Annotated in this window: 45 protein-coding genes (2 of these 45 running past the window's edge); 33 read left to right on the forward strand and 12 right to left on the reverse strand. The window is 68.9% G+C overall.

Annotated features, from left to right (window positions below; translation table 11 throughout):
* Positions 1 to 614: the 3' portion of an acyltransferase gene (locus CS1GBM4_RS09420; protein ID WP_186418443.1), read on the forward strand. It extends 592 nt beyond the left edge of the window; the window shows 614 of its 1,206 coding nt (coding positions 593-1,206); its start codon lies beyond the left edge, outside the window; the stop codon is at positions 612 to 614.
* Here CS1GBM4_RS09420 and CS1GBM4_RS09425 read toward each other — a convergent pair.
* Complete coding sequence (locus CS1GBM4_RS09425) at positions 590 to 1,846, reverse strand: UDP-phosphate alpha N-acetylglucosaminyltransferase (protein WP_186418444.1); 1,257 nt, start codon at positions 1,844 to 1,846, stop codon at positions 590 to 592. The two genes, CS1GBM4_RS09420 and CS1GBM4_RS09425, sit on opposite strands and share 25 nt — an antisense overlap.
* A complete protein-coding gene (locus tag CS1GBM4_RS09430) occupies positions 1,843 to 3,825 on the reverse strand; it encodes a GumC family protein (RefSeq protein WP_186418445.1) in 1,983 nt (660 codons plus the stop codon). Before CS1GBM4_RS09430 ends, CS1GBM4_RS09425 begins: the two co-directional genes overlap by 4 nt.
* Before the next feature lie 433 nt (positions 3,826 to 4,258).
* Here CS1GBM4_RS09430 and CS1GBM4_RS09435 point away from each other — a divergent pair, with 433 nt between their 5' ends.
* The 10 genes from CS1GBM4_RS09435 (at position 4,259) to CS1GBM4_RS09480 (ending at position 18,143) form a co-directional block, all read left to right on the forward strand.
* Positions 4,259 to 5,473, forward strand: coding sequence for a glycosyltransferase family 4 protein (locus CS1GBM4_RS09435; RefSeq protein ID WP_244607147.1), 1,215 nt, complete (start codon positions 4,259 to 4,261; stop codon positions 5,471 to 5,473).
* A complete protein-coding gene (locus CS1GBM4_RS09440) occupies positions 5,470 to 6,852 on the forward strand; it encodes a lipopolysaccharide biosynthesis protein (protein ID WP_186418447.1) in 1,383 nt (460 codons plus the stop codon). Before CS1GBM4_RS09435 ends, CS1GBM4_RS09440 begins: the two co-directional genes overlap by 4 nt.
* A complete protein-coding gene (locus CS1GBM4_RS09445) occupies positions 6,849 to 8,636 on the forward strand; it encodes an alpha/beta fold hydrolase (protein WP_186418448.1) in 1,788 nt (595 codons plus the stop codon). The genes CS1GBM4_RS09440 and CS1GBM4_RS09445 overlap by 4 nt, the downstream gene beginning before the upstream one ends.
* Complete coding sequence (locus tag CS1GBM4_RS09450) at positions 8,633 to 9,661, forward strand: glycoside hydrolase family 5 protein (protein WP_186418449.1); 1,029 nt, start codon at positions 8,633 to 8,635, stop codon at positions 9,659 to 9,661. The genes CS1GBM4_RS09445 and CS1GBM4_RS09450 overlap by 4 nt, the downstream gene beginning before the upstream one ends.
* The gene (locus CS1GBM4_RS09455; RefSeq protein ID WP_244607148.1) at positions 9,658 to 10,809 is read left to right on the forward strand and encodes a glycosyltransferase family 4 protein; all 1,152 of its coding nucleotides are present in this window, start codon (positions 9,658 to 9,660) and stop codon (positions 10,807 to 10,809) included. The genes CS1GBM4_RS09450 and CS1GBM4_RS09455 overlap by 4 nt, the downstream gene beginning before the upstream one ends.
* 125 nt (positions 10,810 to 10,934) lie before the next feature.
* Positions 10,935 to 11,642 carry a GntR family transcriptional regulator gene (locus CS1GBM4_RS09460; protein WP_186418450.1) on the forward strand — a complete coding sequence of 236 codons (708 nt, stop codon included), beginning with the start codon at positions 10,935 to 10,937 and terminating at the stop codon, positions 11,640 to 11,642.
* Between the two features lie 79 nt (positions 11,643 to 11,721).
* On the forward strand, positions 11,722 to 13,308 hold the full coding sequence (locus tag CS1GBM4_RS09465) for an ABC transporter substrate-binding protein (RefSeq protein WP_186418451.1): 1,587 nt from the start codon (positions 11,722 to 11,724) through the stop codon (positions 13,306 to 13,308).
* Between the two features lie 69 nt (positions 13,309 to 13,377).
* Entirely contained in the window at positions 13,378 to 14,973 is a 1,596-nt protein-coding gene (gene ggt / locus CS1GBM4_RS09470; RefSeq protein ID WP_186418452.1) for a gamma-glutamyltransferase, read from the forward strand.
* A gap of 93 nt (positions 14,974 to 15,066) precedes the next feature.
* Positions 15,067 to 16,770, forward strand: a complete 1,704-nt coding sequence (locus CS1GBM4_RS09475; RefSeq protein WP_186418453.1) for an IlvD/Edd family dehydratase — start codon at positions 15,067 to 15,069, stop codon at positions 16,768 to 16,770.
* 128 nt (positions 16,771 to 16,898) lie between these two features.
* Positions 16,899 to 18,143 (forward strand): aminopeptidase, encoded by a 1,245-nt coding sequence (locus CS1GBM4_RS09480; RefSeq protein WP_186418454.1) that lies wholly within the window; start codon positions 16,899 to 16,901, stop codon positions 18,141 to 18,143.
* Between the two features lie 111 nt (positions 18,144 to 18,254).
* On the opposite strand, the gene CS1GBM4_RS09485 is transcribed toward CS1GBM4_RS09480, so the two are convergent.
* Both CS1GBM4_RS09485 and CS1GBM4_RS09490 read right to left on the reverse strand, forming a co-directional pair.
* Positions 18,255 to 19,604 (reverse strand): aminotransferase class III-fold pyridoxal phosphate-dependent enzyme, encoded by a 1,350-nt coding sequence (locus tag CS1GBM4_RS09485; protein ID WP_186418455.1) that lies wholly within the window; start codon positions 19,602 to 19,604, stop codon positions 18,255 to 18,257.
* A 235-nt stretch (positions 19,605 to 19,839) separates the two neighbouring features.
* Positions 19,840 to 20,721, reverse strand: a complete 882-nt coding sequence (locus tag CS1GBM4_RS09490) for an FCD domain-containing protein (protein ID WP_186418456.1) — start codon at positions 20,719 to 20,721, stop codon at positions 19,840 to 19,842.
* Positions 20,722 to 20,802: 81 nt separating this feature from the next.
* On the opposite strand from CS1GBM4_RS09490, the gene CS1GBM4_RS09495 reads away from it, so the two are divergent.
* Together CS1GBM4_RS09495 and CS1GBM4_RS09500 are read left to right on the forward strand one after the other, a co-directional pair.
* Positions 20,803 to 21,945, forward strand: coding sequence for a C45 family peptidase (locus tag CS1GBM4_RS09495; RefSeq protein ID WP_186418457.1), 1,143 nt, complete (start codon positions 20,803 to 20,805; stop codon positions 21,943 to 21,945).
* Between the two features lie 50 nt (positions 21,946 to 21,995).
* On the forward strand, positions 21,996 to 23,555 hold the full coding sequence (locus CS1GBM4_RS09500) for an ABC transporter substrate-binding protein (protein WP_186418458.1): 1,560 nt from the start codon (positions 21,996 to 21,998) through the stop codon (positions 23,553 to 23,555).
* On the opposite strand, the gene CS1GBM4_RS09505 is transcribed toward CS1GBM4_RS09500, so the two are convergent.
* On the reverse strand, positions 23,552 to 24,202 hold the full coding sequence (locus CS1GBM4_RS09505) for a GntR family transcriptional regulator (protein ID WP_186418459.1): 651 nt from the start codon (positions 24,200 to 24,202) through the stop codon (positions 23,552 to 23,554). The two genes, CS1GBM4_RS09500 and CS1GBM4_RS09505, sit on opposite strands and share 4 nt — an antisense overlap.
* 148 nt (positions 24,203 to 24,350) lie before the next feature.
* On the opposite strand from CS1GBM4_RS09505, the gene CS1GBM4_RS09510 reads away from it, so the two are divergent.
* The 7 genes from CS1GBM4_RS09510 to ggt (CS1GBM4_RS09540) all read left to right on the forward strand — a co-directional run bounded on the left by CS1GBM4_RS09510 (position 24,351) and on the right by ggt (CS1GBM4_RS09540) (position 33,579).
* On the forward strand, positions 24,351 to 25,235 hold the full coding sequence (locus tag CS1GBM4_RS09510; RefSeq protein ID WP_186418460.1) for an alpha/beta hydrolase: 885 nt from the start codon (positions 24,351 to 24,353) through the stop codon (positions 25,233 to 25,235).
* Positions 25,236 to 25,270: 35 nt separating this feature from the next.
* Positions 25,271 to 26,815 (forward strand): ABC transporter substrate-binding protein, encoded by a 1,545-nt coding sequence (locus CS1GBM4_RS09515; RefSeq protein WP_186418461.1) that lies wholly within the window; start codon positions 25,271 to 25,273, stop codon positions 26,813 to 26,815.
* Positions 26,816 to 26,873: 58 nt separating this feature from the next.
* Entirely contained in the window at positions 26,874 to 28,427 is a 1,554-nt protein-coding gene (locus tag CS1GBM4_RS09520) for an ABC transporter substrate-binding protein (RefSeq protein ID WP_186418462.1), read from the forward strand.
* A 35-nt stretch (positions 28,428 to 28,462) separates the two neighbouring features.
* Positions 28,463 to 29,407 (forward strand): ABC transporter permease, encoded by a 945-nt coding sequence (locus CS1GBM4_RS09525; RefSeq protein WP_186418463.1) that lies wholly within the window; start codon positions 28,463 to 28,465, stop codon positions 29,405 to 29,407.
* Complete coding sequence (locus CS1GBM4_RS09530; protein WP_186418464.1) at positions 29,404 to 30,222, forward strand: ABC transporter permease; 819 nt, start codon at positions 29,404 to 29,406, stop codon at positions 30,220 to 30,222. Before CS1GBM4_RS09525 ends, CS1GBM4_RS09530 begins: the two co-directional genes overlap by 4 nt.
* The gene (locus CS1GBM4_RS09535) at positions 30,219 to 31,865 is read left to right on the forward strand and encodes an ABC transporter ATP-binding protein (RefSeq protein ID WP_186418465.1); all 1,647 of its coding nucleotides are present in this window, start codon (positions 30,219 to 30,221) and stop codon (positions 31,863 to 31,865) included. Before CS1GBM4_RS09530 ends, CS1GBM4_RS09535 begins: the two co-directional genes overlap by 4 nt.
* 100 nt (positions 31,866 to 31,965) lie before the next feature.
* Complete coding sequence (gene ggt, locus CS1GBM4_RS09540; protein WP_186418466.1) at positions 31,966 to 33,579, forward strand: gamma-glutamyltransferase; 1,614 nt, start codon at positions 31,966 to 31,968, stop codon at positions 33,577 to 33,579.
* Between the two features lie 216 nt (positions 33,580 to 33,795).
* Here the strand turns inward: ggt (CS1GBM4_RS09540) and CS1GBM4_RS09545 are convergent, their stop codons facing one another.
* Complete coding sequence (locus CS1GBM4_RS09545) at positions 33,796 to 34,296, reverse strand: Lrp/AsnC family transcriptional regulator (protein ID WP_186418467.1); 501 nt, start codon at positions 34,294 to 34,296, stop codon at positions 33,796 to 33,798.
* A 313-nt stretch (positions 34,297 to 34,609) separates the two neighbouring features.
* Here CS1GBM4_RS09545 and CS1GBM4_RS09550 point away from each other — a divergent pair, with 313 nt between their 5' ends.
* The 6 genes from CS1GBM4_RS09550 (at position 34,610) to CS1GBM4_RS09575 (ending at position 43,020) form a co-directional block, all read left to right on the forward strand.
* A complete protein-coding gene (locus CS1GBM4_RS09550) occupies positions 34,610 to 35,842 on the forward strand; it encodes a 3-methyl-2-oxobutanoate dehydrogenase (2-methylpropanoyl-transferring) subunit alpha (RefSeq protein ID WP_186418468.1) in 1,233 nt (410 codons plus the stop codon).
* 4 nt (positions 35,843 to 35,846) lie between these two features.
* Positions 35,847 to 36,863 carry an alpha-ketoacid dehydrogenase subunit beta gene (locus CS1GBM4_RS09555; RefSeq protein ID WP_186418469.1) on the forward strand — a complete coding sequence of 339 codons (1,017 nt, stop codon included), beginning with the start codon at positions 35,847 to 35,849 and terminating at the stop codon, positions 36,861 to 36,863.
* Entirely contained in the window at positions 36,863 to 38,167 is a 1,305-nt protein-coding gene (locus tag CS1GBM4_RS09560; protein WP_186418470.1) for a dihydrolipoamide acetyltransferase family protein, read from the forward strand. Before CS1GBM4_RS09555 ends, CS1GBM4_RS09560 begins: the two co-directional genes overlap by 1 nt.
* 166 nt (positions 38,168 to 38,333) lie before the next feature.
* The gene (gene lpdA, locus CS1GBM4_RS09565; protein WP_186418471.1) at positions 38,334 to 39,731 is read left to right on the forward strand and encodes a dihydrolipoyl dehydrogenase; all 1,398 of its coding nucleotides are present in this window, start codon (positions 38,334 to 38,336) and stop codon (positions 39,729 to 39,731) included.
* A 125-nt stretch (positions 39,732 to 39,856) separates the two neighbouring features.
* The gene (locus tag CS1GBM4_RS09570; protein ID WP_186418472.1) at positions 39,857 to 41,350 is read left to right on the forward strand and encodes an amidase family protein; all 1,494 of its coding nucleotides are present in this window, start codon (positions 39,857 to 39,859) and stop codon (positions 41,348 to 41,350) included.
* Between the two features lie 83 nt (positions 41,351 to 41,433).
* Positions 41,434 to 43,020, forward strand: a complete 1,587-nt coding sequence (locus CS1GBM4_RS09575; protein WP_186418473.1) for an ABC transporter substrate-binding protein — start codon at positions 41,434 to 41,436, stop codon at positions 43,018 to 43,020.
* Between the two features lie 54 nt (positions 43,021 to 43,074).
* Here CS1GBM4_RS09575 and CS1GBM4_RS09580 read toward each other — a convergent pair whose 3' ends face one another.
* The 3 genes from CS1GBM4_RS09580 to CS1GBM4_RS09590 all read right to left on the reverse strand — a co-directional run bounded on the left by CS1GBM4_RS09580 (position 43,075) and on the right by CS1GBM4_RS09590 (position 47,249).
* Complete coding sequence (locus CS1GBM4_RS09580; protein ID WP_210201560.1) at positions 43,075 to 44,712, reverse strand: gamma-glutamyltransferase; 1,638 nt, start codon at positions 44,710 to 44,712, stop codon at positions 43,075 to 43,077.
* A gap of 208 nt (positions 44,713 to 44,920) precedes the next feature.
* Positions 44,921 to 45,757: an endonuclease/exonuclease/phosphatase family protein gene (locus CS1GBM4_RS09585; RefSeq protein WP_186418474.1), complete on the reverse strand. Its 837-nt coding sequence runs from the start codon at positions 45,755 to 45,757 to the stop codon at positions 44,921 to 44,923.
* Positions 45,758 to 45,992: 235 nt separating this feature from the next.
* A complete protein-coding gene (locus CS1GBM4_RS09590; RefSeq protein ID WP_186418475.1) occupies positions 45,993 to 47,249 on the reverse strand; it encodes an ROK family transcriptional regulator in 1,257 nt (418 codons plus the stop codon).
* Positions 47,250 to 47,455: 206 nt separating this feature from the next.
* On the opposite strand from CS1GBM4_RS09590, the gene CS1GBM4_RS09595 reads away from it, so the two are divergent.
* The 7 genes from CS1GBM4_RS09595 to CS1GBM4_RS09625 all read left to right on the forward strand — a co-directional run bounded on the left by CS1GBM4_RS09595 (position 47,456) and on the right by CS1GBM4_RS09625 (position 55,173).
* Positions 47,456 to 48,679, forward strand: a complete 1,224-nt coding sequence (locus CS1GBM4_RS09595) for an extracellular solute-binding protein (protein WP_244607159.1) — start codon at positions 47,456 to 47,458, stop codon at positions 48,677 to 48,679.
* Between the two features lie 152 nt (positions 48,680 to 48,831).
* Complete coding sequence (locus CS1GBM4_RS09600) at positions 48,832 to 49,767, forward strand: sugar ABC transporter permease (RefSeq protein WP_186418477.1); 936 nt, start codon at positions 48,832 to 48,834, stop codon at positions 49,765 to 49,767.
* Positions 49,767 to 50,609, forward strand: coding sequence for a carbohydrate ABC transporter permease (locus CS1GBM4_RS09605; RefSeq protein WP_186418478.1), 843 nt, complete (start codon positions 49,767 to 49,769; stop codon positions 50,607 to 50,609). Before CS1GBM4_RS09600 ends, CS1GBM4_RS09605 begins: the two co-directional genes overlap by 1 nt.
* Positions 50,610 to 50,614: 5 nt before the next feature.
* Complete coding sequence (gene argH, locus CS1GBM4_RS09610) at positions 50,615 to 52,132, forward strand: argininosuccinate lyase (protein ID WP_186418479.1); 1,518 nt, start codon at positions 50,615 to 50,617, stop codon at positions 52,130 to 52,132.
* Entirely contained in the window at positions 52,132 to 53,199 is a 1,068-nt protein-coding gene (ugpC, locus tag CS1GBM4_RS09615) for a sn-glycerol-3-phosphate ABC transporter ATP-binding protein UgpC (RefSeq protein WP_186418480.1), read from the forward strand. The genes argH and ugpC overlap by 1 nt, the downstream gene beginning before the upstream one ends.
* A gap of 83 nt (positions 53,200 to 53,282) precedes the next feature.
* A complete protein-coding gene (locus tag CS1GBM4_RS09620) occupies positions 53,283 to 54,155 on the forward strand; it encodes a carbohydrate kinase family protein (RefSeq protein WP_186418652.1) in 873 nt (290 codons plus the stop codon).
* Entirely contained in the window at positions 54,148 to 55,173 is a 1,026-nt protein-coding gene (locus CS1GBM4_RS09625) for an SIS domain-containing protein (RefSeq protein WP_186418481.1), read from the forward strand. Before CS1GBM4_RS09620 ends, CS1GBM4_RS09625 begins: the two co-directional genes overlap by 8 nt.
* Positions 55,174 to 55,178: 5 nt before the next feature.
* On the opposite strand, the gene CS1GBM4_RS09630 is transcribed toward CS1GBM4_RS09625, so the two are convergent.
* The 3 genes from CS1GBM4_RS09630 to CS1GBM4_RS09640 form a co-directional block, all read right to left on the reverse strand.
* Complete coding sequence (locus CS1GBM4_RS09630) at positions 55,179 to 56,465, reverse strand: TRAP transporter large permease (RefSeq protein ID WP_186418482.1); 1,287 nt, start codon at positions 56,463 to 56,465, stop codon at positions 55,179 to 55,181.
* Positions 56,462 to 56,959, reverse strand: a complete 498-nt coding sequence (locus CS1GBM4_RS09635) for a TRAP transporter small permease (RefSeq protein WP_186418483.1) — start codon at positions 56,957 to 56,959, stop codon at positions 56,462 to 56,464. Before CS1GBM4_RS09635 ends, CS1GBM4_RS09630 begins: the two co-directional genes overlap by 4 nt.
* A gap of 178 nt (positions 56,960 to 57,137) precedes the next feature.
* Positions 57,138 to 57,671 carry the 3' portion of a sialic acid TRAP transporter substrate-binding protein SiaP gene (locus CS1GBM4_RS09640; protein ID WP_186418484.1) on the reverse strand. The gene runs 459 nt beyond the window's last position, so 534 of the gene's 993 nt are visible here — the last part of the coding sequence; its start codon lies beyond the right edge, outside the window; the stop codon is at positions 57,138 to 57,140.

Consider the following 57,671-nt stretch of genomic DNA (forward strand, 5'->3'; position numbering starts at 1 on the left):
CCACCTCGATCATCGTCTTCTCCTGCGGCCGGCTCGGCATCGCGCTGCCCGCCCAGGGTGCGCTGAACTACGTCTTCGTCACGCGCGGCGCGGCCCGGCTGGTGCCGCTCTTCCTGATGGGCATGCTGCTCTACCAGTATCGCGACCGCATTCCCTATCGCTTCGGCTACGCCATGGCGGCGATCGTCGCCTATGTCGCGATCGCCGCCCTCGGCGCGCCGGAGTGGATCGCCAACCCGATCTTCTCCTTCGTCTCGGCCCCGCTCTTCGCCTATGTCGTCAACTATGCCGGCTTGTCGCGGACCATGGTCCTGCCGTTCGCCTCGCGCGGCGATTATTCCTACGGCATCTATCTCTACGGCTACCCGCTGCAGCAGGCGATGATCCAGACCATGCCCTGGATCGACGACCGCGCCGTCTTCTTCGCCTGCTCCGTCGCCGCGGCCGGGCTGATGGCGGCCTTGTCCTGGCACCTGATCGAAAAACCGGTGCTGCGCCTGCGCCGAAAGTTCTCGCTGACCGCGCGCATCCACACCGCGCCTCCGCCGGGAAGCGGCCGCGACGAGAGCGGCAGGAGCCGGCCGCCGATTCAGCCGGCGGTGGCGGCGGAATAGGCCGGTGCCGCGGCAGCTGTCGCGGCTGGTGCCGGTTCGGCGCCCGCATCGGCGTCGCTCGATCCGGTCATGAACCAGAGCAGCGCCGCAGTCTTGATCGAGTACACGGAGTCGCTGACGATCATCAGCAGGCAGATATAGGTCGCGACGCAGACCTTGAACCGCCAGGCCCTTGGCGAGCTTTCCGGCGCGAAGATGAACAGGCTCCAGAAGCCGATCGCGCCCAGAAGCCCGATCTGGTTGAGCGAATAGGCATAGCCGGAATCGGAGAGGAAGGGCTTCTCCGGCGACAGGCCCCAGACCGCCTCCGGCGACAGCGAGGTCACCAGCTTCGCGGTCCAGAGCAGGCGTCCGGCGAAATTGTTCTGCCAGGACACCTCGGCGCTGGTGAAACCGTAGACCGCGAGCCCGGTCAACATGACGAAGGGCGCGGCCAGCCAGACGAAGCGCGGCGTGATCGGCGCCGCCAGATAAGCCGCGGTGGCGGCGATGCAGACATTGGCGCCGAAGCGCGAATCGCTGAGGACGACCGCCGTGAGGCCGGCCGCCATGGTCAGCCAGCGCCTCGCCATTTCCGGACGATTGAGCGTCCAGATGTAGAGGATCGCGCCGAAATTGCCGGTCGAGATCGGCTCGAGAAAGACCGAGGAGGCGCGGTGAGGCCCGAGGAACGGCAAGAGCGTGCGCGCATCCGGCCTGAGGCCGCTGGCGAAGAGCGCGCCGGTCTGGCTGCTGACCTCGCTCGGCGCCACCGTGCCGCGGGCGACATAGTACTTGATGATGTTGAAATAGCTCACATAGGCGTCGAGCGCGAGGAACTCGAACAGGCCGAAGGCGACGACGACGAGTCCGCTGAGGAAGGCGGCGCGGTCGGCCAGCCTGATGTCGTTGCAGCTGCGCCCGAGCAGGTAGAAGGCGATCGGAATCAGGAAATCGCGCACCGCCTTCGGGTCGATCAGCGGGCGCATCGCCATCAGCAGGGCCGCATAGGAGAAGAAGACCGCCAGCAGCAGATAGGGCGCGGCGTTGCGACCGAGCCCGAGATAGAGTGCGGTCGCGACCAGCACCACCTCGCAGCCCATCACCATGGTGTCGTTGATGCCCATGACGTTGGTGTTGATGAAGCACAACGCCATGTTGAAGGTGAGCGCGCCGAGGAGGAGCGCGACGGGCAGGGTCGGGAGCGGTCGAGCCGTGTCGGGACCGCCCGCCATGGCAGCCGGCGCGCTCACGCGGCCGCCCGCGCCGGGCGGCGCAGCCAGCGCGCGGCGAGGCCGCGCGCGCCCGCCGCCGCCTCCGGCACGACGAGCGCGACGATATGCTCGCCCTGCGGATCGATCGCGGCCGCCTGATCGACCAGGCTCCGGGGGGTCTCGCCGGCCAGTTCGGTCGCGAGCACGATCGCGTCCGGCCGCGCACTCGCCCTGCCGTCCGGCGCCGGAGCCTGCCGCATGACGATGAAGTTGCGGCGCCGTCCCGAACGGGGCGCGACGGTCGCGGCCGGCTCGATCCGGCGGATGTTCATCTCGCGGCCGGCGGCTCCGTCCTGGCAGAGCAGCACGCTCTCGCCATGCGCCGCCAGGCTGTTGGCGAGGTGCTCGGCGAGCGCGGCCTGGGTTTGCTCATCGGCCGACCCGGCGATCATCACCGAGGCCGGCAGATGCGGGCCGAGCGTCTTCTGCAGCAGCCGCGTGACGGGAAGGAGCGCCGCCTCGCGGCCGGCCGGCGCGGCGGGCAGCGAGACCACCGTGGCGACGCCGATCGCCCGGCCGGCGGCCTCCGGCGTCAGCGGCTTCGGCGCGTCCGGCAGGAGGCGCGATCTCGGCAGCCATTCGAGCAGGTAGGCGATGCCCAGCCCGGCGCAGGCGCCGAAGAGGAGCGCCGCCGCCAGCACGAGCGAGGCAGGCGGCTTGCTGGCCACGGCCGGCGCCACCGCCTCCGACAGCATGCGCGAATTGTTGGTTTCGATCCGCTTCTGCTGCTCGAGCTCCTTGGCGCGCTGCAGCGAGGCGCTGTAGACCGCACGCACGGCCTCGGCCTCGCTCTCGAGCTGGCGCAGCTTGATCTGGGCGGCGCCGCTGACCTCCTGCGACTTGGTCAGCTCCGTCGCCCGCTTCCTGAGATTGGCGAGGTTGCCCTCGGCCTGGCGATAGCCTTCCTGGATCGTGGCGCGCAGGCGGGCCAGTTCGCCGGCGAGCAGCCGGCGTGTCTCCGCGAGCTCCGCCCGGATCTCGATCAGGCGCGGATGCTGCGGCGCGAGCGTCTGCGCCAGGCTGGCCGCCTCGCGCGCGCTCTGGGCGTATTGAGCCCGCAGCGAGGTCATCACCGAGGAGGTGAGGGCTTCCGGCAGCGTGTCGGAGAGCGGGTCGCCATTGCCGTAGCGCGCCAGCTGGTCGCGCCGCGCCTGCTGACGCGCGACCTCCGCCTCGGCCTGGCTGATCTGGGCGTAAAGGTCGCGCAGCTGCTGCGAGACGATGAGCCCGCCCTCGCCGGTGCTGACCAGCCCGTTCTGGCTGCGGAAGGCCTGGACCGCCCGCTCCGCCTCGTCGAGCTGCGTGCGCAGGCCGGCGATCTGCCCGATCAGCGTGGTGTTGGCACGCTCGACGACGGCGCGTCGCCCTTCATTGCCCTGCCGGAAATAGACCTGGGCCAGCGCGTTGGCGATATCGGCGGCCCGCTGCGCCTGCGGATGCGAGACGATGATGCGGAAGACCAGCGAGTTCTCGACGCGCTGGATCACCACCGCCTTCTTCAGCGCATCGACCGTCTGCGCCAGGCGCTGCTCCGGCGTCGGCTGCAACAGGCGGCCGAACAGGCGCGAGAGCAGGCCGGCCGAGCCGCCGAAAGCCGGGTCCTTCTCGAGATCGAGCTCGTCTATGACCTGGCGCAGCACGCCGGACGAGGTCATCACCAGCGCCTGGCTGTCGACATTGGCGAAGTCGATCGAGGCCGAGGTGTCGGTCCGCACGATGTCCTTCCCGACGACCTGCAGCGCCTGCGGGTCGACGAGCAGCTCCGCCGTCGCCCGATAGACCGGGGTCTGCACCGAGAGATAGGCCAGCGCCAGCAGGAGGCAGAGCCCGGCGCTCGCCGCCACCAGCCAGCGGCGGCGGCTGAGCAGCTGGAGCAGTTCGGGCAGGCTGAAGGCGGCAGAGCGCCGGCCCGGCGCCGACGCGTCGTCTCTTCCTCCTGCCTCGAGCGCAGCCGGCACCGCAAATCTCCTCGATCCGTGCCGTCCCAGGGCGTCCACCGCGGATGCGCCGCCGGGCCCGGCTGGATTCCAGCGGCATCCTGCTCAGGCATGGTTAATATTTCGGTAACGGCACAATTACATATTGAATGAAGTATTCAACGCGAATGGTCTTTTAAAATTAACTACTTTGGTAAAGTCGGCGACTGAGGAATTCCTTTCCAGCCTCCGCAGTGATAGTTCAATATTTACGAAAATTGGCTTGGGCGAAGCCACGCCATGCCGAAGCGTTCCTGATCCGCGCAGTCCCGTTCATGCCCCGTTTACAACAGGAAGAAATCCCCGAACGGCGCCAACCTTTGCTTAGCCCGCGCCGGATATCCCTGCCATGGGAGCAGACCGGCTCAGCAAACGCGCCGTGACGAGGACAGGTCCAGACCGTATGCGAATCCTGATGGCCTGTGCAGCATTCCCGCCCTTCATCGACGGCGGCGGGCCGATCTCGGCGCTGATCGTCGCCAAGCTCCTGCGCGCCGCTGGCCACGATCTGACGGTGATCAACGTCGCCGGCGAGGATCGGCACGAGATCTATGACGGCGTGCCGGTGCATCGGCTGCGCTCGCTCAACATCGACTGGAACTACCGGCTGCCGCGCCCGGCCTGGAAGAAAGCGCTCTGGCACGCACTGGAGAACTTCAATCCGCGCGCCTTCGTCGTCATGCGGCGAGAGATCGCGCGTCTGCGCCCCGACATCGTGCTGACCGACTCGATCGAGAACATCAATGTCGCGACCTGGGCGGCGGCGAAGAGCTGCGGCGTGCCGGTCGCGCATATCCTGCGCAGCACTTTCCTGCTCTGCTGGAAGGGCAGCATGTGGCGCGGCGGCGACAATTGCGCGCGCGCCTGCGCCTCCTGCCGGGCGACCTCCTACGGCAAGAAGCTCTCCTCGCGTTTCGTCGACGCGGTGATCGGCGAGACACGGTTCATCGTCGGGCGCCATCTCGAGCACGGCTATTTCCCGAACGCGACGACGCACGTCGTCCCCGGCGCGATCGCGCCCGTGCCCGGAGCTGCACCCCGCCCCGCCCCGTCGCCGGAGCGGCCGCTGCGCGTCGGTTTCATCGGCGTGCACGACCCGGTCAAGGGCCTCGACACGCTGGCTGCGGCGGCCCACAGGCTGGTCGGGGAGCCGGTCGAGTTCCTGATCGCCGGGACCGGCCAGAGCGATTACGCCAAGGCGCTGCCGGAGCGCTTCCCGTCGCGGAACACCCGCTTCCTCGGCTGGGCCAAGCCGGATGAATTCCTGCCGGGGATCGACATCCTCGCCGTCCCCTCGCTCTTCCGGGAGCCGTTCGGCCGTGTGGTGATCGAGGCCTTCGCCCACGGCGTTCCGGTGATCGGCGCCCGGTCTGGCGGCATTCCGGAGACGATCCAGCCGGGCGTCAGCGGCGCGTTGTTCGAGCCCGGCGACGATGCCGCGCTCGCCGGGGAGATCGCGGCGCTCGCCCGGGACCGCGCGCTCGTCGCCAGGCTCTCGGCCGGAGCGCTCGAAGCAGCCGCGCGCTATGCGCCCGAGCGCATCGCCGCGGCCTATGCCGCGGTCTTCAACAGCCTGCTCCGCGAGCCGGCCGAAGGCGCGCTCCTGCAAGCCGGGGAGGCGCGCCCGTGAAGGCTCTGCTCGAGCTGGCCTGGATCGGAGCGGGGCGCTTCCTGCCCGCCTTCTCCTCGCGCTTCAGCAGCACCCTGCTGAGCTTCTTCGTGCTGCTGGTCGCCAGCCATTTCCTGCCGACGCAGGAATACGGGCTCTACGTCTTCCTGTTCTCGATCGGCAGCGCACTCGGGCTCATCGCCGTGCTCGGCCAGCAGATCCTGGTGGTGAAGCACTACCGGCGGACCGAGCCCACCGGCCATCCGCTCAATCAGGCGCTCGTCGGCGTCAATGCCCGCTGGCTCGCCCTCGGTTGCCTCTCGCTGCTGGCGGCGGCGTTGCCGCTCCGGCTGTTCGCGGAGCGGCTGCCGCCGACCTATCACTATCTCTGGCTCGCCCTCGTCTTCGCCGCCATCTTCGCGCTGAGCGAATACCTGCAGAACTATTTCCGCATCCATGGCCGCATCAACATGTCGCTGGTGCCGCGCGAGATCGTCTGGCGCGGCAGCTCGATCCTGCTCATCGGCGGCGCCGGCCTCGCAGGGGTCCTGTCCGGCGGCGCCGGCGCGATGGCGATCGTCACCGGCCTCCTCGCCGCGACCACGCTCTACCAGGGCGCCGCCTTCCTGCGCGGCGAGGGGCTCGGCTGGCTGCGGGCGGGCCACCAGATATCCGCCGAGACGCATGCGGACTGGCGCCGCGAGAGCGGCTATTTCATCGCCAACAACGTGCTGAACTCGGCCTCCGCCTATCTGGAGACCATCCTGATCGGCGTGCTGCTCGGCCTCGACCAGGCCGGCTTCTATTTCGTCGCCCTGCGCATCGCCATGCTGCTGACCCTGCCGGTCGCGGCGATCGATACCGTCGGCATTCCGATGATCGCGGCCCGCTTCCAGAATTCCGACACGGAAGGGGCGCAGCTACTGATCGGGCGGCTCTCCTTCGCCAGCTTCTGCATCTCCCTCGCCGGTGCGCTGGCGCTCGCCGTCGTCGCCCCCTTCATCCTGCACCTGTTCAATCCCGACTTCGTCCGCCATGCCGACGTCCTGAGCGCGCTCTGCGTGCTCGCCGTCTCGCAGGCCTTCTTCGGGCCCGGCTCCTGGCTGCTGATGATCGGCGGCGGCGAGCGCTTCTTCCTGTTCGCCCGGGCGATCATGTTCGTGCTCTATCTCGGCCTGCTCTACGCCCTGGCCCGGATCGGCGGCCTGATGGGCATCGCCATCGCCGGGCTCCTGTTGAGCACCGCCTCGAACCTCGCTGCCTGGTACTGGATCAAGCAGAAATGGCGGATCGACAACATGGCGACCGCCTTCGTCCGCCCCTTCCTCTTCGGCGGCGCGCCCGAGGACACGTCCGCCGCGCTGCCCGGCGGCGGCACCAGCGAAGGAGCCGGTCGATGACCGCAGCGACCGCCCGCATGCACGCCCCTCGCCCCGATCCGGCGCCGGTCTCGCCTTCGCCCTTCGGCACGCCGGTGACCTTCGGCCGCAGCATGGGGGTTTTCCATCCGGGCCATGCGCCGGCCGCGGTGCTGATGCTCGGCGCCGTCGGCTATGAGGAGCTCTGCCTGCGCGCCACCTGGCGCAGCCTGGCGCAGGCGCTGTCGGAGAAGGGGGTCGCCTGTCTGCGCTTCGATTATCCCGGCCAGGGCGACGCTCAGGAAGCGGCCGACCCCCAGGGGCTGGACGACTGGTTCGAGACGGTCCGCACTGCCGCGGAACTGCTGCGGCACGCCAGCGGCTGCGAGCGCCTGATCCTCGTCGGGCAGGGGCTCGGCGGCACGCTGGCGCTGCATCTCGCCGACCGCCTGGGGCCGGTCGCCGCGGCCGTGCTGATGGCGCCGGTCGGCAACGGCAAGCGCTATCTGCGCGAGCTCGCGGCCTGGTCGCGCATCGTCTCGGACCGGATCGGCATCGGCGCCGACCCCGACGACGACACCCGCTGCGCCGTCGCCGGACTGCGCATCGCCCCCGGCCGCCTGCCGGGCATCGCCGCGCTCGGAACGGCGGCGGTCGAGCGGGCGCCCGCGTCACGGGTCCTGCTGCTGGCCCGCCCCGGCCATGGCGGCGACGCGGCGCTCGCCGACAAGCTCACCGGCCTCGGCGCCGCCGTGACGCGGCGCGACTACGAAGGCTACGAGACGCTGACGACAGACCCGACCGCGGCGCGCCCGCCTGTGGCGACGATCGCTGGCATCGTCGACTGGATCGCCGAACGGGCCGCCGCTCCGGACGCCGCATCGCCGGGATCGCGACGACCGCTGCAGCTTCCCCCCGCGGAGGGCGTGCTCGGCGACGGCTTCGTCGAGCGGCCGCTTCGCTTCGGCCCGGACGGGCGGCTCTTCGGCGTGCTCTGCGAGCCGCTCGGGCAGGCTGCGCCGGAGCCAATCCTGTTCGTCAATGCCGGCCGCGACTATCATATCGGCTGGGCCCGCGTCAGCGTGAACCAGGCGCGGGCCTTCGCGGCGCGCGGCATCGCCTCGCTGCGCTTCGACGCCAGCGGCATCGGCGACAGCCCGGCCGCAGCGGACGGGCCGGAGGAGATCCTCTATTCGCAGGCGCAGATCGACGATGTCCGCCTCGCCATCGACGCACTCGCGGCGCTGGGCTTCGCGGCGCCGATCCTGATCGGGCGCTGCAGCGGCGCCTATGCCGCCTTCAACGCCGCCGTCGCCGATGCGCGCATCCGGCGCCTGGTCATCGTCAACAACGAGCGCTTCGTCTGGGACCCGGACGAGAGCGTCGAGGATGCGATCCGCTATTCGCATCGCAGCGCCGGCGATCTCGGGGCGACGCTGGCGCGCAGGGACGGCCTGCGTCGCCTGCTCACCGGCAAGCTCCGCGTCGGGCCCGCCGGACGCTACCTGCTCTATCGCTATCGCAAGCGGCTCTCGGTCAGGCTCGCGCCGGTGCTCGGCCGCCTGACCAAGCATGGCCGGCTCCGTCACGAATGCCATCGCCGCTTCGCCGTGCTCGCCGGCCGCGAGGTCGAGCTGTCGCTGATCTATGCCGAGGGCGATGTCGGCCTGGCCGAGCTCCAGACCTATTTCGGCGAGGCGGGCAAGGGCCTTGCCGTCTACCCGAACGCCTCGCTGACGATGCTTCCCGACGCCGACCATAATTTCACCCATCTCGCGGCCGGGCGCCGGCTGCTCGACGCGCTCCTGCGGATCGTCGCGCCATGAGGCTGCTCGCGCTCGCCTTGGCGCTTGTCGTCGCCCAGCCGGTCCGCGCGGAACTCTGCCTGCGCGGCGTCAATCTGTCGGGCGCCGAATTCGGCGATGTGCCCGGCAAGGTCGATACCGACTATACCTATCCGGGCGAGGCCGCGATCCAGCGCCTCGGCAAGCTCGGCATGAGCGCCGTGCGCCTGCCCTTCCGCTGGGAGCGCATTCAGCCGGCGCTCAACGGCCCGCTCGACATCATGGAGCTCGCCTATCTCGACCAGACGGTTCGCCGGATCGAGGAGGCCGGGCTCGTCGCCATCCTCGACCTGCACAATTTCGGCTACTACGCCGGCAAGCAGCTCGGCTCGCCCGGATTGCCGGCCGCCACGCTCGCCGATGTCTGGGGCCGGCTCGCCAGGCACTATCGCGACAGGTCCCGGCTCGTCTTCTCGCTGATGAACGAGCCCTACGACATCCACAGCGCGGACTGGGCGAGAATCCAGAACGCCGCGATCGCCGCGATCCGCAAGGCCGGCGCGGGGCAATTGCTGCTGGTCACCGGCACGGCCTATGGCGGTGCCCATAGCTGGACCTCCGATCTCCCGGTCGGCAACAACGGCCGCGACCTGCTCGGCGTCGTCGACCCGCTCGACCGCTACGCCTACGACTTCCATCAATATCTCGACGCCGACTATTCCGGCCGCGCCCCGGAATGTTCGGCCGCCGCCGGGGCGCTGAAGGCGATCGACGACGTCACCGCCTGGCTCGAGGCGCACGGCCGTCGCGGCTTCCTCGGCGAATTCGCGGCCTCGAACCGTCCCGAATGCCTCAAGGCCCTGCGGCAGATGGTGGCGAAGCTCGACGCCAGCCCGCGGCAATGGCTCGGCTGGGCCGCCTGGGGCGCCGGGCCCTGGTGGCCGGCCGACTATCTCTTCAACCTCGAACCGACCTCGGCCGGCGAACGCCCGCAGATGAAAGTGCTGATCGAACGCCTCAAGGCGAGGAAGCCGGCAGCCATCTGCGGCAGGGAGGCCAGATCGTGACCGCTCCCTTCGCCCACCGCCCGGTGCCCGCCGTTCCACCGGGGACCCGCATCGTCCATGTCGTGCGCCAGTTCCTGCCCAATCGCGGCGGGCTCGAGGATGTCGTCGCCAATCTCTGCCGCGCCCAGCTCGCTTCCGGCCTGCGTCCGTCCGTCGTCACGCTCGACCGGCTGTTCTCGCGCCCCGAGCTGGTCCTGCCGGCGAGCGAGGTGATCGACGGCATCCCCGTCACCCGCATTCCCTTCCGCGGCTCGACGCGCTACCCGCTCGCCCCGTCGGTCTTCGCCCATCTCCACGAAGCCGACCTCGTCCATGTTCATGCGATCGACTTCTTCTTCGACGCGCTCGCCTTCGGCTGGCTCCTGCATCGCAAGCCGCTCGTCGCCACCACCCATGGCGGCTTCTTCCATACCACCGACTTCTCCGGGCTGAAGACGCTCTGGTTCAACGGCCCGACCCGGCTTTCGGCGCAGGTCTACCGCGGCATCGCCGGCTGCAGCACCAATGATGCCCGCCTGTTCGAGCGGCTTGCGCCCGGCAAGGTCCGTGTGATCGAGAACGGCGTCGATCTCGACAAGTTCGCCGGCGCCTCCAGCCCCGAGCCGCAGCGCCGCCTCGTCAGCCTCGGCCGCTTTTCCAAGAACAAGCGGCCGGATCGGCTGATCGCCACCATGGCGGTGCTGGCGCGGCGCGAGCCGGCCTGGCACCTCGACATGATCGGCGTCGCCTCGGACTGGACCGAGGAGGCGCTGCGGACCGCGATCGCCGCCGCCGGCATGGAGCGCAACGTCTCGCTGCATCTCGGCCTCGACGACGCCGCCGCCCGGCAGGTGATGAGCCGGACCTCGCTCTTCGTCTCGGCCTCGGAGTTCGAGGGCTTCGGGCTCGCTCTGGTCGAGGCGATGAGCGCCGGCCTCGTGCCGATCGTCCAGCCGAACGCCGCTTTCGCGGGGCTGGCCGGCAAGTTCCCCGTGGTCCGCACGGTCGACTTCGCCGACCCCGACGAGGCTGCGGCCGCGGTCGAGCAGGCCCATGCCGATCTCGTCCACTTCCCGGGCACGACACGCCCGCGCCTTTCGGACCTCGCCTCTTATTCCTGGTCCGAGGTCTCCCGCCGCTACCTCGAGCTCTACGCCGCCGCGCTCTGAGTCGGCGAAGCCGTCACATCGCCTCCGGGACGATCGACCCCCTTGCGCGCAGCCGGCTTCTGCTCTTGTAATAGTGGATACAGTGATACAGGCGCTGGCCGGCCGGCGGCGGACAGGGAATCGACATGAGCTTCGCCTCGAGGATGACGGCCGCGACGGCGCAGGACGAGGCCTATCGCGCCATCCTGCAGGACATCCGCTGCGGCCGCCATCAACCCGGGGAGCGGCTGATCCCGGAGACGATCGCCCGCGAGCTCGCCATGAGCCGCATGCCGGTGCGCGAAGCGCTCCAGCGCCTCGCCAATGAAGGCCTCGTGGTGATCCGCCCGAACCGCGGCTGCGTCGTCGCCGGTCTGACGGTCGAGGAGATCTTCGAGCTCTTCGAAATCCGCTCCGTGCTCGAAGGGCTGGCGGTGCGTCTCGCCATGCCGCGCTTCGACGCCGCCGCGCTGGCCGAGCTCGACGACCACCTCGCCCGCATGCGCCGCGCCGGCGAGGCCGGCGGCGCCGACTGGCTCGGCAGGCACCAGGCCTTCCACGCCTATATCTGCAGCCTGAGCGGACGCCCCAAGCTGATCGCCCAGATCGCAGCGCTGCACATCGCGGTCGAGCCCTATATGCGCGTCTGGCTCCATCACGTCTCCCAGCCCGCCCATGCCACCGAGCGCCAGGACGAGGTCGTCGAGGCGATCAGGACCGGCGATGCCGAGCATGCCGAGACGGTGATGCGCGAGCATGTCATGCGCACCGCGCCGCGCCTCGCCGCCTTCCTGCGCGGCCGTGGCGAGGCGGCCGGAATGCAGGCGCCCCTGCCGGCCGACGCGCGACTCTGAACCGAACCAAGCAGCGACCCGCCAGAAGGCCGCGCGCCCGGGAACGCCCGAGGTCCAACACAGAACGAGGGGATCATCGATGGATCGACGCCAGTTCCTGAAAGCCTCGGCCGCTGCGGCCCTCCTGCCGGCAGCGCCGCATCTCGCCACGGCGCAGGACGCAAGGACCCTGCGCTTCGTGCCCTATTCCGACGTCGCGATCATCGATCCGATCTGGACCAACGGCTATTCGACCCGCACCCATGCGCTTCTCGTCTGGGACACGCTCTACGGGCTCGACGACCAGTTCCGGCCCCAGCCACAGATGATCGAGGGCCATGTCGTCGAGGAGGACGGCAGGCGCTGGACGCTGACATTGCGGCCCGGCCTCGTCTTCCATGACGGCAGCAAGGTGCTGGCGCGCGACGCCGTCGCCTCGATCCGGCGCTGGGGCGCCCGCGACACCTTCGGCCAGGCGCTGCTGGCCGCGACCGACGAGCTCTCGGCGCCGGACGACCGCACCATCGTCTTCCGCCTGAAGCAGCCCTTCCCGCATCTGCCGGCGGCGCTCGCCCGCCCGAGCGCGCTCGTCGCGGCGATCATGCCGGAGCGCCTCGCGCAGACCGACCCGTTCAAGCAGATCCCCGAGGCGATCGGCAGCGGCCCGTATCGTTATCTCACCGCCGAGCGCATCGCCGGCGCCCGCCATGTCTATGCCCGGCATGAGGCTTATGTTCCGCGCCCGGGCGGCACGCCGAGCTTCACCGCCGGCCCGCGCACGCCCTATCTCGACCGCATCGAGTTCACCATCATGCCGGATGCCGCGACCGCGGTCTCGGCGCTCCAGACCGGTTCGGTCGACTGGGTCGAGCAGCCGATCATCGACCTGCTGCCGCTGCTGCGGAAGGACCCGAACATCGTGGTCGAGGTCAAGGACAGGACCGGCATGGCCGGACAGCTCCGGCTCAACCACCTGCAGCCGCCCTTCAACAACCCGGCGATCCGCCGGGTCATCCTCCAGGCGATCGATCAGGAGGAGTGCATGAACGCGGTCTGCGGCGGCGATCCGCAGATCGAGCGCGGCAGCATCGGCTTCTTCCCGAACAACTCGCCGATGGCGTCCGACGTCGCGGCCAAGGCCCTGAAGGGGCCGAAGGACTTCGGCAAGCTCAAGCAGGAGCTCGCCGCGGCCGGCTACAAGGGCGAGCGCGCCGTCTTCCTCGCGGCGCAGGACGTGCCGCGCATCGCCCTGGTCTGCGACGTCGCCGCCGACGCGCTGCGCAAGATCGGGGTCAATGTCGACTTCGTCGCCGCCGACTGGGGAACCGTCCTCCAGCGCATCAGCAACCGCAACCCTGTCGAGCAGGGTGGCTGGAGCTGCTATGTCACCTACTGGTCTGGGCTCGATCTCGGCTCGCCGGCGACCAGTTCGCCCCTGCGCGGCAACGGCGCCAAGGGCAGCCCGGGCTGGCCCGACAGCCCGCAGATCGAAGCGCTGCGCGCCCGCTTCCTGACCGCCGGCGACCCGGCCGAGCAGAAGGCGATCGCCCGCGAGATCGAGCTGCAGGCGATGCAGGATGTGCCCTATGTCCCGGCCGGCCAGTACCTGCAGCCGGTCGCCTATCGCAAGACCCTGACGGGCATGCTGAACGGCGTCCCTGTCTTCACCAATCTGCGCAAGGGCTGACCGCCCTGCGCCTCCTTCCCCAGAAGGGCCGGCGATCGACGCCGGCCCTGTTCCACGAAAGCCTCTTTCATGCGTGATCTCGAGCTTCCCGGTCGGTCCCTCGCCATCAGCCGCAATGCGATGGCGGCGACCTCGCATCCCGCCTCGACGCTCGCCGCGCTCGACGTCATGAAGGCCGGCGGCACTGCCATCGACGCCGCCATCGCCGCCTGCGCCGTGCAATGCGTGGTCGAGCCCGGCTCGACCGGGATCGGCGGCGACTGCTTCGCGCTCTATTCGCGCGGCGGTTCGACCGACATCCTCGCCTATAATGGTTCGGGCCGCACGCCCGCCGCGGCGACCCTCGACTGGTATCGGAAGGCCGGCATCGCCACGCTGGAGCGGCATTCGCCGCATGTCGTCACCGTGCCCGGCGCGATCGATGCCTGGACGCGGCTCAACAGGGACCATGGACGCCTGCCGCTGGCGGAGGTCCTCGCGCCCGCCATTGCCTATGCCCGCGACGGCTATGCACTGACGCCGCGCGTCGCCTACGACCTCGCCGCCCAGCGCGAGTTGCTGGCCAGGGACGCCAACGCCGCCGCGACCTTCCTGGTCGACGGTCAGGCCCCGTCGGCGGGCACCGTGCAACGCCAGCCGGCCCTCGCCGCGACGCTCGAAGCGATCGGCCGCGAGGGGCGCGACGCCTTCTATCGCGGCGAGATCGCCAGGGAGATGGTCGCCTACCTCGAGGCCGCCGGCGGCCTGCACACGCTGGAGGACTTCGCCGCGGCCGAGGGTGAATACGTCACGCCGATCAGCGCGAGCTTCCGCGGCCGCACAGTCTATGAGTGCCCGCCCAACGGCCAGGGCGTGATCGCCCTGCTGATCATGAGGATCCTCGAGCGCTTCCAGCCCAAGGGCGGCCCGCTCGCCGTCGAGAACCTCCACATCGAGCTGGAGGCGACCCGGCTCGCCTATGCCGCGCGCGACCGCTTCCTCGCCGACCCCGCTGGGGCGCAGGTGCCGGTCGAGCATCTGCTGTCGGACAAGCTCGCCGGCGAGCTCGCCGGCATGATCGATCCCGAGCGCGCGCTCGATCCACTGCCGGTCATCCCCGGCGGCGCCGAGCACAAGGACACGGTCTACATCAGCGTCGTCGACAAGGACCGCAACGCCGTCTCCTTCATCAACTCGATCTTCTCGCCCTTTGGCAGCGGGCTGATGACCGGCAAGTCCGGCGTGCTCTTCCATAATCGCGGCCAGAGCTTCGTGCTGAAGGAGGGACATCCCAACGCGATCGCGCCGCGCAAGCGCCCGATGCACACCATCATTCCGGGCATGCTCGCCGAGGGCGGCCGCGTCGTCATGCCCTTCGGTGTCATGGGCGGGCACTACCAGGCCATGGGCCACGCGCACTTCCTGGCGAAGTTGTTCGACCACGGCCTCGACCTGCAGGAGGCGATCGACCTGCCGCGCCTCTTCCCGCTGCCGGGCACGAAGACGGTCGAGGCCGAAGGGCGCCTGCGCGACGGCGTCGGTGCGGCGCTCGCGGCGCGCGGCTTCGACGTTCAGCCGCCGAAATCGCCGATGGGCGGCGCCCAGGCAATCTGGATCGACTGGGAGAAGGGCACGCTGACCGGCGGCTCCGACCCGCGCAAGGACGGCTGCGCCCTGGGGTATTGAGGGCAACGCGAGGCCGCCCTGCACGCGGCGGCCTCGACAGCGCCGGCGATCCGGCCATGCTTCTCTCCACAACAAGTCGAGGGAGAAGCGGGCATGGCGGGCGAGGAACCGAAAGGGCGCGGCATCGCCGGCGGGTTGACCAATTACGGCGATCCGGACTTCGCCGCTTATCTGCGCCGCTCCTTCGCCCGCTCCATGGGCTATTCCGACGAGGCCCTTGGCCGCCCGATCGTCGGCATCGCCAACACCTATAGCGGCTTCAACAACTGCCACCGCCACTTCCCGGAATTGCTGGAGGCGGTGAAGCGCGGCGTGCTGATGGCCGGCGGCCTCCCCGTCGAATTCCCGACCATCTCGCTCGGCGAGGTCTTCCTCAATCCGACCAGCCTGAAGTTCCGCAATCTGATGGCGATGGCCACTGAGGAGATGATCCGCGCCCAGCCGATCGACGCGGTCGTGCTGATGGGCGGCTGCGACAAGACCGTGCCGGCGCAGTTGATGGCGGCGCTCTCGGCCAATGTCCCGGCCGTCCAGCTCGTCGCCGGGCCGATGTCGACCGGCCGCCACAAAGGCGAGCGGCTCGGCGCCTGCACCGATTGCCGCCGCTTCTGGGCCCGCTTCCGCGCCGGCGAGATCGGCGAGGCCGAGATCGAGGCGGTCGAGGGCCGGCTCGCCACCACCGCCGGCACCTGCGCGGTGATGGGCACGGCCTCGACCATGGCCTGCATCGCCGAGACCCTGGGGCTCGCCCTGCCGCGCTCGGCCGCCATCCCCGCCGTCCATGCCGACCGCCTGCGCTGCGCCGAGGAGAGCGGCAGGCGCGCCGTCGCCCTGATCGGCACGAAGGAGCTGCTGCCCCGCCGGATCGTCACCGAGCAGGCGATCGAGAACGCCTGGCGCGTGCTGCTGGCGATCTCGGGCTCGACCAATGCCGTCGTCCACCTCACCGCGATCGCCCGCCGCGCCGGCATCAGGGTCGACCTCGATCGTCTCAACCGGCTTTCCGACGAGACGCCGGTGCTGGTGAACCTGAAGCCGGTCGGCGACAACTACATGGAGGACTTCTTCGCCGCCGGCGGCGTCCCCGCCGTACTGCGGGAACTGCGCGACCTGCTGCATCTCGACTGCCTCGGCGTGACAGGCCGGACGCTCCGCGAGCTGATCGACGCGCCCCTCGCCGACCAGGTCGACCGCGCGATCATCCGGCCGCGATCGGAGCCGGTCGACCCCGATGGCGGGCTCGTCGCCGTGTTCGGCTCGCTCGCCCCGCGCGGTGCCATCGTCAAGCGCGCCGCGGCCGAGAAGCGCCTGCTCGAGCACGAGGGCCGCGCCGTGGTCTTCTCGTCGCTGGACGACCTCTCGGCCCGCATCGACGATCCCGACCTCGAGGTCGGCCCGGACGACGTCCTCGTCCTGCAGAATGCCGGCCCGAGGAGCGCCGCCGCCATGCCGGAAGCCGGCTATCTGCCGATCCCGCGCAAGCTCGCGGCCAGAGGCGTCAAGGACATGGTCCGCATCTCCGACGCCCGCATGTCCGGCACCGCCTATGGCGCGATCGTCCTGCATGTCGCGCCGGAAGCGGCGGTCGGCGGCCCGCTCGCTCTGGTCCGCACCGGCGACCGCATCCGGCTCAGCGTCGCCGAGCGCCGGCTCGACCTGCTGGTGGACGAGGCCGAGCTCGACGCGCGCCGGGCCGCCCTGCCGCCGGCGCCGGCCAGGCAGCGTCGTGGCTATGACCGGCTCTATGACGAGCACGTGCTCCAGGCCGATGAGGGCGTCGATTTCGACTTCTGCTGAGGCGCGCCATGGCGAAGCACCTGACGAAGCTTCGCGGATCGCAACGGCCCGATGCCGCCGGAGTGGTTGACCCGCGGCGGATTTCCGCCAGCAATGCGGCCTCATCAAATCAGTTCGACGAGGCCACCATGAACAAGCACGTCTCCGGCATCGATGCCGCCAAGCTCGACAGGCTGGCGCAGGTCGCGGTCAAGGTCGGCCTCAACCTGCAGCCGGGGCAGGACCTGTTCCTGACCGCGCCGGTCGCGGCGCTGCCGCTGGTCAGGCGGATCGCCGAGCACGCCTACAAGGCCGGCGCCGGCCTCGTCACGCCGATCCTCTCCGACGAGGCGCTGACTCTGGCGCGCTACCGCTTCGGCCAGGATGCCAGCTTCGACCGCGCCCCCTCCTGGCTCTACGAGGGTGTCGGCAAGGCCTTCGCGGCCAACACCGCCCGCCTCGCCATCGTCGGCGACAATCCGATGCTGCTCGCCGGTCAGGATCCGGCCAAGGTCGCGCGCGCCAACAAGGCGAACTCGATCGCCTACCAGCCGGCGCTGGAGAAGATCGCCAATTTCGACATCAACTGGAACATCGTCTCCTATCCCGGCGCGGCCTGGGCCCAGCAGGTCTTCCCCGGCGATGCCGAGGAGGTCGCGGTGGCCCGCCTGGCCGAGGTCATCTTCGCCGCCTCGCGCGTCGACCGCGACGACCCGATCGCCGCCTGGGCGCAGCACAACGCCGCTTTGGCGCAGCGCACGAAATGGCTGAACGGCCAGCGCTTTTCCGCGCTGCATTTCACCGGCCCCGGCACCGACCTCACCATCGGCCTCGCCGACGGGCATGAATGGGAAGGCGGCGCCTCGACCGCCAAGAACGGCATCACCTGCAACGCCAACATTCCGACCGAAGAGGTCTTCACCACCCCGCATGCCCGCCGCGTCGAGGGGCATGTCTCCTCGACCAAGCCGCTCTCCTATCAGGGCACGCTGATCGACGAGATCCAGGTGCGCTTCGAGGCCGGGGCGATCGTCGAGGCGAGGGCGAGCCGCGGCGAGGAGGTGCTGAACAAGGTGCTCGACACCGACGAGGGTGCGCGCCGGCTCGGCGAAGTCGCGCTGGTGCCGCATTCCTCGCCGATCTCGCAGAGCGGCATCCTCTTCTACAATACACTCTTCGACGAGAACGCCTCCTGCCACATCGCGCTCGGCCAGTGCTATTCGAAGTGCTTCGTCGACGGCACCAGGCTGACGCCCGAGCAGATCGCGGCCCAGGGCGGCAACAAGAGCCTGATCCATATCGACTGGATGATCGGCTCCGACGAGATCGACATCGACGGCATCAAGCCCGACGGCAACCGCGTTCCGGTCTTCCGCAAGGGCGAATGGGCTTGAGAGGAGCTTGTCGTCATTGCGAGCACAGCAAAGCAATCCAGCTTCGCGCCCGCTGCCCCTGGATTGCTTCGTCGCTGCGCTCCTCGCAATGACGGGGAGCGCGAGCTTGCATCACCCGCCTTGGTCGATCCGCGCCAGCGCCACCTCGATCGCGGCGAAAATCTCCTCGATCTCCGCGGGCGCGATCACCAGCGCCGGCGACAGCACCAGCGTGTCGCCGGCATTGCGGATCAGCACGCCGGCATCGAGGCAGAGCCTGCCCACCTCCCCGCCCCTGGCGCCGTCGGCATCCGGGCGCGGCGCGAGATCGATCGCGCAGAGCAGGCCGGCGGTGCGGATATCGACGACATGGGCCGAGCCCTTCAGCCGGTGCGCCCGCTCCTCCCAGAGCGGCAGCACCTCGGCGAGCCCGCCCAGGATGTCCTGCTCGGCGAAGACGTCGAGCGTCGCGAGGCCCGCGGCGCAGGCGAGCGGATGGGCCGAATAGGTATAGCCGTGGAAGAGCTCGATCGCCTCGGGCGGGCCGGCCATGAAGGCCTCGTAGACATGGCCGGCGACGAGGACGCCGCCCATCGGTACCGCGCCGTTGGTCATGCCCTTGGCGCAACACATCAGATCCGGCCTGACGCCGTAGGCTTGCGCTGCGAAGGGAGCCCCCAGCCGGCCGAAGCCGGTGATGACCTCGTCGAAGATCAGCAGGACGCCGTGCCGGTCGCAGATCGCGCGCAGCCGTTCGAGATAGCCCCTGGGCGGCGGATAGACCCCGCCCGAACCCGTCACCGGCTCGACGATGACGGCCGCGACCGTCTCGGGATCATGGATCTGCAGCAAGGTCTCCAGCTCCTCCGCCGCGGCGAGCCCGCCCTCCGGCCGGCCGCGCGAGAACGCCATGGTCGCGCGATCGTAAGGCAGGGGCAGATGCGCGACATCCGGCAGCAACGGCCCGAAGGCGGCCTTGTGCCGGCCGATGCCGGAGACCGAGAGCCCGCCCCAGCCCATGCCGTGATAGCCCTTGGCCCGGCCGATCAGCTTGGTCCGCGAAGCCTGGCCGCGCGCCCGATGATAGGCCCGCGCGATCTTCAGCGCGGTATCGACCGCTTCCGAGCCGGAATTGACGAAGAAGACATGCTCGATGCCCTCCGGCGCGATGTCGCAGAGCCGCGCCGCATAGGCCCGCGCATCGGGATGGCTCATCTTGAAGGAGGAGACGAAGTCGAGCCGCCCGGCCGCAGCGCGGATCGCCTCGGTGATCCTCGCCTGGCCGTGCCCGGCGTTGACGCACCAGAGCCCCGCCATGCCGTCGAGCACGCGCCGCCCGTCCGGTGTGACGTAGTGCATGCCCTCCGCCCGTTCGAACAGCAGCGGCGCCTGCCGGAAGGCGCGCATCGGCGTGAACGGCATCCAGAACGCGTCGGGAGCGTTGTCGAGGCGGTTTCCGGGGGCAAGCGCATGCGCGGTCATGGCGGGGTCCTCGCTATGGATCGCCGCACGATGTCTTTCTTTAGCTCAAAAGACAATAGTGAGAAGGCCAGTCTTGACCAGGACCTTCCGACCTCCTCAGCCCTCATCCTGAGGAGCGCTCCGCAGGAGCGCGTCTCGAAGGATGCTTCAGCTTCCTCCCGAACCGCCTGGAGCATCCTTCGGGACGGTCGCTGCCGCGACCTCCCCAGGATGGGGGCTCAGAGAAACGATACGGTCAGCCCAGCCCGTCCGGACGGCGCAATTGCATCGCGCGCTGGAGATGGCTGCGCATCAGCGCGCTGGCGAGCTGGAGATCGCCGGCTTCGATCGTCGCGAGCATCTGCAGATGCTCGCGGCAATTCACCACGACGCGCTCATAGCCATAAGTCCAGTCGTAATTGGACAGACGCCGGAGCTGGTTCTGGCGGCGCACGGCGGAGTGGATGAAGCGGTTGCCGGAGGCGGCCGCCAGCCCCTCGTGGAAATCGGCGTTCATCTCGTAGAAGCCGATCGCCGAGCTCTCCTTCCAGGGGAGCGACAGGGTCAGCTCATGCCGTGCCCGCATCTCGTCGATCCAGGCCTGGTCCAGCACGAAGCCGGGCTCGAGGAACACCATCGGCTCGATCAGCAGTCGGAAGCGATAGCGCTCGTCATGCACCGACTGGTCGCGCGGCTCGTGCAGGAAGCGCCAGCCATAGCCGCGCTTGCGCTCGACCATGTCGAGATCGGCCAAGCGCGCCATCAATCGCTGCACCTCCTGCCGGCCGAGCTCGTAGCGCCGCATCAGCTCGAGCTCGGAAATCTCGTCGGGCAGGCGCCCGCCATGGCGGTCATGCGCCACCCTGACCATGGCGAGCTCGGTCGCGTCGACGCTCGCGCCCGAATCGCCCGACATCTCCGGCGCACTCAACAGCTCGACGCCCTTGTTGGGGTGCCGGCGCACCAGCCCCTGCCGGGCGAGATGGTCGATCGCGGCGCGAACCGGGGTGCGCGAGACGTTGAGGCGCCGCGCCGCGCTGTTCTCGTTGAGCCACGCGCCCGCTTCCAGCCCATCCTCCCGGACCATGCGGAGGATCCGCTCCGCAATGTCCTGCTGCAATCGTGTCGGCGTCGTCATTGCAGGGCTCTTGATTGTCTTAGTTTGAAATGAAATACAATATTGACTGACACAGCGCCAGTGCGATGCGGAGACTTGGTCATGACCCCGCCCTTTCCCTTCGTCGATGTCTCCGGCACGCCCTATGAGCGCGGCCGCCAGCATGGTGCGGCGGTGCCGCAGCGCGTCAAGCGTTCGATCGAGCTCTATGGCGGGCAGCTCGGAGATCTCGGCTACGGCGCCGCCGCCAAGTCGCGGCTGATCGGCGAATTCGCCCGCGAGATCGAGGCCTACGGCAAGCACTATGTCGAGGAGATGCGCGGCATCGCCGACGGTGCCGGCGTCGCGCTGGAAGACGTCATCATGATCAACGCCCGCACCGAGGTGATCGCCAAGGCGAGGCTGGAGAAGAACAGGCCGGTCGAGGTACAGGAAGAGCTCGACGATGGCTGCACCGGCGCGATCATCCTGCCCGAGCGCAGCGCCTCGGGCGAACTGATCCACGGCCAGAACTGGGACTGGAAGGCCGAATGCGCCGAGACGGCGATCGTGCTGCGCGTGCGCCGCGCGGACGGACCGGACTTCCTGACCTTCGTCGAGGCCGGCGGCCTCGCCCGCTGCGGCATGAACGCGGCCGGCATCTCGATCACCGCCAATTATCTCGAAAGCGAGCGCGACTTCACCCAGACCGGCGTGCCGCTCGCGCTGATCCGCCGCAAGGTGCTGGAGCAGGAGCACCTCGCCTTCGCGATCAAGGCGGTGGCGACGACCCCCAAGGCCTGCTCGAACAACATGATGCTCGCGACCGTCGCCGGCTTCGGCATCGACTTCGAATGCGCGCCCGACGCCGCCTTCCCGCTCTACCCGCAGGACGGGCTGATCGTCCACGCCAACCACTGGGTCGGCCAGGTCGCGCTGACCAAGCTCACCGATACCGGCACGCCGCGGGTGCCCGAGAGCTTCTACCGCGACTGGCGCGTCAGGAAGCTGCTCGACGAAGCCGGCCGCAAGCTCACGGTCGCCGATCTCAAGCAGGCCCTTTTCGACGACTTCCTGAGCCCGCACTCGGTCTGCCGGCCGCCGCGCCTCAACGACACCGGCAATCTCTCCGCCACCGTCGCGATGGTGATCATGCAGCCGGCGAGGGGCACGATGGAGGTCGCGCCGCTGCCGGCCCTCAACCGCGGCTTCACCCGCTACAGCCTCGCCGACGAGCCGGTGACGCTGGCGCAGGCCGCCGAGTAGGGCGGCCAGGACAGCGTCGAAGCCGAACCATAAACAAGGGGAATCCGCCGATGCACAGCCGACGCCGCCTTTCCCTCGCCCTCGCCGGACTGGGCCTTGTCGCCGCGGCCACCTCGCCCGCTGCGGCCACGGCCCTGCGGGTCCATCTCAACGCCGACATCCGCAGCATCAATCCGGGCGTCAATCGCGACGACAACACCGACGCGGTCGTCCTGCACATGGTCGAGGGCCTCGTCGCCTATGGCGAGGATTCGGCGGTGAAGCCGCTGCTGGCCGAGACGATCGCGGTCTCGCCGGACGGGCTCGGCTACACCTTCACTCTGCGCAAGGGCGTGAAGTTCCACAACGGCGCCGAGCTCACCTCCGCAGACGTGGTCTGGAGCTGGAACCGCTATATGGATCCGAAGACCGACTGGCGCTGCCTGTCGGAGTTCGACGGCCGGGGGCGCGCCAAGGTCGAGGCGGTCACGGCGCCCGATCCGGGAACGGTCGTCTTCCGGCTCGACAAGCCGAGCTCGCTCTTCCTCGCCAACCTCGCCCGCACCGACTGCGCAATGACCGCGATCCTGCACAAGGATTCCGTGAAGGCCGACGGCTCCTTCGACAAGCCGGTCGGCACCGGCCCCTACAGCTTCGGCGAGTGGAAGCGCGGCGAATTCGTCCGCCTGACCCGCAACGCGGCCTATGCCAGCCTGCCGGGCGCGCCCGACGGCTATACCGGAGGCAAGCGCCCGCTCGTCGACGAGGTCCGTTTCGTGGTGATCCCGGACGGCGCGACCGCCAAGGCGGCGCTGCTGCGCGGCGACATCGACATCGTGCCCGACGTCGCCAATGCCGAGGTCAAGGAACTCAGGAAGGATCAGCGCATCGGGCTCTCGATCACGCAGAATATGGGGCTGGTCGGCATCCTCCTGCAGACGCGCGATCCGCTGCTCGGCAACGTCAAGCTGCGCCAGGCGATCGCGGCGGCGCTCGACACCGAGGAGCTGGTCGCCCAGGTCACGGACGGGCTCGGCAAGCGCAACAACTCGATCGTGCCGACGATGTCGTCCTATTACGGCTCCGTCCAGGCCAGGGGCTACGAGTACGACCTCGCCGCCGCCCGGAAGCTGCTCCAGGAAGCCGGCTACAAGGGCGAGCCGCTGGTGATGCTGGCGAACAAGCGCTACCCGCAGAGCTTCGATGCCGCCGTGGTGGCGCAGCAGATGCTCCAGGCCGCCGGCATCAACGTCCAGATCGAGGTGCTCGAATGGGCGACGCAGCTCGACCGCTATTCCAAGGGCAATTACCAGCTCCAGGCCTTCCCTTATTCGGCCAGGCTCGACCCAGCCCTCTCCTTCGAATCGGTGACCGGCCCGAAGGCGACCCAACCGCGCAAGGTCTGGGACAATCCGGAGGCGCAGGCGCTGCTCGACAGATCGATGGTCGTCTCGGACAAGGCGGAACGGCAGAAGCTGTTCGACGAACTGCACCGGCGTTTCATCGCCGATGTGCCGATGGTGATGCTCTATAACGGCATCGATGCGGGCGCCTTCGGCAAGCGCATCAAGGGTTACACATCCTCGATCCTGTCCAAGCCGCGGCTCTGGGAGGTCGCGGTCGCGGATTAAGCCGCGCCGTTGGCCTCGATAAGGTCCTTGATGATGTGATGGCTGGTGAGCGCGGCCAGGCGCTCGCCATCTCCGGCGCGGATCGCCGCGACCATCGCATGGTGCTCGGCATCGCTCTCGAGCAAGGCCCGATGCGAGGCCCAGATCGTGACCGCCGAGCCGCGCGAGCGGTCGCGCAGGCTCCAGATCGTCTCCGCCAGCACCGGATTGCCGCAATGCTCGTAGATCAGGCTATGGAAGGCGCGATTGATCTCGCTCTGCTCGACGCGCGTGCCGCTCTGGACAGCGCGGCTGAACTCGTGAGCGAGCGCTTCGAGCCTTGCGACCACCTTGTCGTCCATCCGGCCGATCACCAGGCGGGACGCAGCGGTCTCGAGGATGATGCGGGTGTCGCGGATCGCCCGGTAGGTCTCGAGATCGATCTCGGTCACCCGGTAGCCACGATTGGGCACGTGCTCGATCGTCTTGCGCACGGCGAGCTCGTCGAGCGCGGCGCGGACATCGAAGCGCGTCGCCTGGAAGGCCTCCTCCAGATCGATCTGCCGCAGCCATTCGCCCGGCCGATAGGCTCGGACATGGATCGCCCGGGCGATCTCGTTGGCGAGTTCGCCCTTGGCGCGCTGACGGGTCTTTGGACGGGTGGCCATGACTGGTCTCTAGAGCATCGAAGCGACGCTTGCGAGCCGGCTCGCTCACCTCGCGCACAGCCGAAACTCCTGTCGAATCCGGCTTGCAGGGCCGAATATAACATGCAACAAAATTGGCGCCAATCTTACAGCCAATCAGGAAACCTGCATGACCGCTCCCGCCGCAACGCCCGCCAAGCAGGACGACGCGGCGGCGATCGCCCGCGCGCTCTACGATCTCGGCCCGACGCCGGTGATCGCCTGCAGAGCCGACCCGCGCTTCAGCTATTGCCTCTATGTGCCGAAGACGCTCGGCAAGGGCGGGCAGGCGCCCGAGCTCGTCGTCACCATGCACGGCACCGGCCGCGGCTTCACCGGCTATCGCGACGCCTTCCAGGCGTTCGGCCGCTGGAACAATTGTATCGTCCTCGCCCCGCTCTTCCCGATCGGCGTAATGGGCGACGGCAACCGCAACGGCTTCAAGTACATGCGCGAGGGCGAGGTCCGCTACGACCACATCCTGCTCGCCATGGTCGAAGAGGTCGCGCAGCATTACGGCGTGCGCTTCGACCGCTTCGCCCTGTTCGGCTATTCCGGCGGGGGCCATTTCACCCACCGTTTCCTAATGCTGCAGCCTCAGAAGCTCTGGGCCGCCTCGATCGGCGCGCCGGGCTCGGTGACCCTGCTCGACCCGACGCGCGACTGGTGGGTCGGCACCCGCAACATGGCCGAACTCTTCGGCACCGCCCCCGACATCGAAGCGATGCGCAAGGTCGCGGTGCAGATGATCGTCGGCGCCGCCGATCTCGAGACCTGGGAGATCACCCACCAGCCCGGCAGCGCCAGCTGGATGCCGGATGCCAACCATGCCGGCGTGAACCGCCCGGAACGGCTCGACAGCTTGCGCCGGAATTTCGAGGAGCACGGCATCACGGTGCGCTTCGACCTGGTGCCGAACATGCCGCATGACGGGCTGAAGGCCGTCTCGCGGGTGGAGGACTTTCTCGCCGACGTGCTCGCCAAGCGCCGATCCGGCGCGGCGAAGGCGGCCTGAGGCCGCCTGGACCGCGAACAGCGAGGAGAACGACCATGAACCGCCGGCTCACCTGCGCCTTCGCTCTCCTCGCCCTCGCGAGTCCCGCTACGGCGCAGACGATCAATGTCGCGCTCAATGCCGACATCCGTTCGACCAATCCGGGCGTCAACCGCGACGACAACACCGACGCCGTCGTCCTGCACATGGTCGAGGGCCTGGTCGGCTATCGCGAGAACGGCGCGGTAGCGCCTTTGCTGGCAGAGAAGGTCGCCGTCTCCTCTGATGGGCTGACCTACACCTTCACCCTGCGCCAGGGCGTCAAGTTCCACAACGGCGCCGAGCTCACCTCGGCCGACGTCCTGTGGAACTGGACCCGCTACATGGACCCGAAGACCGACTGGCGCTGCCGGTCGGAATTCGACGGCCGCATCGGCATGAAGGTGACCGGCGTCACCGCACCCGATCCGTCGACCGTGGTGATGAGATTGGAGAAGCCGAGCGCGCTCTTCCTCGACACGATGGCGCGGACCGACTGCGCCATGGTCGCGATCATCCACAAGGACTCGCTGAAGCCGGACGGCTCCTTCGACAAGCCGATCGGCACCGGCCCGTTCATGCTCGGCGACTGGCGCCGCGGCGAGTTCGTCTCGCTCAAGCGTTTCGATGCTTACGTCTCGCCACCCGGCGACAAGCGCGACGGCTATGTCGGCCGCAAGAACGCCTTGGTGCCGGAGATCAAATTCCTCGCCATCGCCGACGGCGCGACCGTCAAGGCCGGCCTGATCTCGGGCGCGCTCCATGTCGCCGACATCCCGGATTCCGACCTGCCGGAGATGCAGAAGAGCAACAGCGTTCAGGTCGTGACCGCGCCGAGCGCGACCAAGCACGCTTTGCTCTTCCAGAGCCGCGATCCGCTGCTGTCGGACGTCCGGATGCGCCAGGCGATCGCGGCGGCGCTCGATCTCGACGAGCTCGTCGCCCAGGCCTCGAACGAGCTCGGCAAGGTCAACAACTCTGCCGTCCACATGGCCTCTCCCTATTACGGCGAGGTCCAGCGCCAGCGCTACGATCACGATCCGGCCCGGGTGAAGAAGCTGCTCGCGGAGGCCGGCTACAAGGGCCAGACGATCAAGCTGATCGCCAACAAGCGCGCGACCGTGCCGAGCTTCCCGGTCGCGGTGGTGGCGCAGGCGATGCTTCAGGCGGCCGGCATCAACAGCGAGATCGAAGTGCTGGAATGGGCGACGCAGCTCGACCGCTACAGCAAGGGCAACTACCAGATGATGTCCTTCAGCTATTCGGCCCGTATCGATCCGGCCCAGAGCTACAACCAGTTCAGCGGCGCCAAGGACACCTACCCGTCCAAGGCCTGGGACAGCCGCCGCGCCGACGAGCTGATCGAGAAGGCGACGATCACCGCTGATGAGGCCGAACGGCAGAAGCTGTTCGACGAGCTCCACAAGCTCATGCTCGCCGATGCGCCGCTGATCTTCCTCTACAACCAGGTCGATACCGCCATGGTCTCGAAGCGCCTGCGGGGCTTCGCGCCCTGGGTCGCCTCGAAGCCGCGGCTCTGGGAGGTCGGCCTCGCCGATTGAGCCGTCGCGGGCGCGACGGCTGATCATAACGACAAACGAAAAACGACAGGGGACCGAGATGAAGTATCTGTTTACGCCGGCGGCCGCCCTCCTCGCCACCGCCGCCTTCGCCGCGCCGGCCGCGGCGCAATCCATCACCGTCGCGGTGGCCGCCGACATCCGCAGCAACAATCCCGGCGTCAATCGCGACGACAACACCGACGATTTCGCGCTGCAGCTGGTCGAGGGCCTGGTCGGCTACAATGAGGGCGGCGCGGCGACGCCGCTGCTCGCCGAGAAGGTTGAGCTCTCCGCCGACGGCAGGACCTACACCTTCACCCTGCGCCAGGGCGTCAAGTTCCACAACGGCGCCGAGCTCACCTCGGCCGACGTGCTGTGGAGCTGGAACCGCTACATGGACCCGAAGACCGAGTGGCGCTGCACCTCGGAATTCGACGGCCGCTCCGGCCTGAAGGTCGAGGAGGCGACGGCGCCGGATGCGCGCACCTTCGTCATGAAGCTCGACAAGCCGAACGCGCTCTTCCTCGACACGCTCGCCCGCACCGACTGCGCGATGACCGCGATCCTGCACAGGGATTCGGTCAAGGCCGACGGCAGCTGGGACAAGCCGATCGGCACCGGCCCCTACAAGTTCGGCGAGTGGAAGCGCGGCGAATATTTCACCATGACCGCCTTCGAGGGCTACAGGTCGCCGAAAGAAGGCGGCAAGGCCGATGGTTATGTCGGTTCCAAGCGTCCGCTGCTCAAGGAGGTCAAGTTCCTGATCGTCAAGGACCCGGCGACGGTGAAGGCCGGTCTCGTCTCCGGCGCGCTCGACCTGGCCGAGATCCTGCCGAGCGACGCGGCCGAATTGAAGAAGAACCCGAAGCTGGTGGTGGCGGCCGAACCCAATGCGGTGCGCCATGTCTTCCTGATCCAGACCAGGGACGCGGTGATGGGCAACCAGAAGCTGCGCCAGGCGATCGCCGCCGCGCTCGACATGGAAGAGATCGTCGCCGCCTTCTACAACGACCTCGGCAAGCCCAACACCTCGCCGATCTATTCCGGCTCCAGCTATTTCGGCGAGGTCGAGAAGAAGGGCCACGCCTATGATCCGGCCCGCGCCAAGAAGCTGCTGCAGGAAGCCGGCTACAAGGGCGAGAAGATCGTGATCCTCGCCAATAAGCGCCCGGTCGTGCCGAGCTTCCCGGCTGCGGTGGTGGCGCAGCAGATGCTGCAGGCCGTCGGCGTCAACGCCGAGATCGAGGTGCTGGACTGGGCGACCCAGCTCGATCGCTACAACAAGGGCAACTACCAGATGCAGTCCTTTTCCTTCTCCGCCCGCTTCGACCCCGCCATCGCCTTCGAGCAGTTCTCGGGGCCGAAGGAGAAGCAGCCGCGCAAGGTCTGGGACAATCCCGAGGCGCAGAAGCTGATCGACAAGCTGTTCGTCACCTCCGACCGGGCCGAGCGCCAGAAGCTCGTCGACGAATTGCACAGGCGCGTCATCGACGAGGTGCCGATGATCTTCGCCTTCAACGGCCTCGACATCGTCGCCCATTCCAGGCGCGTGCAGGGCTTCAAGCCGTGGCAGTCGAAGCTGCGCATGTGGGAAGTGACACTGGCGAACTGATCGCGCCCGTACCGTCCGCACAGCGGGAGGAACCGATGCTGCGCTTCGCGCTGACGCGCATCCTGATGTCCGTGCCGACATTGCTGATCGTGTCGGTCTCGGTCTTCGCTTTGATCCGCCTGATCCCGGGCGATCCGGCCTCGCTGATGCTGGGGGATCTGGCGACACCGGCCTCGATCGCCGACCTGCAGGCCAGGCTCGGCCTCGACCAGAGCCTGCCGGTCCAGTTCGGCATCTGGTTCGGCAATCTGCTGAAGGGCGATCTCGGCCAGTCGATCAACTCGCAGCAGGCGGTGCTGCCGCTGATCCTGCAGCGCTTCTGGATCTCGGCCCAGATCGTGCTGGTCGCGGTCGCGCTCGCCAGCCTCGTCGCCGTGCCCGCTGGCGTCCTCGCCGCCTGGAAGCAGGATTCCGCGCTCGACCTGTCGCTCGTGGCGGCCGCGACGCTGCTGCTCTCGATCCCGACCTTCTGGCTCGGCCTGCTGCTGCTGCTCTTCTTCGGCCTCAGGCTCGAATGGCTGCCGGTGGTGGGCTATGTCTCGATCGCCGAGAATCCATGGGCCGGCCTTCTCTACCTCGTCATGCCGATCATGACGCTGTTCCTGCACGAGATCGGCGTGATCCTGCGCATGGCGCGCGCCTCGACACTGGAGGTGCTGCGGCTCGACTACATCACCCATGCGAGAGCCAAGGGCCTGAGCGAGGGCGCCGTGCTCTGGAACCACGCCTTCAAGAACGCATTCGGCCCGACCTGGACGCTGATCGGCCTGGTGCTCGGCAATCTCCTGGGCGGCATCGCGGTGGTCGAGACGGTCTTCACCATCCCCGGCCTTGGCCGCCTGCTGGTCGATTCGATCTTCGCCCGCGACTATCCGGTGATCCAGGGCTGCATGCTCTTCGTCGCCTTCACCTATGTGCTGGTCAATCTCGTGATCGACCTCTGCTACCCGCTCTTCGATCCGAGGGTGACGGCGCAATGAGGCTTCCCGCTCCGAACGCCCTGGTCGGCGGCACACTGATCGGCTTCCTCGGTATGGTCGCAGCGGTCAGCGCGCTCTGGACGCCCTACGATCCGCTCAAGCTCTCCTTCCGCGCCAAGCTCGCTGCACCGTCGGCGACGCACTGGCTCGGCACCGACGAGTTCGGCCGCGACGTGCTCTCGCGGCTGATGGCGGGCGCCGCCACCTCTGTCTGGATCAGCCTGCTAACGGTCGCGCTCGCCGTCTCGCTCGGCACGGTGATCGGCCTGTTCTCCGGCTATGTCCGGGGCTGGGTCGACCGCGCCGTCATGGCCTTCAACGACGCGCTGCTCGCCTTCCCCGGCATTCTCCTGGCGCTCGGCCTGCTCGCGGTGGTCGGCGCCAACAAATACGGCATCATCCTGGCGCTCGGCATCGCCTATGCGCCTTCGGTCGCCCGCATCGTGCGCGGCACCGTGCTCTCGCTGCGCGAGCGCGAGTTCATCGCGGCCTCGCGGGTGATGGGCAATTCGGAAGGGTTCACCATGGCCCGCCACATCCTGCCAAACTGCATCGCGCCGCTGACCGTGCTCGCGACCTCGATGTTCGGCTGGGTGCTGCTGGCCGAGAGCTCGCTCTCCTTCCTCGGCCTCGGCGTGCCGCCGCCGGCGCCGACCTGGGGCAACATGCTGGCGGGCTCGCGGCCCTATATCGGCCAGGCCGTCTGGCTCGGCATCTTCCCCGGCCTCTGCATCTCGCTGACCCTGCTCGGCATCAACCTGCTCGGCGATGCGCTCCGCGACAGGCTCGACCCGCGGATGAGGGGTGCGCGATGACCGCCACCAAGCCATTGCTCGAAGTCGACGACCTCACCCTGCGGATCGGCGCAAGCGGCCGCACCGTCGTCAACGATATCAGCTTCTCGGTCTCGCCCGGCGAGATCGTCGGCATCGTCGGCGAATCCGGCTCGGGCAAGACGCTGGCGGCCCGCGCCGTGATGGGCTTCATCCCGCCGGCGGTCCGCCTCGTCTCCGGCTCGATCCGCTTCGACGGCGAGGAGGTCACGACCATGGCGCAAAAGCGCCTGCGGGCGATCCGCGGCGCCAGGGTCGGCATGGTCTTCCAGGAGCCGATGACCTCGCTCAACCCCTCCATGCTGATCGGCCGCCAGCTCGAGGAAGGGCTGGCGCTGCACCGCAAGCTCGACGCCGCCGGCCGGCGCGCGCTCATCCTCGACATGCTCCGGCGCGTCGGCATCCGCGATCCCGAGGGCGCCTTCGACGCCTATCCGCACCAGTATTCCGGCGGCATGCGCCAGCGCATCATGCTGGCCTCGGTGATGCTGCTGAAACCCGCGCTGCTCCTCGCCGACGAGCCGACCACCGCGCTCGACGCCGTCGTCCAGCGCGACGTCATGGAGCTGATGGTCGGTCTGACCAGGGAGAACGGCACCGCCGTGCTCCTGATCTCGCACGATCTCGGCATGGTCGCGCGCTATTGCAGCCGCATCGTCGTGATGTGCCAGGGCGATGTCGTCGAGCAGGGCAGCAGCGAGGACATCCTCGCCCGGCCGCAGCACCCCTATACCCGCAAGCTGCTCGCCGCGATGCCGCATCGCGAGCCTGCCCGGAACCTGCCGGAGGCGGCGACGCCGCTCGTCTCGGTCGATGACCTCGTCGTCGACTATGGCGGCCGCCAGGGCTTCTTCCGCAAGGAACAGGGCAAGCGGGCGCTGCACGGCATCAGCCTCTCGGTGAAGCCGGGCGAGGTCGTCTCGGTCGTCGGCGGCTCGGGCTCCGGCAAGACCACGCTCGGCCATGCCATCGCCGGCCTGATCAGGCCGAGCGGCGGCGAAATCCGCTTCAACGGCAAGCCGATCGACCGGAGCGACTCCGCCTGGTGGGACTACCGGCTGAACTGCCAGATGGTCTTCCAGGACCCCTATTCCTCGCTCGATCCGCGCATGACCATCGGCGAGCTCGTGGCCGAGCCCTTAAGGCTGGTCGAGGGCATGGGCGCCGCCGAGAAGAAGGCGCGGCTGCAGGAGGTGCTGGCCGAGGTCGGCCTCGGCGACGGCTTCGCCGAGCGCTACCCGCACGAGCTCTCCGGCGGCCAGCGCCAGCGCGTCGCCATCGCCCGCGCCGTCATCCGACGGCCGAGCTTCGTCATCGCCGACGAGCCCGTCTCGGCCCTCGACGTGACGGTGCGCGCGCAGGTGCTGGAACTCTTCGCCGAATTGCAGAAGAAGCACGGCTTCTCCTGCCTGTTCATCAGCCACGACCTCGGCGTGGTCGAGCAGGTCTCCGACCGCGTCGTCGTCATGCATGAGGGCCGCATCGTCGAGGAAGGCACGCGCGACCAGATCTTCGACGCCCCCCAGCACGACTACACCCGCAAGCTCCTCTCCGCCGTGCCCGGGCTGGAGAGTACGAAGGATGGCGGCGTCAGGCTGTTCTGGCGGCTGCCGGAGCCGGCGTGATGAAGGGCGCGGGGAACCCCTCTCCCATGCGGGAGAGGGGTTCCCCGCGCCTCATTTCGGGGCGACTACCGGTTCGTATGAAAGGATGAAGGTCCGTAACATGAAGAACGGAATGATCGTCGCCCCGCAGCCGGAGGCGGTCGAAGCCGGCGCGGCCGTGCTGGAGCGCGGCGGCAATGCGGTCGACGCGGCGATCGCCTGCGCCTTCATGCAGGGCGTGGTCGATCCGCTGATGTGCGGCATCGGCGGCTTCGGCTCGATGCAGCTCTACATGCCCGGCAAGGGCGTCCACGAGATCGTCGAGTTCTATGCCCGCGCTTCCTATGCGGCGAAGCCGGACATGTGGCAGGACAAACTGCGCGGCCAGTCGCGCGACGGCTTCGCCTTCCTGCTCGAAGGCGGCATCAGCGAGTTCGGCCATCTCGCCGTCTGCACCCCCGGCAGCGTCAAGGGCTATGACCATGTACTCTCGCGCTTCGGCACCATGGATTGGGCCGATGTGATCGCCCCGGCGATCCGGCAGGCGCGCGAGGGCGTGCTGGTACGCCCGCACATGCACTGGTTCTGGTCGCAGGACCAGAGCGGCTCCGGCCAGGTCAACACCGCAGACAAGCTGCGCTACGGCGAGACCGGCAAGCGGCTCTATTTCCGCCCCGACGGCAGCGTTAAGCGCCCCGGCGACGTGATCGTCAACGCCGACATGGCCAACACGCTGGAGCGTCTGGCCAAGGGCGGCGCCGACCTGTTCTACCATGGCGAACTCGCCGAGGAGATCGCCGCCGACTTCGCGGCGCATGGCGGGCTGATCTCGCGCGAGGACCTCGCCCGCTACGAGCTTTCGGTCGCCGAACCGATCTGGGGTTCCTATCGCGGCCACCGCATCGCGACCTCGCCGCCGCCGGCGAGCGGCATGTCGATGCTGCAGATCCTCAACATGCTCGAATCCTTCGACATCGGCACGCTCGTCCATGGTGGCGCCGAGCATGTCCGCCTGCTTGCCGAGGCGATGAAACGCATGACCATCGACAAGGACGAGTTCATGGGCGACCCGGCCTATGTCGACGTCCCCGTCGCACGCCTGATCTCGAAGGAGCATGCGGCGGAGCAGGCCGCCGGCATCCGCCGTGGCGAGCGGGCACAGGTGAAGCGGCTGGAGCGCTCCTCCCAGCGCGAGACCACCCATGTCACCGTCGTCGACAGGCACGGCAACGCCGTCGCGCTGACCCATACGCTCGGCAGCCCGTCCGGCGCGATCACCGAGGGGCTCGGCTTCATCTACAACGGCACGATGAGCCGCTTCGACCCGCGTCCCGGCCGCGCCGGCTCGATCGCGCCCGGCAAGCGCCGCTCCTCCTCGGCGGCGCCGACCATCGTCTTCAAGGGGGACCGGCCCTTCATCGTCATGGGTGCGCCGGGCGGCAGCTATATCGCCCCGGCCATGGCGCAAGGCATCATGAACGTCATCGATTTCAGGATGTCGATGCTGGAAGCGGTGGCGGCGCCGCGCGTCATGGCCGTCTCGAATTCGATCGATATCTCAAACCGCATCCGCCGCAGCGTCGAGGCGCAGCTCACGGCCGACGGCTACGACGTCAAGCGCTCGGCCCAGAGCTATCCCTTCGCCGCCCTCCACGGCGTCAAGATCGAGGACGGGCTTTGCACCGGCGGCGCCGACCCGCAGCGCGACGGCATGGCGATCTCGGTGCCGGGGTAAGCGCTTCGCCTCTCCCCTTGCTGGAGAAGGTGGCCCGAAGGCCGGATGAGGGGTCGCGCATGGTCTACCCGCCATGCTCGCCCTTATGGCGAGCATCCACGTCTTGAACACCACATCGCAGGAAGGAAGACGTGGATAGTCGGGACAAGCCTGACCCTGACGAGAAAGCGTCACGAGACCCCTCACCCTAACCTCTCCCGCAAGGGGGGAGGGGACTTAACCCAGCGCGATCTGCAGCGGATCGACCGAGATCGCCCGCTTCAGCGTGCGCAGGCCGAAGGTGGTGCGCGACTGGCGCAAGCCCGGCAGCCGGTAGATCTTCTCGCGCAGGAAGCGCTCATAGTGCTCGGTACCGCTGACCACGGCCTTGACGAGATAGTCGTAATCGCCGGTGACGAGATGGGCCTCGACCACTTCGGGGATGCGCGCCAGCGCCTCGCCGAAGCGATCGAGCAGCTTGTCGTCGTGCTTGTCGAGCGTGATCTCGATGAAGACGACATTGTCGAGCCCGAGTGCGCGGTGGTTGAGCACCGCGACATATTTCTCGATCGCGCCGCTCTCCTCGAGCCGCTTCACCCGCGTCCAGCAGGGCGAGGGCGACAGACCGACCTTCTCCGCCAGCGCATTGATCGTCAGCCGGCCATCCTCGTTGAGCGCCGAGAGAATGCGCCGGTCGATCGCGTCCAGCTCGTCGCCACGCCGCGCCCTGCTCGCCATCGAATGAATTTCCCGCCAAGCGTTGTGTAGGCAGAATAATCGTCCGCTCCGAGGTGAATCTCAAGGTCATTTCAGCAAGAAATCGACAGATCTGCACCCTAGCATGCCCGAATAAGGACGGCATCCGGGCGAGCGCGCCCGAAAGACCCGCCTTGCGGCCGTCGCCGCTTGGCGGAATGCTGGACGGGACGAGCAAGGGCATGTTCCGCAAGAGTGGACGCCACTTTTGCGATCGGAACATCCTCAACTTGTTGATTTGCGCGAGTTCTTTCGTTCGGCCGTGCCGAACGGAAGGCGCGCGGGGAGCGTGGACATGACAGATTCCTCACCGCTTCGGTTCCATGTTCCCGTTCCCGCCAGCCGCCCCGGCGAAAAGCCCGACTTCTCCCATGTGGTGATCCCCAAGGCCGGCTCGGTGCAGCGCCCGCCGGTCGATGTCGACCCCAGGGAGATCCGCGATCTCGCCTATTCGATCATCCGCGTGCTCAACCGCGAGGGCGAGGCGGTCGGCCCCTGGGTCCCTGACCTCTCCAGGGACGAGCTGATCCGCGGACTGCGCCATATGCTGACGCTGCGCGCCTTCGACGCCCGCATGCAGATGGCGCAGCGCCAGGGCAAGACCTCGTTCTACATGCAGCACACCGGCGAGGAGGCGGTGAGCTGCGCCTTCCGCATCGCGCTCGGCGAGGGCGACATGAACTTCCCGACCTACCGCCAGGCCGGGCTGCTGATCGCGCACGATTACCCGCTCGTCGACATGATGTGCCAGATCTATTCCAACGAGCGCGATCCGATGAAGGGCCGGCAATTGCCGGTGATGTATTCCTCCAAGGCGCACGGCTTCTTCTCGATCTCGGGCAACCTCACCACCCAGTTCGTCCAGGCCGTCGGCTGGGCGATGGCCTCGGCGATCAAGGGCGACACCCGCATCGCCGCCGCCTGGGTCGGCGATGGTTCGACCGCGGAATCGGACTTCCATGCGGCGCTGGTCTTCGCCTCGACCTACAAGGCGCCGGTCGTCCTCAACGTCGTCAATAACCAATGGGCGATCTCGACCTTCCAGGGCATCGCCCGCGGCGGCTCGGGCACCTTCGCCGCCCGCGGCCTCGGCTTCGGCATCCCGGCGCTCCGGGTGGACGGCAACGACTACCTCGCCACCTACGCCGTGGCGCAATGGGCGGTCGAGCGCGCCCGCCGTAATCTCGGGCCGACCCTGGTCGAATACGTCACCTATCGCGCCGGCGCGCATTCGACCTCGGACGACCCCTCCGCCTACCGGCCCAAGCACGAATCCGACGAATGGCCGCTGGGCGACCCGGTCGTCCGGCTGAAGCATCATCTGATCGCGATCGGCGCCTGGACCGAGGAGCGCCACAAGCAGGCCGAGGCCGAGATCCTTGCGACCGTGATCGCCGCCCAGAAGGAAGCCGAGAGCTTCGGCACGCTGCACGCTGGCGGCAAGCCCTCCTCCCGCGACATGTTCGAGGATGTCTACGCCGAGCTGCCGCCGCATCTGCGCCGCCAGCGCCAGCAGATCGGAGTGTGACGCCATGCCCCGCATGACCATGATCGAGGCGATCCGCTCGGCCCTCGACGTCTCGATGGGCCGCGACGACAATGTCGTCGTCTATGGCGAGGATGTCGGCTTCTTCGGCGGCGTCTTCCGCTGCACGCAGGGTCTCCAGCAGAAATACGGCGTCACCCGCTGCTTCGACGCGCCGATCAGCGAGCTCGGCATCGTCGGCACTGCGATCGGAATGGCCGCCTATGGCCTGCGCCCCTGCGTCGAGATCCAGTTCGCCGACTACATGTATCCGGCCTATGATCAGATCGTCTCGGAAGCCGCCCGCCTGCGCTACCGCTCGGCCGGCGACTTCACCTGCCCGATGGTGATCCGCATGCCGACAGGCGGCGGCATCTTCGGCGGCCAGACCCACAGCCAGAGCCCGGAGGCCCTGTTCACCCATGTCTCGGGGCTGAAGACGGTGGTGCCGTCCAATCCGCGCGACGCCAAGGGGCTTCTGATCGCGGCGATCGAGGACCCCGATCCGGTGATCTTCCTCGAGCCGAAGCGGCTCTATAACGGCCCCTTCGACGGCCACCACGACCGGCCGGTCACGCCCTGGTCGAAGCACGAGCTCGGCGAGGTCGAGGACGGCCATTACACCATCCCGCTCGGCAAGGCGGCGATCCGGCGCGAGGGCCGGGCCGTCACCATCGTCACCTACGGCACCATGGTCCATGTCGCGCAGGCGGCCGCCGAGGAGACCGGGATCGACGCCGAGATCATCGATCTGCGCACCCTGCTGCCGCTCGATCTCGACGCGATCATCGCCTCGGTCGCCAAGACCGGCCGCTGCATCGTGCTGCACGAGGCGACGCTGACCTCGGGCTTCGGCGCGGAGCTGGCCGCGCTCGTGCAGGAACACTGCTTCTACCACCTCGAGGCGCCGATCATGCGCGTCACCGGCTGGGACACGCCTTATCCGCACGCCCAGGAATGGGATTACTTCCCCGGCCCGGCCCGGCTCGGGCGGGCGCTGCGCGAGATCATGGAGGCACGCTGATGGCCGAGCGCATCATCAAGCTGCCCGATGTCGGCGAGGGCATCGCCGAGGCGGAGCTGGTCGAGTGGCACGTCAAGGTCGGCGACATCGTCCGCGAGGACGACCTCATCGCCGCGGTGATGACCGACAAGGCGACGGTCGAGATTCCCTCCCCGGTCGAGGGGGAGGTCACCTGGGTCGGCGCCGAGATCGGCGACACCGTCGCGATCGGCTCGGCCCTGGTCAAGCTCGAGGTCGCCGGCGCAGCCAAGGCCGGGGAGCCGGCCGAGGCTGAAGCGCCCGCCGAGCAGCCACAGGAGGAGCCCGCCCCGGTCCCGCCCGCCACGCCAGCTTCGGCGCCTGACGCCGCCCCCAGGCGGATGCCGACGCCCAAGCCCGCTCCGGCCCGCCCGGCGCCGATCGCCGCCGCGCCCGCGCCGCGCCGTGCCGCCGGCGAGAAGCCGCTCGCCTCGCCCGCCGTCCGGCTGAAGGCGCGCGAAGCCGGCATCGACCTGCGCCAGGTCCAGGGCTCCGGCCCGGCCGGCCGCATCACGCACGAGGACATCGACGCCTTCCTCCAGCGCGGACCCGAGGCCCCGGCCGCAGGCGGACTCGCGCGGAAGACGGCGGTCACCGAGGTCAAGGTCGTCGGTCTGCGCCGCCGCATCGCCGAGAAGATGGCGCTGTCGAAATCGCGCATCCCGCACATCACGATTGTCGAAGAAGTCGACGTCTCCGCTCTCGAAGATCTGCGCGCGGCCCTCAACAGGAAGCCGACCGCCGAGCGGCCGAAGCTGACGCTGCTGCCCTTCCTGATGCGGGCCATGGTCAAGGCGCTCGGCGAGCAGCCGGGCCTCAACGCTCTCTATGACGACGAGGCCGGACTCGTCCGCCAGCATGCCGGCATCCATATCGGCATCGCGACGCAGACGCCGTCCGGACTGGTCGTGCCGGTGGTGAAGCACGCCGAGGCGCGCGACCTCTGGGGCTGCGCCGTCGAGCTTTCCCGCCTCGCCGAGCGCGCCCGCGAGGGCGGCGCCAGCCGCGACGAGCTCACCGGCTCGACCATCACCATCACCTCGCTCGGCGCGATGGGCGGCATCGCCACCACGCCGGTGATCAATCATCCCGAGGTCGCGATCGTCGGCGTCAACAAGATCATGGTCCGCCCGGTCTGGGACGGCGCCACCTTCGTGCCGCGCAAGATGATGAACCTCTCCTGCAGCTTCGACCACCGCGTCGTCGACGGCTGGGACGCCGCCGTCTTCGTGCAGCGGCTGAAGGAGCTGCTGGAGACGCCGGCAACCTTGTTCGTGGATATGTGATGTCGATGGATCCCTTATCGCACGCTGCGGGCGCCGCCGTCATTGCGAGGAGCGTCAGCGACGAAGCAATCCAGGAGGACCTAGGGCGAGCCCCCCTGGATTGCTTCGCTGCGCTCGCAATGACGGCGGAGCCGGATTGCGACGATCTGGTCGACGGGAGCCCATCATGACGGACATCACCTGCAAGCTCCTCGTCATCGGCGCCGGCCCCGGCGGCTATGTTTGCGCCATCCGCGCCGGCCAGCTCGGCATGGACACCGTCATCGTCGAGAGCGGCAAGCTCGGCGGCAGCTGCCTCAATGTCGGCTGCATCCCCTCCAAGGCGATGATCCATGTCGCCGAGGAGTTCGAGAAGGCGGCCCATGCCGCCGCCGGCAAGACGCCTTTCGGCCTCTCCGTCGCCGAGCCGATGCTCGACCTGAAGCAGGCGGTCGCCTGGAAGGACGGCATCGTCCAGCGCCTCAACAACGGCGTCGCCGGCCTGCTCCGCAAGGCCAAGGTCAAGATCGTCCACGGCCAGGCCCGCTTCCGCGACGGCAAGACGGTGGCGGTCGAGACCGAGACCGGGCCCAAGATCATCAAGGCCGAGACGGTGGTGATCGCAACCGGCTCCGTCCCCGTCGAGCTGCCCTTCCTGCCCTTCGGCGGCAATGTGATCTCGTCCACCGGAGCACTGGCGCTGACCGAGCTGCCGAAGCGCCTCGTCGTGGTCGGCGGCGGCTATATCGGGCTCGAGCTCGGCACCGCCTTCGCCAAGCTCGGCAGCAAGGTCACCGTGGTCGAGGTGCAGGACAGGATCCTCCCGCTCTACGACGCCGAATTGACTGCGCCGGTCGCCAGGAGCCTGGCGGCGCTCGGCGCCGAGGTTCTGCTCGGTGCCAGGGCCCTGGGCCTGACCGCCAGGGGCGACGGCCTGCGCATCGAGACGGCGGACGGCAAGGAGCGCGAACTGCCGGCCGACCGGATCCTGGTCACGGTCGGCCGCGCCCCCGCAACCGGCACACTCGGCCTCGAAGAGCTCGTGCTCGACATGGACGGCCGCTTCATCCGCATCGGCGAGCGCTGCGAGACCTCGATGCGCGGCATCTACGCCATCGGCGACGTCACTGGCGAACCGATGCTGGCCCATCGCGCCATGGCGCAGGGCGAGATGGTCGCCGAGATCGTCGCCGGCGAGCCGCGGATCTGGGACAAGGCCGCGATCCCGGCGATCTGCTTCACCGATCCCGAGATCGTCTCGGCCGGCCTCTCGCCGGCGGAAGCGAAGAAGGCTGGTTTGGAGGTGAAACTCGGCCAGTTCCCCTTCACAGCGAACGGGCGCGCCATGACCCGCCATGGCGAGGCCGGCTTCGTCCGCGTCGTCGCGCGGGCCGACAACCATCTCGTCCTCGGCATCCAGGCCGTCGGCCAGGGCGTCTCGGAGCTCTCCGCGGCCTTCGGCCTCGCCATCGAGATGGGCGCCAGGCTCGAGGACCTCGCCGGCACCATCCACGCCCATCCGACGCTGGGCGAGGCCTTCCAGGAATCCGCGCTGAAGGCTCTCGGCCACGCGCTGCACATCTGACCGGCCGGCGCGCGGCCGGCGCGGGGCGGCTCCCCGCATGGCGAGGCTTGACGCAGCGACGCAAGCCGCTTCGACTGATGGCACGGGCCATGCTTGGCCCGCCTGCCGCGCCGGAGCCAGCCGCCTTGACCGAACCCTGCGACCTTAATGCCGTCACCGCCCGCCGTCTGATCGGCGAGAAGAAGCTCTCGGCCTCCGAACTGCTCGAAAGCTGCCTTGCCCGCATCGATGCGGTCGATCACGCCGTCAACGCCATGGTGGCGCGCGACGACGAGCGCGCCCGCGCCGTGGCCAAAGCGGCCGACGCGGCGACCATGCGCGGCGACGAATTGCCGGCCCTGCACGGCCTGCCGATCGGCATCAAGGATCTCGAGGATGTCGCCGGCCTGCGCACCACCTATGGCAGCCCGCTCTTCGCCGACCATGTGCCAGCGAAGGACCAGGGCATCGTCGCCTCGGTGCGCCGGGCCGGCGCCGTCATCGTCGGCAAGACCAATACGCCCGAATGGGGCGCCGGCGCCAACACCCGCAACGCCGTCTACGGCGTCACCGGCAATCCGTTCGATCCCTCGCGCTCGGCCGCAGGCTCCTCCGGCGGTTCGGGCGTCGCGCTCGCCACCAACATGGTGCCGATCGCCACCGGCTCGGACACGGGCGGCTCGCTGCGCAACCCGGCCGCCTTCAACGGCATCGTCGGCTTCCGCCCGACGCCCGGCCTGGTGCCGAGCGACAAGCGCCCGCTCGGCTGGAATCCGCTCTCGGTGCTGGGCCCGATGGCACGCACCGTGCCCGATCTCTGCCTGCTGCTCTCGACCATGGTCGGCGACGACGCCGTCGATCCGCTGGCGACGACCATCCACGGCAAGCGGGTCCGAAAGGCCGAGGATTTCGCCCGGCCGGCGCCATGCGACCTCGCTTCGTTGAAAGTCGCGATCACCCCGGATTTCGGCTTCGCCCCGACGGAGAGACACATCCGCGAGGTCTTCGCCGACAAGGTCGGCCGCTTCAGCGCGGCCTTCGCCGTCGCGGCGGAGGCGACGCCGGATTGCACCGGCACCGACGAGACCTTCGAGGTGCTGCGCGCCGTCGCCTTCCTCGCCGGGCAATATGAACGGGTCCGCGACATGCCCGACAAGGTCGGCCCCAATGTCCGCGCCAATGTCGAGGAGGGCCTGCGTTACGGTGCGCTCGACGTCACCCGCGCCCTCAAGCAGCAGACCGTGCTCTATCACAACTGGCAGCGCTTCTTCGAGACCTACGATGTCATCCTGACGCCGGCGATCACCCTCTCGCCGCGGCCCTGGTCGGAGCTCTACCCTGCCGAGATCGACGGCAAGCCGACGCGCACCTATTTCCACTGGCTCGCCATGGCCTATGCGGTGACCACGGTCGGCCATCCGGCGATCTCGCTGCCGGTCGGGCTCGATCGCGACGGCCTGCCCTTCGGCCTGCAGATCGTCGGCCCGCGTGGCGGCGACGCCAAGGTGCTTGCCGTCGCGGCCGCGCTGGAGCAACTCTTGGCCGGCGACCCGCTGACGGCGCGTCCCGTGCCGGACATCGCCAGGCTGAAGGCGGCGCCGAAGCTCGCGGACAGCCCGAACTTCCTCGGCTTCGACTAGCCCAGGACCTGCCCGACGCGAGAAACGGCACATCGACCCAGGTTCACCTGGTACCGGCTGCAAGCATAAGAGGGGAAGATCAGATGAAACGTCGTCAGTTCCTGCAGGGCACGGCCGCCGCCGCCCTGTTCGCGCCAGCGCTGGCGCGCGAGGCCTCGGCGCAGGCGCCGAGCCCAACCGTGCTCAGGATGGCGCCGCAGGCGAACCTCACCTCGCTCGATCCGATCTGGACCACCGCAACCGTGACCAACAATCACGGCTATTACGTCTTCGACACGCTCTATGGCGGCGATCTCAACCTGAAGCCGCAGCCGCAGATGGCCGAGGGCCACGAGGTTTCGGCGGACGGCAAGGTCTGGAAGATCAGGCTGCGCGAGGGCCTCGCCTTCCATGACGGCCAGCCGGTCCGCTCGGTCGACTGCATCGAGAGCCTGAAGCGCTGGGGCCAGCGCGACCCTTACGGCCAGCTGCTGCTCAAGGCGGTCGAAGCCTGGAACGCCCCGGACGAGCGCACCATCGAGATCAGGCTGACCCGGGCCTTCCCGATGATGCTCGACTGCCTGGCCAAGGCCGACAACCCGCCCTTCATCATGCCCCAGCGCCTGGCCAAGACCGACGCGACCAAGCAGGTCACCGAGATGATCGGTTCGGGCCCCTACAAGTTCGTCGCCGGCGAATATGTCACCGGCAGCCGCGTCGTCTACGAGAAGAACGAGGCCTACAAGCCGCGCAGCGAGCCGCCGAGCCGCAATGCCGGCGGCAAGGTCGCCCACTTCAAGCGCGTCGAGTGGCCGATCCTGCCCGACCCGGCGACGGCCGCGGCGGCCCTGACCAAGGGCGAGATCGACTGGTGGGAGCGCCCGCTCGCCGATCTGCAGCCCCTGCTCGCCCGCAGCCCCGACATCACCCGCGAGGTCATCGACAAGAACGGCCGCGGCGCGATCATGCGGCTGAACCATCTCCAGCCGCCGTTCAACAATCCGAAGGTCCGCGCCGCCATCCGCCTCGCCGTCAACCAGGAAGATTATATGCGGGCGAGCCAGGGCGACGACACCACGGCCTGGCAGCTCTGCCGGAATCTCTGGTGGCGCGGCACCCCCTACTACACCGGCGAGATCGAGGACCTGATGCCGCAGAGCCTCGACAAGGCCAAGGCGGCGCTGAAGGACTCAGGCTACAATGGCGAGAAGGTCGTGATCATCAATCCGACCGACTTCCCCGATATCGGCCCGCTCGGCGACGTCACCTACGAGCTGCTGAAGTCGCTCGGCATGAATGTCGAGATGATGGCCAGCGACTGGGGCACGGTGATCCAGCGCCGCAACAGCCGCGAGCCGGTCGAGAAGGGCGGCTGGAGCATCTTTCACACCACCGGCGCGGCGGTCGGCTGGGGCAACCCGGCTTTGTCCAATCTCGTCCGCGGTCCGGGCGAGAAGGGCTGGTTCGGCTGGTGGACCAACGCCAAGGCGGAGGAACTCGCCGAGCAGTGGCTCTACGCGCCGGACGAGGCCAGGCAGAAGGAGGTCGCGGTCGCGCTCGGGCGCCTGGCGCTGGAGGAATGCGCCACGATCCCGCTCGGCCAGTTCGTCATCAAGACCGCCTACCGCAAGAGCCTGACCGGCATGCTGCCGGGCTCGGCGCCCTATCCCTGGGGCCTGAAGCGGGTGTAGCGCTCCGCCGTCATGCTCGGGCGGCGCGCTGCGCCGACCCGAGCATGACGAATGCTACGACGCCGCCACGGCCGCCGACCAGGGCGAGGCGGCGTCGCTGATGCCGTCCTGTTCCCCTTGCCCGGCCCGCACCATGTTCGGGCAGGCGAAGTTGAGCGGCAACACGCCGTGCTCGACCACGCTCAGCGGGCCGGCGGCGGCGAGCGCGGCGAGCGTGCCCTCCGGCAGGCGCGCATCGGCGCTCGTGCCATCCGGTCCGGAGACGTCGATGCGCGGCTGATGCGCGGCATCCTCCAGGCTCATGCCGCAATCGAGGGTGAAGGCCAGCATCTGGTAGACGCTGGCGAGGATGCGCCGCCCGCCCGAGGCGCCCGCTCCATAGCGCGGAACGCCGCCGTCGGCCGGCGTCACCACCACGGGACACATGTTGCAGAGCGGGCGCGCGCCCGGCGCGATCGCATTGGCGCTGCCGGGGCGCGGATCGAACCACATCATCCCGTTGTTCATCAGCACCCCGGTCTCGGGCAGGACGAGACGGCTGCCCATCGACGAGAGAAGGGTCGTCGTCAGCGCGACGATGGTGCCCTCGCCATCGACCACCGTCAGATGCGTCGTGCAGGTCTCGGCCGGCTCCTTGGCCATCTGTGCCGCGCCCAGCCCCGAGAGCCGGCTGGCATAGGCTTCGCGCATCACCTGCGAGAGCTTGACGAACCAGGCCGAATCCGGCCCGCCCGCCGGCGGCGGGCTGCCGGCCATGCCCTCGACCACCGCCTGCAGGGTCGGCGCCGCCGTCAGGCCTCCGGCGGTATGGATGCGGTGCGTGCCGCGCCAGTCGATCACCGGCGCCTCGCGCACACTCGCCCGGCAATCGGCCAGATCCTGCGCGTCGACCACGCCGCCGGCCCTGGCGATGTCGGCGGCCAGCCGCGCCGCCAGCTCGCCGCGATAGAAATCGTCGAGCCCCGCCCTGGCGAGATGCTCGAGCGTCGCGCCGAGATTGCCGAGCCTCATGAAGCCCGGCACGCCCTGATAGGGCGGCACCGGCGGCAGCCCGTCCGGCAGGTAGATGCGGGCACTTTCCTCGTAGAGCCGCAGGATCGAGGCTGAGGAAGCGATCTTCAGCGTCGTGTACCAGTCCTGCGCCAGGCCGCGCTTCGCCAGGCCGATCGCCGGCTGGAGCAGCTCGGAGACCGGCATGCTCGTCCCGAACCTGTCCTTCAGCGTGGCGTAACCCGCGACGGAGGACGGGATGCAGAACGAGAGCGGGCCATGGATGTTGCGGTCGCCGACGACGCCGGGCCAGGCGAAGAAATCGAGCTTCATCTCGCCGGTCAGCGGATAATCGGCAGGATCGGCCCGCCGGGACGCGACCGGGCCGAAATCGACGACCTGCGCCCGGCTTTCGCCTGCCTTCAGCACGACGCCGAAGCCGATGCCGCCGAGGCCGCTGTTCCAGGGCTCGACCGCGGCCAGTGCGAAAGCGGTCGCCACCGCGGCGTCGGCGGCGTTGCCTCCCGCCGCGAGGATCGCCGCGCCGGCCGCGGCCGCCTCGTGGTTCTGCGAGACGACGATGCCGTTGCGGCCGCGCGCCGAAGGCTTGGTCAGGCTCCAGTTCTGGGTGCGGTAGGCGCGGGCGCGGTGCGGTTCGGCGATGGTCATGACGGTCTCGTGCAGGGCGGTGACGACCGTCATCGTGGCACGCCGTTCCGGGGAGGTCACGGGCCGGCGATGCGGGACGGGGCCGCGCCTTGCGCCGGTCTGGCCGGGCGCCGGCCGGCCGCGGTCCCTGGAGCCGGATCCGATCGGATTGACTCAATCTGATCGGTGAATCCGGCTCTCACTTTTAGCCTGGAGACCGTTTTACCGATCAGCTTGCGGTGCAAGCTGATCGGAACGGGCTCTAATGCGCCTGGCGATCCTCGCCGGGCAAATGCACCATCGCCTTGATCGGCAGATGGTCGGAGGCGAGCCGCGACAAGTCGGTGTCGTGCAGATCGACCTGCGCGATCGTCTCGGCCGGATAGGCGACGATGCGGTCGAGCGCCCAGATCGGGAAGCGCGAGGGGAAGCTCGGGATCGCCGCCTGCAGCGGCCCGAATTTCGGTGCCAGCCCGTGCAGGCTCGACTTCTTGCCGACGCGCCACTCGTTCAGGTCGCCCATCAGGAAGATCGGCCGGCCATCGGTCGGCTTCGAGGCGGAGATCAGCGTTTCGACCTGGCGCGAGCGCGAATGGCGCAGCAGGCCGAGATGCGCGGCGACCACCCGGATCGAGGCGCCGCGCACGGTCAGGTCCGCGATCAGCGCGCCGCGCGGCTCGACACCGGGCAGCACGAGCTGCCGGGTCGCCGTGACGGCGCCGTCGCGGAAGAGCACGACGTTGCCGTGCCAGCCATGGCCCTGCCAGACGCTCTGCACCGGCACCGGCGTCAGCCCGGTCCGGCGCTCGAGGCGGGTGAGGTCGAGCAGCCCGGCGCGTTCGCCGAAGCGCTGATCGGCCTCCTGCAGCGCTACCACGTCGGCATCGATCTGCCTGAGCACCTCGATGATCCGGTCCGGGTCGAAGCGGCGGTCGCGTCCCACGGCCTTGTGGATGTTGTAGGAGGCGATCCTCAGCTCGGCAGCCGGCGGCACGCTCGCCACGGCCTTGTGGCCGACGGTCTCGCGCGTCCAGCTCGATATCTGCGGCGGGCGCAGCGCCCTGATCCGGCGCAGACCGCGCCCTTCGAACTCCAGCATCCGGCCGGCATCTCCAATCGTTCGCCCCCGCTCGCTAGCAAGAGCCCTGCCATGATCAATTCCTGACGCACTTTGCGGTTCGATCGGCCGAGGGCGAACGACTCGCGCGGAACAGCGTTAGCGGAAAGTTCCGGCCGGTGCAGCCCTTCGAAAGACGGGTCGCCGCCGCGCGATCGCCGTCGCGATGGCGACGGCGGGCGGCCGCTTTCTTGCCCCGCCCGCCGAACGCGCGCCGCTACGTCGCGGCGGCAGGATCGGCGACCGGCTGGACCGCCTCGGCTGCCGCGGGATTGCGCACCAGGCGAGGCGCGGTTGCATCGAGCAGCGGCAGTGCCGCGGCGCCGAGCGCTGCCGTGAACTGCCCCGTCGTGCCGCGCTGGACCCGCGGAACCGAACGCTCGCCGCCTCTGGCGACGGCGAGCGGCAGCGGCGCAGCCGCCGCGATCAGCGCGTCGATGACGCTGTCGGGCAGGGCGCCGCCGAGCACGATCGTCTCCGGGTCGAACAGGCTCTCCAGCATGGCGAGCACCGGCGTGAGCAGGGCGCCGGCCTGCGCGATCCAGCCCAGCACCGCCGGATGGCCCTCCGCCTGGAGCCTGGCGATGCCGGCGGCGTCGACCGGCCCGATACCGGCCAGGCGCAGCGCCTCCTGCAGCGCCGGCGGCGAGACATAGCGCTCGAGGCAGCCCCGGCGGCCGCAGACGCAGGGCAGGCCCTGCGGAACCGCCGGGAGATGGCCGATCTCGCCGGCATTGCCGAAGGCGCCGCGATAGGGCTCGCCGTCGAGCATCAGCCCGAGCCCGAGCCCGAGCCCGAAATAGACCAGGCAGACATGCCGCAGATTGCGGCCGACGCCGTAGAGATGCTCGCCGACGGCCGCCGCCGTCGCGTCGTTCTCGATCGTCACCGGGGTGCCGAGCGCCGCGCTCATCAGTGCCGTCACGTCCTGGCCGGTCCAGCCCGGCAAGGCGGTCGAGCCCACGGTGAGCGTGCCCTGGAAGTCGAAGGGACCCGGCATCACCACGCCGCAGCCGAGCAGGCGCTCCGGGATATCCGCCCCGGCCCGCACCTGCGCCAGTTCCTGCGCCGCGACCATCTGCACCGCCTCGACCGCCAGGTCCGGCAGCGGCGCGACGCGGCGCGCCCTGACCTCGCCGGCGAGGTCGACCAGCACGGTGGTGACATGGTCGGCGGCGATCTCCATGCCGGCCGTGACGCCGCCGGCGGCGTTGAGCGCGAAGTCGACCGGGGGCTGGCCGCGCGCCGTGCGCCGGCGGCCGAGCTCGACGAGGAAGCCCTCCTCCAGCAATTCGGCGACGATGTTGGAGACTGCCTGCGCCGTCAGCCGGGTCAGGTTGGCGATGTCGGAGCGACCGAGCCGGCCATGCTGGCGCAAGGTCTCCAGCACGACCCGCCGGTTATGCCGGCGCGCCCGCTCGGGATTGGTCCCGAGGGCTGCGCTGTGGGCGGCTGGCGGCTTGCGATGCGGCATCGGGAGGCTCGGCTCTGTCTCGGCCCACAGGCTGCGACGGCGATTAATCCAACTCAAGTGAATTAATTGGTTGACAGCCGCGGGCCGCCGGCAAAGCATGGCGCGGGATGTCCGGCCGGCCGGGAGCCGATGCAGGCGGGCGTCGCAACCAGACGGGGGAGGTAGAGATCATGCGCGGCCTTCGCGGATTGTTCCTGGGCCTGGCGATGTCGGTCGGCGCGATCGCCGGAGCCCGCGCCCAGGCGGTCGAGATCGAGTATTGGCAATACGTGTTCGACGCCCGCATCAAGGCGATGAACGAGCTGATCAAGCGCTTCGAGGCCGCCAACCCGACCATCAAGGTCAAGCACACCACCTTCCCCTATGCCGACTACCAGACCAAGATCGCCGCGGCGGCGCCGGCCGGCCAGGGTCCCGACGTGGTCCAGCTCTTCTATGGCTGGGTCGACAACTTCATCGCCGGCAAGGTCATCCGGCCGCTGCCGCGCGACGCCTTCCCGCCCGAGATGATCGAGAAGGAATTCTACCCGATCGTCTCGGCGATGAAGCGCGAGGGCGAGTATTACGGCCTGCCGACGGCGGTGCGCTCGCTGGCACTGTTCTACAACAAGAAGATCTTCCAGGAGGCCGGCCTCGATCCGGCCAAGCCGCCGAAGACGCTCGACGAGTACCTCGATGCCGCGAAGAAGGCGACGAAGCGCGACGGCGCCGGCAACATGCTGCAGGCCGGCGTGACGCTCGACATGCCCGGCCAGGACTATCATTGGTGGCGCGAGGTGCTGCTGCGCCAGATGGGCGGCAAGCCCTATTCCGATGACAACAGGACCGTCGCCTATGACAGCGAGGCCGGCGCCAGGTCGCTCGCCTGGTATGCCGACCTCCAGCGCGTCCACAAGGTCGGGCTCGCCGGCTTCATGGACGAGGGCCAGGCCGCCTTCCGCGCCGGCCGCGCCGCCATGACGATCGACGGCTCCTTCCGCCTCGGCGCCTTCGGCGGCATCAAGAATTTCGAATGGGGCGTCGCCGAGCTGCCGGCCGGCCCGGACGGGACGAAGTCCAACTTCGCCAGCTACTGGGTCAACGCCATCACCACCAAGCCTTCGGGCGAGAAGCTGGAGGCGGCAAAGAAGTTCATGGCCTTCGTCACCTCGCCCGAGGCGATGCAGCTCTGGCTGGAGTCCGTCGGCGAGTTGCCGGCGCGCAAGGCGGTGGCCGAGACCGAGAAGAACCTCGGCCACCCGGTCTACGGGCCGTTCCTGAAGGCGCTGAACTACTCGCAGGCGACGGTCTTCGTCGACGAGATGCCGCAGCGCCAGGTCATCCTCGACATGGCCAACCGCGTGCTGCTCCAGAACCAGGAGCCGAAGGCGGCACTCGCCGAGGCGGCCAAGGCCGAGCAGGCGATCCTCGACCGCTTCTACAAGAAGTGAGACCTGTCGGGATCAATACCGTCATTCCGGACAAGCAGCGACAGCCGCGCAGCTCCGGAATCCAGCGTAGCGCGCAGCCCTATGATGGATTCCGGGCCTCCGCTTCGCTCCGCCCGGAATGACGGGCGGATGGATCAACGGACCTCGCGCAGATGAGCCTCTCGACACAGGACGACAGGGCGCAAGGCCGCCTCTGGCACGGCCTCAGCCTGCGGCAGAAGCAGGTGGCCTGGGCCTGGGCCTTCCTCGCCGTGCCGATCCTGTTCTACGGGCTGATCCGGTTCTATCCGACTCTCGAGGCCTTCGTGATCTCGACGACGAAGTGGAACCTGATGACGCCGCCGAGCTTCGTCGGGCTGGCGAATTTCGAGCGCCTGCTCGCCGATCCGGTGTTCTGGAAGGTGTTCGGCAACACCTTCCTCTACCTCGTCATCGGCACGCCGCTCAGCCTCATCCTCGCCTTCGTCATCGCCTATCATCTCGACCGCGTCCGCTTCATGCACGGCTTCATCCGGGCGCTGTATTTCCTGCCCTTCCTGACCACGGCGGCGGCGATGGCCTGGGTCTGGCGCTGGTTCTACCAGCCGGTGCCGATCGGCCTGTTCAACAATCTGCTCGCCGGCTTCGGCATCGCCCAGCAACCCTTCCTGCGTTCGACCACGCAGGCGCTGCCGGCGGTGCTGGCGCCGGCGATCTGGGCCGGCCTCGGCTTCCAGGTCGTGATCTTCCTCGCCGGCCTGCGCGCCATCCCGACGACCTATTACGAGGCGGCGCGCATCGACGGCCTCCCCGATCTCGCCATCCTCAGGAAGATCACGCTGCCGCTGCTCAAGCCGACGATCATCTTCCTCGTCGTCTTCTCATCGATCGGGTTCCTGCGGATCTTCGATCAGGTCTACAACATGACCAGCCAGACCAGCAGCGATCCGGGCGGGCCGCTGAACGCGACCAAGCCGCTGGTGCTGATGATCTACCAGACCGCCTTCTCCTCCTTCGACATGGGCTATGCCGCGGCGCAGACCGTCGTGCTCTTCCTCGTCCTGCTCTGCGTCTCGCTGCTGCAGCTGCGCCTGCTGAGGGACCGCTGATGAGCGCGACAGCCTCGCCGCTCTCCGGGCGGATCGAGCCCGGCCGCATCCTCGCCTGGCTGCTGCTGTTCGGCGGCGGCCTGATCATGGTGACGCCGCTCGCCTTCATGTTCGCGACCTCGCTGAAGGATTCCTCCGAGATCTACGATCTCGCCTTCTTCCCGGCGCATCCGACGCTCGACAACTACGTCGCCGTTCTCTCGGACGGCCGTTTCCTGCGCTGGTTCGCCAACTCCTTCGGCATCGCGACAGCGGTGACGCTCTCCAACGTCTTCTTCGACAGCCTGGTCGGCTACACCCTGGCGAAGTTCCAGTTCCGCGGGCGCTATCTCGTCTTCGTCGCCATCCTCTCGACGCTGATGATTCCGACCGAGATGCTGGTCATCCCCTGGTACGTCATGGCCAAGAACTTCGGCTGGCTCGACAGCTATTGGGGCATCATGTTCCCCGGCATGATGACCGCCTTCGGCACCTTCCTGATGAAGCAGTTCTTCGAGACGGTGCCGAACGATTTCCTCGAAGCCGCCCGCGTCGACGGGCTCGGCGAGTTCGCGATCTTCTGGCGCATCGCCATGCCGCTGGTGACGCCGGCGCTGTCCGCGCTCGCGATCTTCACCTTCCTCAGCAACTGGACGGCCTTCATCTGGCCGCTGATCGTGACGACGAGCAAGGAACTCTACACGCTCCCCGTCGGACTCACGAGCTTCGCCGTCGAGGCGCAGGTGCAATGGGAGCTGATCATGACGGGCGCGGCGCTGGCGACCCTGCCGACGCTCACCGTCTTCCTGCTGCTGCAGCGCTACATCGTCCGCGGCGTCGTGCTCGCCGGATTGAAGGGATGAGTTCGATGACCGAACCCGCGGACCCCCGCGTCAACGACAGATCCGTCTTTCCCGATCCGGTCTACCGGGAGACGGTGCTGCGCCCGCTCTTCGACGGCGCCAGGACGCATCATGTCGAAGGCTTCCGCGCCATCGACCGCGCCCATCTCGTCATGCTGGCGGAGACCGGGATTCTTCCGCAGGAGACAGCCTCGCGCATCGCCTGCGCCCTGCTCGCGATCGAACGCGAGATCGATCCGGCGGCGCTGAGCTATACCGGCGAGGTCGAGGACTATTTCTTCCTGGTCGAGGCCGAATTGCGCAAGCGCCTCGGGCCCGATGACGACGGCCGGCTGCATACCGGCCGCTCGCGCAACGACATCGACCATACCCTGTTCAAGCTGGCGCTGAAGCCGAGGCTCGACGGCCTTGCCCGCCGACTGCGCGCCGTCATCGCCGCTGCGCTGACGCTGGCCGAACGCGAGAAGGCGACGCTGATCGTCGCCTATACCCATGGTCAGCCGGCCCAGCCCTCGACGCTCGGCCATTACCTCTCCGCCGCGATCGAGGTGATGCTGCGCGACCACCGGCGCCTGATGCAGGCGCGCGAACTCATCGACCTCTGCCCGCTGGGCGCCGCCGCGATCACCACCTCGGGTTTCCCGCTCGACCGTCATCGTACCGCCCATCTGCTCGGCTTCGCGGCGCCCTTGCAGAACTCCTATGGCTGCATCGCCGCGGTCGACTACACGACGGCCGTCTTCAGCGCCGTGGAACTGGTGTTCCTGCATCTCGGCCGGCTGATTCAGGACCTGCAGTTCTGGACCGCCTTCGAGGTCGGCCAGATCTACGTGCCCAACGCCTTCGTGCAGATCTCCTCGATCATGCCGCAGAAGCGCAATCCGGTGCCGATCGAGCATCTGCGCCATTTGTCCTCGCAGACGGTCGGCCGCGCCCACCTGGTCCGCGACATCGTCCACAACACGCCGTTCACCGACATGAACGACTCGGAGGGCGAGACGCAGGAGGCTGGCTACCAGGCCTTCGAGAGCGGCGGGCGCGTGCTCGATCTGCTCGCCGCGCTGCTGCCGACGCTCTGCGTCGACGGCCGCCGCGTCGCCGAGACCGTCCGGCGCTCCTGCATCACGATCACCGAGCTCGCCGACACGCTGGTGCGCCGGGAGGGCCTTTCCTTCCGCGCCGCCCACGAAATCGCCTCGGCGGTGGCGCGGGCCGTCGTCGCCAGGGATGGCGACCTGCCGCGCGATGGCTACGAGCCGTTCCTGGAAGCCTTCCGCCACGCCGCCGGCCGTGAGCCGGGCCTGAGCCGCGAGGCGTTCGGCAGCGCCGTCTCTCCGGAGAACTTCATCGCGGTGCGCGAACGCTTCGGCGGGCCGGGGCCGAAGGCCCTGGGCGAGGCCCTGGCCGGCTATCGGGCCGAGCTGACAGCGGCACAGGAGGCCGCCCTCGCGCTCGCCGGCCGCGAGGACGCCGCGCGTCGCGAGCTCGACGCGGCCTTCGCCGCCCTCGCAGGAGCCGCCTGATGGCCGGGATCGCGATCGAGAAACTGGTCAAGCGCTATGGCCAGACCCAGGTCGTGCACGGCCTCGACCTCAATATCCAGGACGGCGAATTCGTGGTCTTCGTCGGCCCCTCCGGCTGCGGCAAGTCGACGACCTTGCGCATGATCGCCGGGCTCGAGGAGATCGACGGCGGTACGATCGCGATCGGCGGCCGCATCGTGAACCGGCTCGAGCCGAAAGAGCGGAACATCGCCATGGTGTTCCAGAACTATGCGATCTACCCGCATATGAGCGTCGCCGAGAACATCGCCTTCGGCCTCTACACCGCCGCGCTCGACAAGGCGCAGAAGCGCAGGCGTGTCGAGGAAGTCGCCGAAGTGCTCGGACTGACGGCCCTGCTGGAGCGCCGCCCCTCCGCCCTGTCCGGCGGCCAGCGCCAGCGCGTGGCGATCGGCCGCGCCATGGTGCGCGACCCTGCCGTCTTCCTGTTCGACGAGCCGCTCTCAAACCTCGATGCGCAATTGCGCGCGCAGATGCGGCTCGAAATCAAGCGCCTGCACCAGCGGCTGCGCACCACCATCGTCTTCGTCACCCACGACCAGGTCGAGGCGATGACGCTGGCCGACCGGATCGTCGTGATGCGCGACGGCCGCATCCTCCAGGTCGGTGCCCCTATGGCGCTCTACGAGAAGCCGGCCGACGTCTTCACCGCCCGCTTCATCGGCTCGCCGACGATGAACATCGTGCCGGCGAGGGCGACCGCGGAGGCTGGCAGCAGCAGCTTGCAGCTCGGGGAAACGCCGCTCGCCTGGTCCGCGGCCCTCCCCACGGATGTCCTTGTCGGCGTCCGGCCGCAGGAACTGCGCGTACTGGAACACGGCGAGAGCGCCGATCTCGTTCTCTCCGGCAGCGTCGCCGTGGTCGAGCCGCTCGGCCCGGAGACCTTCGTCCATGTCGAGGCCGAGGGCGGATTGCTGCTCGCCTCGGCCCCGGCCCGGAACCCGCCCGCCGTCGGCAGTGCCGTCAGGCTCGGCGCCGCGGCCGCGGCGCTGCACCTGTTCGACGCCAAGAGCGAGCGCGCCTTGTGATCTCCGCGCGGCCACGGCCGGACGGGCTCGTGCTCAGCACCGGCCGGCTCTATTGCGATCTCGTCTTCCGGGGGCTGGCGGCGATGCCGCGTCTCGGCGAAGAGCGCTTCGCCGAGGATGTCGCGATCGTCCCCGGCGGCGGCGGCTTCATCACCGCGGCCCATCTCGCCGGGCTCGGGCGGCCCGCGGCCCTGCTTTCGCGCCTCGGCGAGGACCCGCTTTCGCAATCGCTCCTGCCGGCGCTCGCGGCCAGCGGCGTCGATCTCGCCTTCCTGGAGCGCGCCGCCGATGCCGGCCCGCAGCTCACCGTCGCGATGGTCCGGGACGGCGAACGCGCCTTCCTCTCGCGCCGCGCCGGCCGGGCCCGCCCGGCGACGCTCGCCGCCGCCCTCGGCGATGTCCGTGCCACTCATCTCCACGTCGCCGAATTCGCGACGCTGGCCGAGATCCCGCATCTGGTCACCGACGCCAGGCATCACGGTCTCACGGTCTCGCTCGACCCGAGCTGGGACGATGCCCTGATCCGCTCGCCCGATCTCGTCGCGCGCTGCAGCGGCGTCGACATTTTCCTGCCGAATGCGTCGGAGGCGCGGGCGATCGCCGGTTGCGACGATCTCGACGCGGCCGGGCAGCGGCTCGCGCAACATTTTCCGCTGGTGGCGATCAAGGACGGCGACGCCGGCGCCCGTCTCCATCGGGTCGGCGCGAGCCTGGCGCTCCCCGCCGCGGCCTGCCGGGCGGTGCTCGACACCACCGGCGCGGGCGACGCCTTCAATGCCGGCTTCCTCGCCGCCTGGCTCGCCGGGCGGTCCCCCGAACGCGCCCTCGCCGAGGGCATCGCCTGTGGTACGCTCTCGGTCGAGAATGTCGGCGGCGCCGGCCACGCGCTCGATCGGCGCCGGGTCGCCCGCATCGCCGACCAGCTGCTCGAGACGCCGCTGCGACGCCATGGCTGAGGCCCTGCTCACCCGCGAGGCGACCGAGGTCGCCGCCGTCGCCCGCCGCCAGATCGCGGGGAACGGCGCCATCATCGCCGATCTCGTGCAGCGCCTGCACATCAAGCGGCCCGCCTTCGTCGCGACCTGCGCGCGCGGCTCCTCCGACCATGCCGCGACCTATGGCAAATACCTGATCGAACGGACGCTCGGCCTGCCGGTCGCCTCGCTCGGCCCGAGCCTCGCCTCGGTCTATGGCGGCGAGCTCGATCTCTCCCGCGCCATGTTCATCGCCGTCTCGCAATCCGGCCGCAGCCCCGACGCGCTGCTGCTGACCGAAGCGGCGCGGCGCGCCGGGGCGCTCGTCGTCGGCTTCGTCAATGACGAGGCGTCTCCGCTCGCAGGCATGGTCGACGTGCTCCTGCCATTGTGCGCGGGGCCTGAACACAGCGTCGCCGCGACCAAGAGCTTCCTCGCCACCTGCCTCGCCTTCCTCCATCTGGTGGCGGAATGGGCGCAGGACCAGGCCTTGTCCGGCGCTCTGGAGCAGGCGCCCGAGGCGCTCGACGCGGCCGGATCCTGCGACTGGAGGCCGGCGCTGCTGTCCTGGCGCGACGCGCGGAGCCTCTACGTCATCGGCCGGGGCCTCTCCTTCGGCATTGCCCAGGAGATCGCGCTCAAGTTCAAGGAAACCTGTCGCGTCCACGCCGAGGCCTTCAGCGCCGCGGAGGTCCTGCATGGACCGCTGGCCCTGGTCGGTCCCGGCTTCCCGGCGCTGGCGCTCGACCCTGGCGACGAGGGCAGCGAAAGCGTCGCCGCCGCCGCCGCGGCCTTTCTCGGGCTCGGCGCCGATCTGCGCTATGCCGGCAGCCGGGCCGGCGCGGGACAAGGCTTGCCGCTGCCGCCCGGCCTGCCGGCCGCCTTGCAGCCGCTGGCGCAGGTCCGCGCCTTCTACGGCGCCGTCGCGGCGCTCGCGCGCAGCCGCGGCCTCGACCCCGACTGCCCGCCCAACCTGTCCAAGGTGACGCGAACGGTCTGAACGATCTACCTGCCCAGCACCAGGTTCGGCAGCCAGGTCGTCAGCGGCGGCCAGAGCGTCACCGCCAGCAGCACCGCCAGCAGCGGCAGCAGCCAGGGCACGATCGCGCGCGACATCGCCTCGAAACTGATCTTCGCGATCTTCGAGGTGACGAAGAGCACGACTCCGACCGGGGGCGTGATCGTGCCGATCATCAGGTTGAGCACGAAGATCAGTCCGAACTGGATCGGGTCGATGCCGAATTGCGCCGCAGCCGGCGTCAGGATCGGAATCAGGATCAGCATCGCCGCCAGCGCTTCCATGAAGCAGCCGACGAAGAGCAGCAGCAGGTTGACGATCAGCAGGAAGACGAAGGGATTGCCGGCGAGATCGACGATCATCGGCCCGACCGTCTGCGGAATGCGCGAGATCGACAGGCACCAGCCCAGTGCCGCCGCAGTCATCACCAGCGCCAGCACGACCCCGGTGGTCTCGACCGTCTGCACCGCCAGTTCCGGCAGGTCGTCGAGCGAGAAGCTCCTGTAGACGAAGAGGCCGAGCACGATCGCATAGGCGGTCGCGACCGCGGCGGCCTCCGTCGGTGTGAAGATGCCGGCCATCATCCCGCCGAACAGGATCACCGGCGTCATCAGCGCCCAGTGCGCCTCCTTGTAGGCGGCCCAGAGCTGGGCGCCCCCGGGGAAGGGATGGCGCGGCAGGTCCTTCTTCCGGGCGACATGGACCACCATCGCCATCAGCGCGCCGGCCATCAGCAGGCCGGGGATGACCCCGGCCAGGAACAGGCCGCCGATCGAGACGTCGGCCGAGACGCCGTAGATCACCATCGGCAGCGAGGGCGGGATGATCGGCCCGATCGTCGCCGAGGCGGCCGTGATCGCCGCCGCCGTTTCCGGATCGTAGCCCTCGTCCTGCATCGCCTTGATCTCGAGCGTGCCGACGCCGCCGGCATCGGCCACCGCCGAGCCCGACATGCCGGCGAAGATCACGCTGGCGAGGATGTTGGCGTGGCACAGGCCGCCGCGGAGCCAGCCGACGCAGGCCGTCGCGAAGGCGAAGATCCGGTCGGTGATCCCCGCCGAGTTCATGATGTTGCCCATCAGGATGAACAGCGGCGCGGCGAGCAGCGGGAAGGAATTCGCCGACTGCGCGATCTTCTGCGGGACGATTCCGAGCGGGAAGGCGCCGAAATAGGCGAAGGCGATGGCCGCCAGCCCCATCGAGACGAAGAGCGGCACGCCGAGCAGCAGCGCGGCGAACCAAACCGGCAGGAGCTGCAGCATCAGAGCGCTCATAGCGGCTGCGTCCCCGGCTCGGCGTCCTCGACCCTGCGGCCGGCGACGACGACGCCGATCTCGGCCAGCGCCTGCAGGATCAGCGCCAGCCCCGCGAGCGGCATCACCACGTAGAGCGCCGCGCTGGTGATCGGCAGGGCGATCGATTCGACGTCCCAGGTGCGCTCGATCAGCCCGAAGGAATAGCGGATCAGGATCGCGGCGAAGACGATGATCGCGGCTTGCGTCACGATCTCCAGCATGCGTCCGGCCGGTTTCGGCAGCAGGTCGGCGAAGACCGTGATCCGGATATGCGAGCGCCGCCGCGCCGCGATGATCCAGCCGACGAAGCCGGTCCAGACAAGGAGGTACTGAGCCAGCTCGTCGGTCCAGGCGAGCGGAGCGTTGAGCTGGCGCGAAGCGACGCCGAGGAGAACCGCGACGAGCAGCGCCAGCAACAGCCCGACGGCGGCCGCGCGCACCAGGCGGTCGGTGAAGGCGACGAGGGATTTCATGAGCGTCCATGATGAGGGCGCGGGATCCCCTCTCCCGGATGGGAGAGGGGCAGGGGAGAGGGATCGCCGCGGACCAAGGGGGTGAGGTGGCGCCGTTGCGCCTTCTGCGGTGAGGGCGGGCCGTTCTCCCATCCGGGAGAAAGGTTCCCCGCGCCTGTCCCGGCCATCGCCGCGCTCTCTACAGCGCCGCGAGCGCGTCCCAGGTGCCCTTGCCCCATTTGCTCTCGAACTGCTTGGGCAGGCTGGCCAGCACCGGCTTGCTGAAGCTCTCCAGATCGGGCTCGGTCACGCTCATGCCTGCGGCCTTCAGCGTCGCGACCAGGCTGCCCTCCTGGCTCGCGAGCTCCGCATCCTGCCAGGCGACGCCGTTGGCGATCGCCGCTTCCAGGATCGTCCGGTCGGCATCCTTCAGCCCCTTCCAGAAGTCCTGGTTGATGACGATCAGGCGCGGCGTGATGATGTGGCCGGTCAGGATCAGATGCTTCTGCACCTCCTGCAATTTGGCGCTGTGGATGGTCGGCAGCGGGTTCTCCTGTCCGTCGACCGCGCCCTGGCTCAGCGCCAGATAGAGCTCGTTGAAGTTGACCGGCGTCGCCTTGGCGCCCCAGGCCTCGACCATGGCGCGGAAGGTGTCGACCGGCGGCACGCGCAGCTTGAGGCCGGCGACGTCGGCGGCGCTCTTCACCGGCTTGGAGCCGGTGGTGAGATGGCG

The organism is Allobosea sp. CS1GBMeth4, assembly GCF_900185715.1.
GTDB lineage: Bacteria > Pseudomonadota > Alphaproteobacteria > Rhizobiales > Beijerinckiaceae > Allobosea.

Coding starts and splice junctions, on each gene's coding strand:
- CS1GBM4_RS09465 (WP_186418451.1), top strand. CDS start 11,722: ATGGATCGACGCCAGTTCCTGAAAGCCTCGGCCGCTGCGGCCCTCCTG.
- CS1GBM4_RS09520 (WP_186418462.1), top strand. CDS start 26,874: ATGAAGTATCTGTTTACGCCGGCGGCCGCCCTCCTCGCCACCGCCGCC.
- CS1GBM4_RS09560 (WP_186418470.1), top strand. CDS start 36,863: ATGGCCGAGCGCATCATCAAGCTGCCCGATGTCGGCGAGGGCATCGCC.
- argH (WP_186418479.1), top strand. CDS start 50,615: ATGACCGAACCCGCGGACCCCCGCGTCAACGACAGATCCGTCTTTCCC.
- ggt (WP_186418466.1), top strand. CDS start 31,966: ATGAAGAACGGAATGATCGTCGCCCCGCAGCCGGAGGCGGTCGAAGCC.
- CS1GBM4_RS09575 (WP_186418473.1), top strand. CDS start 41,434: ATGAAACGTCGTCAGTTCCTGCAGGGCACGGCCGCCGCCGCCCTGTTC.
- CS1GBM4_RS09635 (WP_186418483.1), bottom strand. CDS start 56,959: ATGAAATCCCTCGTCGCCTTCACCGACCGCCTGGTGCGCGCGGCCGCC.
- CS1GBM4_RS09590 (WP_186418475.1), bottom strand. CDS start 47,249: ATGCCGCATCGCAAGCCGCCAGCCGCCCACAGCGCAGCCCTCGGGACC.
- CS1GBM4_RS09630 (WP_186418482.1), bottom strand. CDS start 56,465: ATGAGCGCTCTGATGCTGCAGCTCCTGCCGGTTTGGTTCGCCGCGCTG.
- CS1GBM4_RS09550 (WP_186418468.1), top strand. CDS start 34,610: ATGACAGATTCCTCACCGCTTCGGTTCCATGTTCCCGTTCCCGCCAGC.
- CS1GBM4_RS09480 (WP_186418454.1), top strand. CDS start 16,899: ATGAACAAGCACGTCTCCGGCATCGATGCCGCCAAGCTCGACAGGCTG.
- CS1GBM4_RS09475 (WP_186418453.1), top strand. CDS start 15,067: ATGGCGGGCGAGGAACCGAAAGGGCGCGGCATCGCCGGCGGGTTGACC.
- CS1GBM4_RS09620 (WP_186418652.1), top strand. CDS start 53,283: ATGCCGCGTCTCGGCGAAGAGCGCTTCGCCGAGGATGTCGCGATCGTC.
- ugpC (WP_186418480.1), top strand. CDS start 52,132: ATGGCCGGGATCGCGATCGAGAAACTGGTCAAGCGCTATGGCCAGACC.
- lpdA (WP_186418471.1), top strand. CDS start 38,334: ATGACGGACATCACCTGCAAGCTCCTCGTCATCGGCGCCGGCCCCGGC.
- CS1GBM4_RS09525 (WP_186418463.1), top strand. CDS start 28,463: ATGCTGCGCTTCGCGCTGACGCGCATCCTGATGTCCGTGCCGACATTG.
- CS1GBM4_RS09495 (WP_186418457.1), top strand. CDS start 20,803: ATGACCCCGCCCTTTCCCTTCGTCGATGTCTCCGGCACGCCCTATGAG.
- CS1GBM4_RS09585 (WP_186418474.1), bottom strand. CDS start 45,757: ATGCTGGAGTTCGAAGGGCGCGGTCTGCGCCGGATCAGGGCGCTGCGC.
- CS1GBM4_RS09450 (WP_186418449.1), top strand. CDS start 8,633: ATGAGGCTGCTCGCGCTCGCCTTGGCGCTTGTCGTCGCCCAGCCGGTC.
- CS1GBM4_RS09445 (WP_186418448.1), top strand. CDS start 6,849: ATGACCGCAGCGACCGCCCGCATGCACGCCCCTCGCCCCGATCCGGCG.
- CS1GBM4_RS09435 (WP_244607147.1), top strand. CDS start 4,259: ATGGCCTGTGCAGCATTCCCGCCCTTCATCGACGGCGGCGGGCCGATC.
- CS1GBM4_RS09600 (WP_186418477.1), top strand. CDS start 48,832: ATGAGCCTCTCGACACAGGACGACAGGGCGCAAGGCCGCCTCTGGCAC.
- CS1GBM4_RS09505 (WP_186418459.1), bottom strand. CDS start 24,202: ATGGCCACCCGTCCAAAGACCCGTCAGCGCGCCAAGGGCGAACTCGCC.
- CS1GBM4_RS09490 (WP_186418456.1), bottom strand. CDS start 20,721: ATGACGACGCCGACACGATTGCAGCAGGACATTGCGGAGCGGATCCTC.
- CS1GBM4_RS09545 (WP_186418467.1), bottom strand. CDS start 34,296: ATGGCGAGCAGGGCGCGGCGTGGCGACGAGCTGGACGCGATCGACCGG.
- CS1GBM4_RS09530 (WP_186418464.1), top strand. CDS start 29,404: ATGAGGCTTCCCGCTCCGAACGCCCTGGTCGGCGGCACACTGATCGGC.
- CS1GBM4_RS09595 (WP_244607159.1), top strand. CDS start 47,456: ATGTCGGTCGGCGCGATCGCCGGAGCCCGCGCCCAGGCGGTCGAGATC.
- CS1GBM4_RS09580 (WP_210201560.1), bottom strand. CDS start 44,712: ATGACGGTCGTCACCGCCCTGCACGAGACCGTCATGACCATCGCCGAA.
- ggt (WP_186418452.1), top strand. CDS start 13,378: ATGCGTGATCTCGAGCTTCCCGGTCGGTCCCTCGCCATCAGCCGCAAT.
- CS1GBM4_RS09485 (WP_186418455.1), bottom strand. CDS start 19,604: ATGACCGCGCATGCGCTTGCCCCCGGAAACCGCCTCGACAACGCTCCC.
- CS1GBM4_RS09555 (WP_186418469.1), top strand. CDS start 35,847: ATGCCCCGCATGACCATGATCGAGGCGATCCGCTCGGCCCTCGACGTC.
- CS1GBM4_RS09625 (WP_186418481.1), top strand. CDS start 54,148: ATGGCTGAGGCCCTGCTCACCCGCGAGGCGACCGAGGTCGCCGCCGTC.
- CS1GBM4_RS09515 (WP_186418461.1), top strand. CDS start 25,271: ATGAACCGCCGGCTCACCTGCGCCTTCGCTCTCCTCGCCCTCGCGAGT.
- CS1GBM4_RS09535 (WP_186418465.1), top strand. CDS start 30,219: ATGACCGCCACCAAGCCATTGCTCGAAGTCGACGACCTCACCCTGCGG.
- CS1GBM4_RS09500 (WP_186418458.1), top strand. CDS start 21,996: ATGCACAGCCGACGCCGCCTTTCCCTCGCCCTCGCCGGACTGGGCCTT.
- CS1GBM4_RS09510 (WP_186418460.1), top strand. CDS start 24,351: ATGACCGCTCCCGCCGCAACGCCCGCCAAGCAGGACGACGCGGCGGCG.
- CS1GBM4_RS09605 (WP_186418478.1), top strand. CDS start 49,767: ATGAGCGCGACAGCCTCGCCGCTCTCCGGGCGGATCGAGCCCGGCCGC.
- CS1GBM4_RS09460 (WP_186418450.1), top strand. CDS start 10,935: ATGAGCTTCGCCTCGAGGATGACGGCCGCGACGGCGCAGGACGAGGCC.